Here is a 55344-nt window from a genome sequence, read left to right as displayed (position 1 = left end):
GGAGACCTTCACGTGCACCCGGTACACCTCGGCGATCTGGTCGCCGACCGCGTAGTACGGGTCGAGGGACGACAGGGGGTCCTGGAAGACCATGGCGGCCTTCCCGCCGCGCAGCCGCCGCAGTTCGGCGTCGGACGCCTCCTGTACGTCGATGCCGGCCACGCGCACCGAGCCGCCGACGTCGGCTCCCGTGCCGCGGTGCAGCCCCAGGAGGGCCGAGGCGACCGTGGACTTGCCCGAGCCGGACTCGCCGACCAGGCCCAGCGCGGCGCCCTTCTCCAGCCGGAAGGACAGGCCGTCGACGGCGCGCAGCGATCCGAACCCGACCGTCAGGTCGGTGACTTCCACCAGGCTCATACGAGCACCACCCGTCGGTCGGCCACCGCGTACAGCACGTCCGCGACGGCGTTGGCGATGACCACGAAGAAGCCGATGACCAGGACCATGCCGACGACCACCGGCAGATCGACGACGTTCACCGCGTGCACCAGCTCCTGTCCGATGCCGGGCAGTCCGAAGAGCGTCTCGGTGAGCACCGCGCCGCCGACCGCCGAGCCGACGTTGTTGGCGTTCAGCGCGATGATCGGCGCGAACGCCCCGCGCAGCGCGTGCCGCCCGATGATCGACCGCTCGCCGACGCCGTAGGCCCGGAAGGTCCGGATGTGGTCCTCGGCGAGGGTCTCCAGCATCGCGGCCCTGGTCAGCCGGGCGAACGCGGCGGCCTCGATGAGGGCGAGGGAGAGCCAGGGCAGCAGCAGGTTCCAGGCCCACTGTTCGGGGTCGTCGGTGAAGCCGACGTACTGCGGGAAGGGCAGCAGTTGCAGCTGGCCGCAGACGACGATCATGAGCACCAGGCCGATCACGAAGACCGGGGTGGCGACGCCCGCGAGGGTGATGCCGGTCAGCACGCGCTCGGTGAGCCGGCCGCGCCGCCACGCGGAGAGGATGCCGGTGCCGACGCCGAGGATCAGCCACAGCACCATCGCGCCGAACACGAGGGACAGGCTGACCGGCAGCTTCGCCAGGATCAGCTGGGTGACCTGGGTGTCGCCCTGGTACGACAGACCGAGACAGGGCGCCGAGCAGTGCTCCACCGAGGTGCCGGTGGAGAAGTCCTGGCCGACGAGGATGCCCTGCAGGAAGTGCCAGTAGCGCACGTACAGCGGGTCGTCGAGCCTCAACTGCTGGGCGACCTGGTGCACTTGTTCCGGAGAGCAGCGCGGGCCGCAGGTGATCTGGGCGACGTTGCCGGGGGTGGCGTAGAAGACGACGTAGACGATCACCGAGATGGCGAGCAGGGTGATCACGGTGCCGACGGCGCGGCGCAGGACGAATCCTCCGAAGCCGCTCATGCCTTGGCCTCCTTCTCGACGCTCGCGTCCGCCGCGGCCTTCTTGGAGTCCGCGTCCGCCGCGGCCTTCTTGGAGTCCGCGTCCATCGCGGCTTTCTTGGAATCCGCGTCCGCCTTGGCCTCCCGCTTGCGGCCCGTGCCGACGCGCAGGCGCGAGGCCGCGCGCGGGTCCAGGGCCGTGCGGACGCCGTCGCCGAGGACGGTCAGGGCCAGCACGGTCACCAAGAGCGCCCCGGCGGGCAGCAGCAGGTACTGCGGGGCCGCCTGGTACCAGACATTGGCGGCTGTGAGCATCTGCCCCCAGGACGGCGTCGGGGGCTTCACTCCGACGCCGAGGAAGGACAGCGCGGCCTCGGCCGAGATGTTCATCGGCACGAGGAGCGCGGCATAGGTGATGACGGGGGCGGCCAGTCCGGGCAGGAGTTCGCGGCGCGCGATGCGCCAGGTGTTCCAGCCGCTGAGCCGCGCGGCGGAGACGTAGTCCAGTCCCTTGAGGGTGAGGGTCTGGGCGCGCACGATCTTCGCGGTGTTGCCCCAGGCGATCAGGCCGATGACGAGCGCGACCAGCAAGGGCCGCGGGAAGCTGCTGGGCACGATCGCCAGCAGGGCCAGCGACATGATCATCAACGGCATCGCGACGAAGATGTCGGTGATCCGGCTCAACAGTTGATCGATCCATCGGTTGCCGAGTGCGGCCGCGACGCCCACCACGACACCGACGAGGACCTGGACGACGGTCGCCCCCAGCGCGACTCCCAGCGAGACCCGGGCGCCGTACACGAGCCGGGCGAAGAGGTCGCGGCCTGTCTGCGGTTCGACGCCGAGCCAGTGGTCGCCGCTGACGCCGCCGAACGAGCCCACGGGCACACCGCCGCGCGCCGAGTCGATGAGGGACGGGTGGTAGGTGGTCGGGTCCTGGCCCTCGATCGCCGTGAGCAGCGGGGCGGCGAGCGCGAGCAGGACGAGCAGTGCGACGACGCCCGCCGCGACGAGGGCGGCGCGCTGTGCGCGCAGCCGCCGCCAGAACTGACGGGCCCCCGAGGCCCCCGGGACGGACGCGAGGTCCGTCCCGGGGGCCTGAGAGGCGACGATTGCCTCGCTCACGGCGCTACTTCACCGCGACCTGGGAGATGTCCAGCACGCCGGTCCAGTCGCTGATCACGATGTTCTTGACCGCGCTGCCGTACAGGCGCTTGTAGACGGGGTGGAACAGCGGCACGGTCAGGGCCTGCTCGCCGATCTTCTTGTCCAGTGCGCCCCAACGCTGGGCGGCCTCGTCGAGATTCGTCAACTTGTTGATCGCGTCGATCTCGCCGTTGACGGACTTGTCGTCGAGGAAGCCGGTGTTGAAGTTGGCGCCGTCCTTGACGATCTGGCGGCCGTCGAAGATCGGGGCCAGGAAGGGGCCGCCGGAGGGCCAGTCGGCACCCCAGTGGGCGAGGAAGAAGCCCGGCTCGCTCTTGACGCTGTGGATCTTGTCCTTGTAGTCGTTGATCTCCAGGCCCTGGAGCTTGACCGTGATCCCGGCCTTCTTCAGGGCGTCCTGGAGGGCGGTCGCGATCTCCGGGCTGGTCTCGAAGTCCTTGTCGTTGGAGTGCGTGAGGGTGACGGTGATCCCGTTCGGGTGACCGGCCTCCTTCAGCAGTTCCTTGGCCTTGGCCGGGTTGCCGGACGCGCCCGCCGGGAAGTGGTCGTAGGGCGTGTAGCCGAAGGACTTCTGGTTCGGCAGGTACGTGGTCGCGGCCTCGGCCAGCGACGAACCACCGGCCGCGTTGATCACCGACGAACGGTCGACGGCGTACGCGATCGCCTGCCGCACCTTCGGGTCGTCGAACGGCTTCACCTTCGGGTTGAAGGCGATGTAGTTGGTGTAGCCGAAGTGCCCGGTGCCGACGCGTGCCGCCAGCGCCTTGTCACCCGTCACCTTGGCCAGCTCGGCCGGGCCGAGGTTGGTGTCCGTGGTGACGGCGGCGGCATCCGCGCCCTGGGACGCGGACAGCCGCTGGTTGATCACGGAGGAGTCCAGGCCCGACCGTACGTCGATCTTGTCCGGGTAGGCCTTGCGCTCGGCGTCGGTGGCCGCGGACCAGTAGGTGTTGCGCTCCAGGGTGAGCCGCTCGCCGTCGTTCTCGTTCTTGACGACCTTGTACGGGCCGGAGGAGATCGGGTGCTCCTCGTACTTCGTGCCGTTGTCCTTGGCCTTCGGGACGGGCGTGAACTGCGTCTGCGTGGCGAGGTAGGGGAACTCGCCCTCGGGCTTGTTCAGGTGGAAGACGATGGTCAGGTCGTCCGGGGTCTCGATCGAAGCGAGGCCCTTCTTGTCCTTGTACGGCCCCTGGTAGTCGGCTCCGCCGATGAGCCAGTCCCGCAGGTAGGGCGCTCCGCCGGAGAGCTCGGCCGCGAAGGAACGCTCGATGCCGTACTTGATGTCGGCGGAGGTGATCGGCGTACCGTCCTCGTACTTGAGGCCCTTCTTCAGGGTGTACGTCCACACGGTCGCGTTCTCGCTCGGGCGGCCGGTGTCGGTGGCGAGGTCCGGGACGACCTTGGCGCCGGCGGACCCGCTCTCGCGGTTGCGCGTGGTCAGCGTACGGAAGACGAGGGAGGGAACGTTGCCGCCGCCGGAGGTGTAGAGGCGCGCCGGGTCGAAGTCCTCCTGCGGGTTGGCGTTGAGGACGGTGAGCGTGCCTCCCTTCTGCGGCTTGGAGTCGCCACCGGCGCCCTTGGCATCGTTGTCCTTCGGCCCGCAGGCGGCCGCGCCCGCTGCCACGACCAGGGTGACGGATGCCGCGGCCACGCGGCGGGCTATGACGGACGGTTGACGCATCGGAAGACGACCTCTCGAATGATGAGACAGATTGACGAGGAGTGAGACGGAAGTGAACGAACGTCTGCCCCGGCGTCAGGTCGTCAAAAAGGTCGCGAAGTCGGAAAACCAGGGACCAATACGGTCACCCAGGGTCACGACGGAAGCGGAAGCACGACGCACACGCCAAGGGCGGGCGTCAGCGACAGTGGATGTCTGCGACGCAGAGCGCGGTCACGCCGATCAGCGCCAGCTCGATGGCGGCGCGACGGACAGCATGACTAGACCACATGCGCAGAAATATGAACGAACTTTCGGAGCATGTCAACGTGGCCCCAGCGGTCCCCCGCGCCCCCTCCGTCAACTCCCCGGATAGGGCCAGGGGTTGGCCCGACAGTGGATTCCGTCATGGTCGAGGAACTTGGTCTGCTGCTGCATGACGGGCGCGAGCTCGCCGTCCTTGTCGCAGGTGACATGGCCGTATCCGAGGCGGTGGCCGACCTCGTGGTTGATGAGCATCTGCCGATACGGGTGAATCGCGTCACCGTAGGTCTTGGAGCCCTGCGCCCAGCGGTACGCGTTGATCATCACGCGCTCGGTGGAGGCCGAGTCGCACGACACGTTGTCCTCGGTCGTGTCCAGTCCGGACTTGGCGCACCACTCGGCGGTGGTGCCGGGGCTGGCCAGCGTGATCACGAAGTCGGGCTTGCCGGAGGAGATCCGCTCGAAGGTACGGGCGCCGTTGTGGGCCCAACTCCGTTTGTCGTTCAGCGTCTTCTGGACGGCCTGCGCGAAGAGGGCGGCGTCGAGGCCGAGGCCGCTCTCCACGTCCACCCGGTACGTGTACTTCTGTCCCTTTCCGGGTGCCTTGTCGAACCCGCGGACGGCGTCGAACTTCCCCGAGGCCTTGAGGGTGGCGCTGAGCGGGTACCGCACGCCCATCTTCTGGTCGTACGTGAGCGGTGTCGCGCTCGGCGTCGCGGACGGGGTCGAACCGGTGTCACCGGGCGGGGCGGACGCGCGGGCGTCCAGTCCGCCACCGGCGGCGGACTGCGTCTGCGCGGTGGCGTCGTGCCGCCCGGCGGCGACCTGTCCGGCCACCACCACGGCGAGCACGGTGGTGACGGCGGCCGCGGCGATTCCGGTGAACGCCCGCCCCTTGACGCCCTTGCCCTTCTCCGCCTCCTCGGTCCCCGGCTCGTCGGTCCCGGTCCTGCCTTCGTTGTCGCTCTCGCTCTCGTCGAAGGCGTCGACGTAGGCCTGCCGGAGCCCCGGGCCGGGTCCGAGCCCGGCGTCGGCCTCCTGCCGCTGCCGGGGAATGCGTGGTCCGGGTGCCCCCTGCGGCATGCCGTGCGGCGCCGCCTGCGGCATGGCCTGCGGGCCGCCGCCCGCGGCCCCCGCCGTCCGCGGGCCACCCCTGAACGCGCCCCAGCCACCGCCGGGTTCACGCTGCTCGGGGTGTCCCGCACGCGCCTGGGGCACCCCACGCGCGGGGGTGCCGTCCGGCGAGCGGGGCACCTCACGAGCGGGCGCACCGCCGGTCATACGGGGGATGCCGTGCACGGGCGTCCCATCGGCGAACCGCGGAACACCGTGGACCGGCGTGCCGTCGGGAAGACGCGGGAAGCCGTGCGCGGGAGTCCCGTCCGGATAACGCGGCACGCCGTGCGCGGGGGTCCCGTCCTGGAGACGCGGAACACCCTGCACCGGAGTCCCGTTCGCCATCCGCGGGAAGCCGTGCGCCGGCGTGCCGTCCGGAAGACGCGGGAAGCCGTGCGCGGGGGTCCCGTCCGGATAACGCGGCACACCGTGCACCGGCGTGCCGTCCTGGGGGTGGGGAGTTCCGGGCGGCGGAGGGCCGGTCGGCGCGGGGCGTCGAGGTCCCGGTGGTTGTGGGCCCAGGGGGCCTCGCGTGGCCCCCTGCGGCGAGGTCGCCGCCGGGCCCGCACCCGGCGCCACCCCTTGAGCCGTGCCCGGTGCGGCACCGGGTGCAGGAACCCTCGGCAGTTCCCCCGTGTCGCTCTTACCGGCCCGCCCCCGGCGACTGTGACGTCCCACGCCCCGCCTCAGCTCCCCGCGTCCGCGCCGGCCGGGGAGGTCAACTCGCCCGTTTCCGCGAGGAGTTCGCGGAACGCCGAGGCTACCGTCTCCGGGTACTCCATCATCGCGACATGCCCCGCGTCCGGCAGCGACAGCAGCCGGGAGTCGCGAAAGGCGCGCGCCGCGCGCCTGGCCATGCGGTAGGCGACGAGCTGGTCACGGCCGCCGTAGACGAGCAGCGTCGGCGCGAGCACCCGCTCGGCCTGGCGCCACAGCCCGTGCTGGCCGCCCAGCGTGTACGCGTTCACCAGGCCGCGCGACGAACGCGCCATGGCGTCCCAGAAGTAGGGCAGCGCGAGCCGCCGCTCCATCTCCTCGACCGCGTCGCGGAACCCCTCGGGCGTCACCATGCCGGGATCGCCGTAACAGAGCGCCATGACCCCGCGGACGCGCTGCTCGGCACTCCAGTCCTTGGTGAGCCGGGTGAACAGCCGCGCCACACCCGGCACCGAGAGCAGCGCCGTCGGCCACGCGGTGCGCTGCGCGCGGATCTCCGGGAGCGCGGGCGAGATCAGGGTGAGCGTCTCGACCAGGTCGGGCCGTACGGCGGCGACGCGCGTCGCGACCGCTCCGCCGAGCGAGTTCCCGAAGAGGTGCACGGGGCCGCGCTCGGCCGCGTCGAGATAACGGATGACCGCGCGCGCGTGCCCGGTCACCGAGTAGTTGCCGTCGTCGGGCGGCGGCGAGTCCCCGAAGCCGGGCAGATCGAGCGCCTCGCTGTCCACGAGCCCGTCGAGCAGCGGCATCAGCGCCGACCAGTTCTGCGAAGAACCGCCCAGCCCATGGACGTACAGGGCGGGCGGCAGTCCCTCGCGCGCGGGCGGTCTCGAACGCACGGTCAGGGTGATCCCGGGCAGCCCGACCGATCGCAGGCGCTCCCCCTCCGCGACCCGGACGGTCCCGACCCTCGGCGTGACGGTGGTGGCCAGCGCGGCGGGCAGCTCGGTCGAAGACATGCGGCAATGTTACGAGACGATCACGCAGTGGTTCATGTGTTCGCTGTCACAGATCGTGCGCGGATCGTCTAGCGCCTCGATCGGGTGTCTCCTAGGCTTCGATCGAGGGCACTCGTACGTACACCAGGATCCGTACCCAGGGATCCGCACCCAGGGATCCGTACATCAGGAGCGCACTCGCACCGCTCGGGAAGAGGAATCATGACAGTCGACCCGACAGACCCCGAGACCTTCAACGACCGGTTCCGGGAGATCCTTGACCCGGAAGCCCCGGAGGCGGACCTCGCCGAGCAGCTCAGCGAACTGGATCCGTTGGACGACATCGACCCGGAACCCCCTGGTGACCCCCTCAGCGCCAACGAGGCCGACCTCGCCGAGCAGGCCAGGGTCGTCCGGCTCAACGAGGACGACTACAGGGGATGACCCCATGTGACCGGACCCCGCCGACCAGCGGTATCCGGTGCGGCGTCCTGCCCTTCTCACCCCGTTCGTCACCCTCTGTGTCGTTATCGCACGCGTCCGGTCCGTGAAATTCTGCGCTCGCACCGCGCACAGTGGGGTTACCGAAAAGTACGATGGCGGCGCGGCGCACACCGCACGGACAATTTTGGGAGGCGGCGTGACAGCCATCGAGCAGACAGAGGCGGCACGCCCGCGGGGCACTCGCCTGCCGCGCCGTGCCCGACGCAACCAGCTCCTCGGCGCCGCCCAGGAAGTATTCGTTGCGCAGGGGTATCACTCGGCCGCCATGGACGACATCGCCGAGCGCGCGGGCGTCAGCAAGCCGGTTCTCTACCAGCACTTCCCGGGCAAGCTCGACCTGTACCTCGCGCTGCTGGACCAGCACTGCGAGTCCCTGCTGCATGCGGTACGGACGGCGCTCGCGTCCACCACGGACAACTCGCTGCGCGTCCGCGCCACGATGGACGCCTACTTCGCGTACGTCGAGGACGACGGCGGCGCCTTCCGGCTCGTCTTCGAGTCCGACCTGACGAACGAGCCCGCGGTCCGCGAGCGCGTCGACAAGGTCACGCACGAGTGCGCGGAGGCGATCTGCGAGGTCATCGCGGAGGACACCGGCCTCTCGCGCGCCGAGTCGATGCTCCTCGCCTCGGGCCTGGGCGGCCTCGCACAGGTGGTGGCCCGCTCCTGGCTGCACAGCGACCGCAGTGTCCCGCGCGACCAGGCGGTGCAGCTGCTGACGTCACTGGCCTGGCGGGGTATCGCGGGTTTCCCGCTGCACGGCACCGATCACCACTGACTCACGCCCGACGACTCAGGCCCGACCGCCCTGACCGTTTCTTTGTTCCCGTCCGCTGTTCGCTCTTGGCGTTCTCGGCCGGAACGTGCACGTCCCCTCACCGGGCTAATGTGTGCAGCGTACGGCGCGGAGAGACGCGCACATGACTGACCGTCGGAGGGACAAAGCCGTGGAGGTCAAGATCGGCGTGCAGCACGCGCCCCGCGAGATCGTTCTGGAGAGCGGTCAGACACCGGAAGAGGTCGAGCGCGCGGTGTCCGAGGCGCTGTCCGGCAAGTCGCAGCTGCTGAGCCTCGTGGACGACCACGGCCGCAAGGTCCTGGTTCCGGCCGACCGCCTCGCGTACGTGGAGCTCGGCGAGCCCACGCAGCGCAAGGTGGGATTCAGCGCGCTGTAGTTCAGGCGAGCGGAAGGGGCCCGGTGACGCTGTCGCCGGGCCCCTTCGCATGCACGGAACCGGATCCTCCGCGCGCGTCGCGCCGGGCCCGTACCCGTGGTCTCACCACCACGGATGGAGCACAGAACATCCACAGGGGAGGATTGCGTTCCGCACCTCAGGGGTAAACCCGCTACGACCGATTTGCACCGGCCGTGCGGGAGGGACCCTCACCATGTTCTTGGAAGCGCTCGGCGCCGCGATGCTCGGTCTCGCGCTGGCGTGGGGGGCGGCGTACCGCCTGCCGCACCGCCTGCCGAGCCGCGGTCTGGTCCTGTCGACCGGTGTCGCCGGAGCCCTCTTCGGAGCCTTCCTGACGCACACGGCGCTGGGCTCCGGCCACTTCCTGGTCATCCTCGCCGGCGCCGTGATCGTCTCCGCCGCGCTGCTGTCGCTTCTGCTGCGCCCCGCGGAAAGATTTCGCCGCCGCTCGGCGACGGCGTGACCGAAGCGGGCGACGGCGAAACTCCTGAGGCCGACAAGCCCCGAGGAAACCAAGGGCCCCAAGGAAACCGTGGGACCCAAGGAAACCGAGGAAACCGGGTCTAGGCCGCCAGGCCCAGCGCCGCCATCCGCTTGGTGTGGGCCTCGGTGATCCGCGAGAACATCCGGCCGACCTCCGCGAGGTCGAACCCGTCCGCCACACCGCCCACGAGCATCGTCGACAGCGCGTCACGGTCCGCGACGACCCGCTGCGACTGCGACAGCGCCTCGCCCATCAGCCGCCGCGCCCACAGCGCCAGCCGGCCGCCCACGCGCGGGTCCGCGTCGATGGCGGCGCGCACCTTCTCGACGGCGAAGCTCGCGTGCCCGGTGTCGTCGAGGACACTGAGCACGAGCCCGCGCGTGTCGGCGTCGAGGCGCGCGGCGACCTCACGGTAGAAGTCGCTGGCGATCGAGTCGCCGACGAACGCCTTGACGAGGCCCTCCAGCCAGTCCGAGGGAGCCGTCTGCCGGTGGAAGCCGTCGAGCGCGGCGACGAACGGTTCCATCGCCTCGGTCGGCTCCGCGCCGACCGCGGCGAGCCGGTCCCGCAGCCGCTCGAAGTGGTGGAACTCGGCCGACGCCATCTTCGCCAGCTCGGCCTTGTCACTGAGCGTCGGGGCCAGCTTGGCGTCCTCCGCGAGCCGCTCGAACGCCGCCAACTCCCCGTACGCGAGCGCTCCGAGCAGGTCCACGACCGCGGCGCGGTACTGGGGGTCGGCGGCGGCCGTGTCCCAGTTCTGCGCGGCGACTCCGGTGGCCGCGGGGGTGCTCTTGTCGGTGGCCTCGGCGGACGGGTCAGCGGCGTTGTCAGGCGTCGTCATGAAGCGCACAATAGCCCGCTCAACGCAACAGGGAAGTCCCTGGTCAATCAGTGTGACGACGACTACGTGACCAAATCGGCCATCGCGTATGCGCGATTCCGGGGTATGGTGGTAATGCGCCCGGCGAGTATTCGACGGGCCGCACGAATGAGGATGCCCGGTCGGTGGCCCGATCGGCTCCGACCCGACAGCCCTCCTCGTCCGTACGGCACATTGCGTACGACATCCGGAGGGAACCCTCAGCGGTACGAGAGCTCGAGCGTCGGCAGTGGTCCCATGCCACTCGGCCAGCCCGTCAGGAGCGGCCGACGTCCCCGGCACGGTCCCCGATACGACCCCCGCGCTCGCCTCGCACCGCGTACACAGAAGAGGCAGCACCCTGACTACGACTTTCCGAGAGCTCGGAATCCTTCCCGAGACGGCCGAAGCCCTTGAAGCCGTCGGCATCATCACCCCCTTCCCCATCCAGGAGATGACGCTCCCCGTAGCCCTTTCGGGCTCCGACGTCATCGGCCAGGCCAAGACCGGCACCGGCAAGACGCTGGGCTTCGGCCTCCCGCTCCTCGAGCGTGTCACCGTCCCCGCGGACGTCGAGGCGGGCCGGGCCCAGCCCGAGCAGCTCACCGACGCGCCGCAGGCCCTCGTCGTCGTCCCGACGCGCGAGCTGTGCACCCAGGTGACCAACGACCTGCTGACGGCCGGCAAGGTCCGCAACGTACGCGTTCTCGCCATTTACGGCGGCCGGGCGTACGAGCCCCAGGTCGAGGCCCTCAAGAAGGGCGTCGACGTCATCGTCGGCACCCCGGGCCGACTGCTGGACCTCGCGGGCCAGAAGAAGCTCAACCTCAAGCACATCAAGGCGCTCGTCCTCGACGAGGCCGACGAGATGCTCGACCTGGGCTTCCTGCCCGACGTCGAGAAGATCATGAACATGCTGCCGGCCCGCCGTCAGACCATGCTGTTCTCGGCGACCATGCCGGGTGCGGTCATCGGTCTCGCGCGCCGCTACATGTCGCAGCCCACGCACATCCGCGCCACGGCGCCGGACGACGAGGGCGCGACGGTCCGCAACACCGCGCAGTTCATCTACCGCGCGCACAACATGGACAAGCCCGAGCTGGTCGCACGCATACTGCAGGCCGACGGCCGCGGGCTCGCGATGGTGTTCTGCCGCACCAAGCGGACGGCGGCGGACCTCGCCGACCAGCTCCAGCAGCGCGGCTTCGCCTCCGGCGCGGTCCACGGCGACCTCGGCCAGGGCGCCCGCGAGCAGGCACTGCGCGCGTTCCGCAACGGCAAGGTCGACGTCCTCGTCTGCACCGACGTCGCCGCCCGCGGCATCGACGTCGAGGGTGTCACCCACGTCATCAACTACCAGTCCCCCGAGGACGAGAAGACGTACCTGCACCGCATCGGCCGTACGGGCCGCGCGGGCGCCAAGGGCATCGCGATCACCCTCGTCGACTGGGACGACATCCCGCGCTGGCAGCTCATCAACAAGGCGCTGGACCTCGGCTTCAGCAACCCGCCGGAGACGTACTCCACGTCCCCGCACCTCTTCGAGGAACTGAACATCCCGGCCGGCACCAAGGGTGTCCTGCCGCGTTCCGAGCGCACCCGCGCCGGCCTCGCGGCCGAAGAGGTCGAGGACCTCGGCGAGACCGGCGGGCGTGGCGGTCCGCGCGGCCGCGGTGGCCGTTCGTCGGCGCCGGCGCCCGTGGAGCACGAGCGTGAGCGCTCGGCGCGCACGCCCCGCCGCCGTCGCCGTACGCGCAACGGTGCCGCGCTGGAGGAGGCGGCCACGACGTCGACTCCGGAGGCGACCACCGAGCCCGCCGCCGCGGAGGCCACCGAGCCCCGCACCCCGCGCCGCCGTCGCCGTACGCGCGCCGGGGGTACGGAGGCGGTGGCGGCTGCCGCCACCATCGCCGAGCCGTCGGTGAGCGAGGCCCCACATGCCGCGGAGACCGCGGTCGCCACGGCCGAGGGCGTGGTCGAGGCCACGCCGGAGGACGCGGCCGCGAAGCCGCGTCGCCGTCGGACCCGTAAGACGGCGGAGGCCGCTCCCGCCCCGGTCGAGACCGTGGCCCCCGTCGCGGAATCCGCGCCCGTCGTGGAAGCCGTCACCGAGGCCGTCGCGGAGGCTCCGGCCAAGCCGGTTCGTCGCCGTACCCGCAAGGCCGCCGAGGCCGTCGTCGACACGGCCGAGGGCGTGGTCGAGGCCGCGCCGGAGGCCCCCGCCACCAAGCCGCGGCGCACGCGGGCCAAGGCCACGGCCGAGGCGCCCGCCGAAGCGGCCGTGGACACTGCCGAAGCCACGGCCAAGCCCGTCCGTCGCCGGACCCGCAAGGCCGTCGCGGAGACCGTCGCGACTGTCGAGGCCGTCGCGCCCGTCGAGGCCGAGATTCCGGCGCAGACCGCCGCCGTCGCCGAGGCCGTCGCGGAGGCTCCGGCCAAGCCGGTTCGTCGCCGTACCCGCAAGGTCGCGGAGCCCGCGGAGGTCGCGGTCGACACGGCGGAGGGTGTCGCCGAGGCGCCGGTCACCAAGCCGCGGCGCACGCGCAAGGCGGCGGTGGCCGTGGTGGACGCGGTCGAGGCCGCGCCGGAGGCCCCCGCCACCAAGCCGCGGCGCACGCGGGCCAAGGCCACGGCCGAGGCGCCCGCCGAAGCGGCCGTGGACACTGCCGAAGCCACGGCCAAGCCCGTCCGTCGCCGGACCCGCAAGGCCGTCGCGGAGACCGTCGAGGCGGCGATTCCCGCCCAGTCGGCCGCCGTTGACGAGCCGGAGGCCAAGCCGCGTCGGCGTACGCGCAAGGCGGCGGCTGCCGCGGAGCCCGCGGAGAGCTGATCCTCAGCCCGATGGCCCGGTCCCACCTGCGGTGGGGCCGGGCCATCGGCGTTCTCGCCCCCGCCGCCCCTACCCTCCCCCAAGCTCTCGACTTCGCTCGAGCAGGGGGGACCCCCATCATCCCTACCTGGGGGCTCCGCCCCCAGACCCCCGGGTGGGTTTGTCGGCTGCGGGTGGGTGGGGGCTTGGCGCGCAGTTCCCCGCGCCCCTGAGGCACGGGGCTGCGCCCCGGTGCCCCACCGGCCGTCAGCCGGAGAACTACGGGCGGGCGGGGAGCCGGGGTGCGGCCCCGCCCGATAGCCTCGGGGCATGAGCAGGCCCCCCTCCTTCGCGCCGCCCGCCGGTGTCCGTGCCTACCGTCTCCGCACCGCCCGCGGCGAGTTCGCCGCGCTCGACGCCGCGCCGCAGGCGCAGCTGAAGGGAACCGTACTGCTGCTGCCGGGTTTCACCGGCAGCAAGGAAGACTTCATCGCGCTGCACGAGCCGCTCGCGGCGCGCGGGTACCGTACCGTCGCCGTGGACGGCCGCGGGCAGTACGAGAGCGACGGTCCCGAGCACGACGAATCGGCTTACGCGCAGGCCGAGTTGGCGCAGGACGTGCTCGCCCAGGCGGCAGCCGTCGGCACCCCCGTGCACCTCGTCGGTCACTCCCTCGGCGGACTGGTCGCCCGCGCCGCCGTCCTCCTCGACCCGGCCCCCTTCGCCTCACTCACCCTCATGGCCTCGGGCCCCGCCCAGATCTCCACCTCCCAGCAACAGCGCGTCAAACTGCTCCGGGACGCCCTCGCCGTGATGGACATGGCCCAGGTGTGGGACGCCATCCAGGCGATGGAACCGCCGGAGGAGATCGACACCGCCGATCTCGACGGTGGGCTGGACGACCGCGAGGACCTGCGGCGCCGCTGGCTGCTCACCCGACCGGCCCAACTGATCGCGACCGGCCGGCAACTGTGCACGGAGCCCGACCGCGTCGCCGAGTTGGCCGCCGTACGCCTGCCCAAGCATGTGCTGTCCGGCGCGTTCGACGACACCTGGCCGGTGGCGCTCCTGGACGACATGGCCGTACGTCTCAAGGCCCGGCGCACGGTCGTACCGGGAGCCGAGCACTCCCCGAACACGGACCAGCCCGAGCAGACGGCCCTCGCCCTCGCCAAGTTCTGGGATCAGACGCAGGAGTGATCCGGGGTCGGACCGGTAGAAGCTAGTACTGCGCCTGCAAGTGCTCCCAGAAGCCGTCGCGGAGCGCGCGGCGCAGGTCCGCCTGGCCCCGCAGGGAGTACTGCAGCAGCCCCTCGGCCTCGACCAGCAGATCCTGGTCGACCGAGCCGGGCAGGTAGGGGTGGCCGGGCAGCAGCTCCACCAGCGCCTCGCGCCCCCGCGCGGCCAGCCACTTCGCGGCGATCTGCGCGCCCACGAACCGCACGTCCTCGCGGGTGGGCCGGCTCGCCGCCGTCGGGTCGTAGGTCGCGGAGGTGCGCCGGGACACGTAGGGCTTGAAGAATTCGAGGTCGAACGTGCGCTGGCTGTCGACCTCCCACAGCAGCGGCTCGGCCTGGTTGCGGCCCTCGGGCGCCTCGATGCCCCAGAGGTGGACCCGCGCCCCGTACCCCTGCGCCGCCTCGACCGCCGACACCAGGTCCTCGTCGCCGCCGAGCAGCGCGGCGTCGCTGATGGCACGGTGCCGGGCGAGGGACTCCAGGTCGGAGCGGATGAGGGAATCGACGCCCTTTTGCTGGTTGTTGGCGTTGAGGTTACCCAACCGGACCTTCACGTCCGGGAGTTCGGCGATCGACTGCTGCTCCGCGGTGTGGATACGGCGGCGTGCGCCGTCGTACCAGTAGACGCGCAGCAGCCTGCTGTCGGCGAAGATGGTGCGGGCCCTGTCGATGAGCGCGTCGATGAGGCCTTCGGCATCGAGGTCGAAGGCGCGGCGGTCCTCGGTCCCGGCGACGAGCCGGCCCGCGGCCGCGTACAGGTATCCGGCGTCGACGAAGATCGCATGGGTCGAGGGCGTCTTCGCCACCTCGGCGAGCATGCGCTGGAGCAGCTCGTTCGTGCGGTCGATGCGGGCGCCGAGCGCCGCGTGGTCGTCGTTCATCACCTCCATTGTCCCGGCGGTCACGCTGCGAACACAACCGGTCCCGTTCAGTCTCCTCCAGACTTCTTACCCGACGGTAATTAGGTTCTCGAAAAATTTCCTTAGCGTAGGGAATGTTTGTAACACGCACCCCGTTGAATACGAACGGAAGCGTGAGCACCGACGTCTCGCGCAGCCCACACCAGTAGTTCTCCTCAGGAGGATGACCAGACGAAGGGAGAAGCCCATGCGCTTCGAAATCATGCGACTCGACGATGTCGACGGCACGCCCGTGGACACCACCGTTGTAGACGCCGCCTCCGTCAACCGGATCGTTCAGCAGGCCGCCGCCATCGGGCAGCGACTGTGGATCCGCCCGGCCGAATCGTCCGCTTCATAACATTTCAGAGCAGTTCGAAGCATCACGGAGCAGTTCACCTCCGGGCGGACGCCTTCAGATTTCAAAGCCCCGTACGGCACGACGCCGTACGGGGCTTTGCGCGTTCTCACCGGCTCACGGTCAGCTCGCCCGGATCACCTGGGTGATCCCGTTGATGATCTGCTGCACGGCGATCGCGGACAGCATCATGCCCGCGAGCCGGGTCACCAGCACGACACCGCCGTCCTTGATGACGCGGATGATCAGCAGCGAGTAGCGCATGACCACCCACAGGACGACGTGGATGGCGAGGATCGCGACCCACACGGACACCTGGGAGGCGACGGTGTCGGCCTTCTGGACCGCGAGGATCACCGACACGATCGCGCCGGGCCCCGCGAGCAGCGGCATGCCGAGCGGTACGAGGGCGACGTTGACGTCCTTGGTCTGCTTGGGCTCGTCGGTCTTGCCGGTCAGCAGGTCGAGGGCGATCAGCAGGAGCAGCAGCCCGCCCGCGATCATCAGCGCGGGCACGGACACATGCAGGTAGTCGAGGATCTGGTGGCCGAGGAGGCCGAAGACGGCGATCACTCCGCCGGCCACGCAGACGGCCTGGAGGGCCATCCGCCTCTGCACCTTGGCGGGGCGTCCCGCGGTGAGCGCGAGGAAGATCGGGGTGATCCCGGGGGGATCCATGATGACGAAGAGCGTGAGGAAGAGGGAGCCGAAGACGGCGACGTCGAACATGAGTGAGTGAGGCCTTGCGGAGGTGGGGAGATCGGCGCGGCGAGGTCTGCCGCCACCGCTGGGGAAAGGCGTTCCGCCGGGCGGAACGGAGGCACACGGCGGCCGGATTCGGGCACGTTGCCGGGCACTTTGCCGCGCGCTGGTTCAGGTGCTCTGTCGGGTGCTTCGAGGAACCTGGGGCGCGAAGGCGGGCGTCAGGCTCCGCCGGCGCCCGGGACGGGGAACGCCCCGGTCGCACGCCGGGTGATCTCGCCGTACACCTCGGGGTCGGTGGTGAACTCCCCGAGCACGCAGGTCTTGCGGCTGCCGTGGTAGTCGCTGGATCCGGTGGCGAGCAGTCCCAGGTCGGCGGCGAGGCCGCGCAGCCGGGCGCGGGTGGCCGGCTCGTGGTCCATGTGGTCCACCTCGATGCCGTCGAGCCCGGCGGCGGCCAGGTCGGCGATCGCGGACTCCGGCACGGTCCGGCCGCGCTTGGCGGCGGCCGGGTGCGCGAACACGGTCATGCCGCCCGCGGCCTTGACGAGGCGGATCGCCTCGAAGGGGTCGGTCTCGTGCTTGGGTACGTAGGCCCGCCCGCCGTCGGCCAGCCAGTCCGGCGTGAAGGCGTCGGAGACGCTGTCCACGACCCCCAGCTCGACCAGGGCGGAGGCGACGTGCGGTCGCCCGACGGATCCGTCGCCCGCGATGCGCGCGACCTGCTCCCAGGTGACCGGCACACCGAGCTCCTGGAGCTTGGCGACCATGGCCCGGGCGCGCGGCACGCGGTCGTCGCGCACCAGCTCGCGCTCGGCGAGCAGCCCGGGCTCCTCGGGGTCGAAGAGGTAGGCCAGCATGTGCATGCTGATGCCGTCGAGGCGGCAGGAGAGCTCGGCGCCCGTGACGAGGGTGAGCCCCTCGGGCAGCGCGGCCAGCGCCTCCGCATACCCGCGGGTCGTGTCGTGATCGGTCAGCGCGACGACGTCGAGACCGGCGGCGCCGGCGTTGCGCACCAGCTCGGCGGGGGTGTCCGTACCGTCGGAGGCGGTGGAGTGGGTGTGCAGATCGATGCGCACGACGCGGACTCCAGGCGATGACGGGGTGAGAGGGGACGCTCAAGCATAACGGGAGCTCCGAGCCTCTTGTCACACCCACAAGTACCGGGCACCCCCTACAACCGACCCGTGCGAAGCGCCCCGCCAGGGGCGCGGGGAACCGCGCGCTCAGCCAACGACGACCCGCACGCATCCACCCGCCCAAGGCACCTCTGCACCACAGCGGAGCGCTACGGCTCCAGGATCCGTGGCGACAACGCCCCGCACGGCAACAGATCCACCTCCGCCCCCGCATCCCGCAGATCCGTCAGCACCAGCTCGTCGTACATCAGCAGCCCCGACTGCTCGGGCCACACCACCGCCCACACCCACAGCCCCAGCGCCTCGCCCGCGAAGACGGCACGGTCGTCGGGACTGCCGGCCACATGCCAGAGCGGGGTCGGGCGGCCGGCCGCGAGGACCTTCGCCTGGGGTGGTTTCTCGACGTTCATGTACGGCCCCGGGTCGGGTCCGTCGATGCCCGCGTACCGCGCGCCGAGACCGACGCCGAGCTCCTCGGCGACGAGGATCAGCTCCCCTATGCCGCCGAGCGGTCCGGGGCCCGAACAGGCCACGGCCGTCGCGCGCCCTCCGCTGCGATCGTCACCGGCGAAGGCAGCGCCGGTGAACAGCCAGCCGACCGGCAGCGGCCACGGCATCCACACCGGCACCTGGGCACGGTGCACCACGACACCGAGGGCCTCGACGCTGGGCGGGATCACGGGCTGCAGCGGATACACGGCCCCATGCGCATCGCACTGCCAGGAGTCGGCAAAGAGGCCGGGAGCCCTGACCCGGCCACCACACTTCGGGCAACTGGGTTCGCCCCTCATAGGGCCCCACGGTCCTCCCCGTATTTCGCCGCGTCAAGGACGATCACCCGTCCGGAGCGTGCCGGTCACCCGATGGAACTAGATGCAGCTTGCATTAATTAGCCCTTCTAACTTATTATGTGTATAAGCCAACGATCCAGCCATCGATCCATGGCCACCGATCTCTCTCTACGCAGTCGAGGAGCGAGCATGACCAACACCACGGGAGGTCCCGCCGAGGGGGACACATTCGACGCCGGCGCGGGCAGCATCCTGCGGCAGCCGAAGGCCGTCTGGGCGACCGCCGGCGCATCCGTCGTCGCCTTCATGGGCATCGGGCTCGTCGACCCGATCCTGCCCTCCATCGCCAAGGGCCTGGACGCGACCCCGAGTCAGGTCTCGCTGCTGTTCACCTCGTACTTCCTGATCACCGCGGTCGCGATGCTGGTGACCGGCTTCGTCTCCAGCCGCATCGGCGGCAAGAAGACCCTGCTGCTCGGCCTCGCGCTCGTCGTGGTCTTCGCGGGGCTCGCGGGCACGTCGGGCTCGGTCGGCGAACTCGTCGGCTTCCGGGCCGGCTGGGGTCTGGGCAACGCGCTGTTCGTCTCCACCGCCCTCGCCGTCATCGTCGGCGCGGCGGCCGGCGGCAGCGCCGCGGCGATCCTGCTCTACGAGTCCGCGCTCGGCCTCGGCATGGCGTGCGGGCCGCTGCTCGGCGCCCTGCTCGGCAACGCCAGCTGGCGCTACCCCTTCTTCGGCACCGCGTTCCTGATGGCGGTCGGCTTCCTGTGCATCACGGTGTTCCTGAAGGAGCAGCCGAGGCCCGCGAAGAAGACCTCACTGCTCGACCCGATCAAGGCGCTCGGCCACGGCGGCCTCGCCTCGGCGGCCGTGTCGGCGTTCTTCTACAACTACACGTTCTTCACCGTGCTCGCCTTCACCCCGTTCGTGCTGAACATGACCCCCTACAAGTCGGGCGCCGTGTTCTTCTGCTGGGGCCTGCTGCTCGCCGTCTTCTCGGTGATCGTGGCGCCGCGGATGCAGGCGCGGTTCGGCTCGCTCAAGGTGCTGGGCGGCTCCCTGGTCCTGCTCGCCGCCGACGTGCTCGTGCTCGGGTACGGCAACCACACCGCGGCCGTGGTCTGCACGATCCTGTCGGGCGCCTTCATCGGCGTGAACAACACCGTCTACACCGAGTTGGCGCTCGGCGTGTCGGACGCGCCGCGCCCGGTGGCGAGCGCCGGCTACAACTTCGTCCGGTGGTTCGCCGCCGCGGCCGCGCCCTACTTCGCGCCGAAGATCGAGGAGTGGAGCGACATCCACATCCCGTTCGTGGTCGCCGCGATCACCGCCGTGATCGGAGCGGTCGTGGTGTTCGCACGCCGGAACGCGCTCTCCCACGAGGCCGAGGAGCTCCAGCCGAAGCACGCCACCGAGGACAGTGTGGCCGTGTTCGCCAACTGACTGTTTTCGGCCAGGAAACCGGCCTGGTCTCAGGCCGGCGGAAAAGAACGGGTCAAGAAGTGCTCAGTCCAGCGGAACGGACCTGCGCGAGGGATCGCGCAGGTCCGTTCCGCCGTTCAGCCAGCGTTCCTGAAGGGCCCCGGCGCCGTGCACACGCTTCCAGGCGGCCTCGTTCGGCGTCATCGGGAGCAGCGGCAGGAACCGTACGGGATCGGCGGGCGCGTCCAGCTCCAGGTCCTCGACCAGGCCACCGGACTCCGCGACCAGGACCGAGGTGAACGGCGCGCCGGGCCACAGCGCCCCGCCCACGTCGAGCGAGGCGCCGGGGGCCACGATCAGCCCCTCGACCTGCGGGGACGCGGCGAGCACGGCGAGCGGGCGGAGCACCTTGTCGGTGTCGGCGACACCGGGGCGGACGGACAGGACCAGCTCCGCGCGCGGGCCCTTCACCGGGTCGGCGAGGACCGCCGTGGGGTCCGCCATCGGCTGGGCGGACATACCGAGCGTGGCGTAGCGGACGACGTCACCCTCCGTGAAGCGCAGCACTTCGATACGGTCGGTACCGAGGAAGGTGACCGCGGCCCGGGCGTCGGGTTCGCCCAGCGCAGAGCGCAACCGGGCCTCGACCAAAGGAAGAACATCAGCCATGAGCCGAGCATAGAACTCGTCAGTAACGGGCAAAGCGGCGGCTTGACGCTTCAGTGCGCTGATAGTCTTGGCCGCTGGTCGGGGCAGCACGCAGAAGCGTCGCTCTCAAGCTCCGACGCACTGAGACTGACTGGCTTCCCCACGGGGGAAGCCAGCTCCCCCACGGGGGATGGATCGTCCCTCACGGGGGACCGACCGGAGGAGGTGGGGCTGCAATGGACCGAAGTCGACCTGGCAGTACCACCCGCTCTTCCGGTCGCTGAAGTTCTGTAGCTGGTTCCAGCCGCTCCCTGGCTCCCGTAGCTCTGTCGGCTGCTTCCTCCTGCAAACGTGTGCATACGTGTCAGCGTTGTCCCGGTGCACCACGGAAGAGCGCTTCGTTTCCGCCTGATACATCCGATCTGTCTGATCTGAATCAGTAGCGAAGCTGCCACCGCGACGGTGCGGTGCTCCCCGCTTTGTGGACGTGCCAAACATCCGCAGTCTGGACGTCCCCATTCCGGGTAGTTTCAACCGTCGTCGGTCGCCTCCGTTGCGAAGGAGCCCGTCATGTCGATGATTCGTGACCTGCGTGCCGCGGTCCGTCCCCGTCCCTCGCTGCGCAAGGACAGTGGCTCGTACGACCACACCCGCGCCCCCGGGACCAACTCCGCCGTGGTCGACTGCGCCGTCTACCGCGACGGCGCCCGCGTCCAGACCCCCGAGCCGCTGACGCCCCAGGAGGCGATGCGGCTGGTGCACCGCGACGGCGGTTTCGTGTGGATCGGTCTGCACGAGCCCACGGAGGCCGAATTCGCCGGTATCGCGGGCGAGTTCGGGCTGCATCCGCTGGCCGTCGAGGACGCCGTCCAGGCCCACCAGCGACCCAAGCTGGAGCGCTACGACGACTCCCTGTTCACCGTCTTCAAGACCATCCACTACGTCGAGCACGACGAGCTCACCGCCACCAGCGAGATCGTGGAGACCGGCGAGGTCATGTGCTTCACCGGGCGGGACTTCTTCATCACCGTCCGGCACGGCGGGCAGGGCTCGCTGCGGGCGCTGCGGCACCGGCTGCAGGACGACCCCGAGCTGCTCGCCAAGGGCCCCTCCGCCGTGTTGCACGCCATCGCCGACCACGTCGTCGACGGGTACATCGCGGTCGCGGACGCCGTGCAGGACGACATCGACGAGGTGGAGACCGAGGTCTTCTCGCCGGGCCGCAAGGGCACCCCGCGCGGCACGGACGCCGGCCGCATCTACCAACTCAAGCGCGAGGTGCTGGAGTTCAAGCGGGCCGTATCCCCGCTGCTGCGCCCCATGCAGCTGCTGAGCGAGCGCCCGATGCGGCTGATCGACCCGGACATCCAGAAGTACTTCCGCGACGTCGCCGACCACCTCGCCCGCGTCCAGGAGCAGGTCCTCGGCTTCGACGAACTGCTCAACTCCATCCTCCAGGCCAACCTCGCGCAGGCGTCCGTGACGCAGAACGAGGACATGCGCAAGATCACTTCCTGGGCCGCGATCATCGCCGTACCGACGATGGTCTGTGGCGTGTACGGCATGAACTTCGACCACATGCCGGAGCTGCACTGGAAGTTCGGCTACCCGCTGGTGCTGGGCGCCACGGTCGGGATGTGTCTGTCGATCCACCGGATCCTGAAGCGCAACGGCTGGCTCTGAGCGCACCGGGTGACCGCCCGGTGCCGCTGGATAGGCTGGGCCCATGACGGAACAGCTGCTCGACCGGGCCCTCGTCGAGGAGGCCACGAAGAAGTCCGGGCTGATCTGGGTGCGGAGCGGCGGCGTGCCGGCGCACGAGGCGCCGGGCGCCGAGGCGCCCACCCGGGCCCTGTGGCACGTGTGGCACGACGGCGCGGCCTGCCTGGTCGGCGACGGGCCCGGAGAGCAGCCGCTGCCCTCGCTCGTCGACGGGGGCGACGCGGTCGTCGTCGTCCGCAGCAAGGACAAGGGCGGGCGGCTGGCCGCGTGGACCGCGAAGGTGGTCGAACTCGCGCCCGGCTCCCCCGCGTGGGAGGCGACCGTCGCCGAGCTCAAGGGCAAGCGTCTGAACGCGCCCGACGGCGAGGAGATGCCGGCCCGCTGGGCCCGCGAGTGCCGGGTGCTGCGCCTGGAGCCCCGGGCGGGCACACTCCCGCTGCCGGACGGCTCGCTGGCCGCCGTGCCGGTCCCGTCCCCCGCGACCACCCGCCAGCCGATCCCGGCCGCCGTACCGCGTCTGCTCTTCAGGAAGCGGGGACGCCGCCGCTAGGTCCTGTCCGGCGGACCTGCTCCAGGGCTACGACGTCGGCAGTTGCCGGCCGTAGTCCACGGTCTCGTCCTTGGCGGGTTCCGCGAGGGCGAAGCTCTTGCCCCAGTCGGTGAGGCTGAGCGTGCCCGCGTCGCCCGCGCGGACCAGGAGCAGCGGGTACGGGGTTCCCTTCAGGGAGACGTCCAGGGTGCCGCCCGCGCCCTTGTCGCCGGTGATACGGATGGTGCGGACGCCGGACTGCTCGTGGTGGCCGTCCGTGGCGAGGGAGCCGTGCAGGGTCAGCAGACCGTCGAGCAGGACGTCCTTGTCCGTGAAGCTGATGAAGCGCTTGTAGGCCGGGTCGCCGCTCGGGACCTTCACGTACTTGCCGTCGAGCTTGTCGGCGGCCGCGGTGTCCGCCGAGGAGGTGGCACCGCTCTTGCCGCCCTGGTGGTTCCAGAACTCGGCGCCGGCCTTGAGGAAGAGGTGCCGGCCGACCCGGAGCAGATGGAAGCTCGCGCCCTCCGAGGTGACCGAACCGGTGCCGCCGTCGGACTTCAGCCGCATGTCGAGCTTGTACGTGCGCCCGTTCGACACCACGGTCCCGGCGAGTCGTACCGCCTCGGCCGACGTGGCGGCCTTGCGCGTCTTCGACTGGATCTCGGTGGCGGACAGCTTCCCCACCCCGTTCGTGCCCGCGTCCGGATCCTCACTACCGCACCCCGTCAGCGCCGTCCCCAACACGACCAGTGCGCACATCGCGCCCACCAGTGCGGCCCTGCGGGTACGGCCCTGGGAAATCGCAGTCACAGGTAGGGCTGCCTTTCATACGGGTGTCCATGCGCGTGTCCGTGCGGGTGCCCATGCGGGTGCCCATGCCGGGTGTCCCCAACGGCGTACGGCAGCGTACCGGTGCCGTACCTGCCCGGCGGAGCCAGTCCGTCCGGACCGCTCACCAGGGCGTATCCGACCGGGACGGGCTAGCCTGAAGCCCACCTGAGCGGACAGGTCGGACCAAACGCCCGTACGGAGAAACCCGGCAAGCGTTCGAGCGACACGCGACGACCGACGCGCGACCAGCGACACGGAAGAAAGAGCAACACGGAAAGAAGGAGGCGCGGGCATGGCCGCAGGCGCCCCCCGGATCTTCGTCTCGCACCTCGCCGGTGTCGCCGTCTTCGACCCCAGCGGCGACCAGGTGGGCCGCGTGCGGGACCTGGTCGCCATGCTCCGCGTCGGACGCCGCCCGCCCCGGTTGCTCGGGCTGGTCGTGGAACTCTCCACCCGGCGGCGCATCTTCCTGCCCATGACCCGTGTCATCGGCATCGAGTCCGGAGAGGTCATCACCACCGGTGTCCTGAACGTGCGCCGCTTCGAGCAGCGGCCCACCGAGCGGCTCGTCTTCGGCGAACTGCTCGACCGCCGGGTCCGGCTCGTCGAGAGCGGCGAGGAGGTGACCGTGCTCGACGTGTCCGTCCAGCAGCGGCCGGCCCGCCGGGAGTGGGAGATCGGCCGCGTCTTCGTGCGCAAGGGCCGCAGCGGGACCTTCCGGCGCACCAAGGGCGAGACGATGACCGTCGACTGGTCCGCCGTCACCGGGTTCTCGCTGGAGGAGCACGGACAGGGCGCCGAGAGCCTCCTCGCCACCTTCGAGCAGCTGCGCGCGGCCGACCTGGCCAACGTCCTGCACCACCTGTCGCCGAAACGGCGCGGGGAGGTGGCCGCCGCCCTGGACGACGACCGCCTCGCCGACGTCCTGGAGGAGCTCCCCGAGGACGACCAGATCGAGATCCTGGGCAAGCTCAAGGAGGAGCGCGCCGCCGACGTCCTGGAGGCGATGGACCCCGACGACGCGGCCGACCTGCTCGCCGAACTGCCCGAGGACGACGTGGAGCGGCTGCTGATGCTGATGCGGCCCGACGACGCGGCCGACGTACGACGGCTGATGTCGTACGAGGAGCGGACGGCCGGCGGTCTGATGACGACCGAGCCCATCGTGCTGCGGCCCGACGCCACAGTCGCCGACGCGCTCGCCCGGGTCCGCAACCCCGACCTGTCCCCGGCACTCGCCGCGCAGGTGTACGTGTGCCGCCCACCGGACGAGACACCGACCGGCAAGTACCTGGGCACGGTGCACTTCCAGCGGCTGCTGCGCGACCCGCCGTACACGCTGGTCAGCTCGATCCTCGAAGGCGATCTGCAGGCGCTCGCGCCGGACGCGGCGCTGCCCGTCGTCGCGGGCTTCTTCGCCACGTACGACATGGTCGCGGCGCCCGTCGTCGACGAGAGCGGCTCACTGCTCGGCGCGGTGACCGTGGACGACGTGCTGGACCACATGCTGCCGGAGGACTGGCGCGAGACCGAGTTCCATCTGCACGAGGACGAACCGCAGGACGAACGTCTGGACGAACCTCAGGACGGGCGCCTGCGCGAACCCGAGGACGGCCGCGAGGACGACCGGGGAGACGAGGAAGACGGCGCGGAAGACGCCCGTGAAGGCGTGGACGAAGGGGGGCGCGATGGGACCTGACCGCGAGACCCGCGAACGGGCCGCCACCGGGGCGACCGCCACCACCCGGCCCCGCACCCGCCTCGACCAGCCGTTGCCGCCGCGCCGCCGGCTGGTGCCCGAGTGGGACCCGGAGGCCTTCGGGCGGCTGTCGGAGCGGATCGCGCGCTTCCTCGGCACCGGACGGTTCATCGTCTGGATGACGGTCGTCATCATCGTGTGGCTGGTGTGGAACATCGCGGCACCGCGCCATCTGCGCTTCGACCCGTATCCGTTCATCTTCCTGACCCTGATGCTCTCGCTCCAGGCCTCCTACGCCGCCCCGCTGATCCTCCTCGCGCAGAACCGCCAGGACGACCGCGACCGGGTCAACCTCGAACAGGACCGCAAGCAGAACGAGCGCTCGATCGCGGACACCGAGTACCTCACCCGCGAGATCGCCGCCCTGCGCATGGGCCTCGGCGAGGTGGCCACCCGCGACTGGATCCGCTCCGAATTCCAGGACCTGATCAGGGAGCTGGAGGAACACCGCGCCGACCGCCGGGTCGTATTCCCGGCAGAACGGCCGCCGCGACGTGACGTAGGCGACCGTTGACGGGGCTTTCCGGGCCCGGGGCCGGGCGCCGTACCATCGTCCTTATGGCTACGGAAGACGCGGTGCGCGAAGCACTGGCGACGGTGAACGACCCCGAGATCCAGCGACCCATCACCGAGCTGGGGATGGTCAAATCGGTGGAGATCGGTGCGGATGGCGCGGTCGCGGTCACCGTGTATCTGACCGTCTCCGGCTGCCCGATGCGCGAGACCATCACGAAGAACGTGACGGAGGCGGTCTCGGCGGTCGAGGGTGTCACCCGCGTCGACGTGACCCTGGACGTGATGAGCGACGAGCAGCGCAAGGAGCTGGCGAGCGCGCTGCGCGGCGGCCAGACCGAGCGCGAGGTGCCCTTCGCCAAGCCGGGCTCACTCACGCGCGTGTACGCGGTCGCCTCCGGCAAGGGCGGTGTCGGCAAGTCCTCGGTGACCGTGAACCTCGCGGCTGCGATGGCGGCCGACGGCCTCAAGGTCGGCGTGGTCGACGCGGACATCTACGGCCACTCGGTGCCCCGCATGCTCGGCGTCGACGGCCGTCCGACCCAGGTCGAGAACATGATCATGCCGCCGTCCGCGCACGGCGTGAAGGTCATCTCCATCGGCATGTTCACCCCGGGCAACGCACCGGTGGTCTGGCGCGGCCCGATGCTCCACCGCGCCCTCCAGCAGTTCCTGGCGGACGTCTTCTGGGGCGACCTGGACGTCCTGCTCCTCGACCTCCCGCCGGGCACGGGCGACATCGCGATCTCGGTGGCCCAGCTGGTCCCGAACGCGGAGATCCTGGTCGTCACCACCCCGCAGCAGGCGGCGGCCGAGGTCGCCGAGCGCGCGGGCTCCATCGCCGTCCAGACCCACCAGAAGATCGTGGGCGTGGTCGAGAACATGTCGGGCCTGCCGTGCCCGCACTGCGGCGAGATGGTCGACGTTTTCGGCACGGGCGGCGGTCAGAGCGTCGCCGACGGCCTGACCCGCACCACCGGCGCGAGCGTTCCCGTCCTCGGCTCCATCCCGATCGACGTCCGCCTCCGCGAGGGCGGCGACGAGGGCAAGCCGGTCGTGCTGACCGACCCGGAGTCCCCCGCGGGCTCCGCCCTGCGCGCCATCGCCGGCAAGCTCGGCGGCCGCCAGCGCGGCCTGTCCGGCATGTCCCTGGGCATCACCCCGAGGAACAAGTTCTAGCCCATTCCCCGGCAGCACGTAGACAGGGGCGCCCCGCTGAGGAGCGCCCCAAAGGGGCGCGGGGAACTGCGCGACCAGCCAGAACCGGCCCGCAGCCGCCGAACGGGCCGAAGTCCCAGATCGGCCCGCGTTCTCGTCCCCCCTCCCGGAGGGCAGGGCACCGTCAGGCGTACGCCGCGATGTCCTTGATCTTGGCGAAGGCCAACCCGTACGCGCTCATCCCCCGCCCGTACGCCCCCACATGGACCCCCTCCTGGGTGGAGCCCGCGAGGACCCAGCCGAACTCCAACTCGCGGTAGTGGAACGGCGTGGGGACGCCGTCCACGGGGAGGGACAGCGAGGACCAGTCGGGCCCTTCGAGGTCGTCCGCGAGGACCCACGCCGTCTCGGTCTGCTGGTCCAGCCAGTTGTCCCGCCGGGTGTGGTCCATCTGGCCGGGCCAGGTGAAGGACAGCAGCCCCACACCGGCCAGCCAGGCCGCCGAGGACACCGACGTGGCCTCAAGGAGCCCGGTACCGTCCGCGCTGCGGCGCGAGGGGTTGGCCGCGACGGTCACCACGACCGCGAACCGCTCCTTGTCCTCCGTCGACTCGCTGCGCACCGAGGGCTCTTCCCCGTGCCCGATCGAACCGTGCTCGACGGCACCTTCCGCCGACGTACCGACCTGCATCAGCCAGCGCGGCCCCGTGAAGGCCTCGTCGAGGCCGTACCAGGGGAAGGGCGCCAGCAGGTAACCGTCTACCGTGCGGCGGGCGGAGGGGACCTGCTGTCCGTCTTCCGCGGCCGGCGCCTGCGCGCCTACCCGACTTGTCGTCTCCATCTGCCCGGACGCCTCCTTGCTCTCGTCGGACCGGGTGGCCCGCCCCCCTCGGGCGTCCTCAGCGGTCCGCACAACAACTGGGCAGCATAGCCACACCGCCCCGAGCAGCAGGGAAAGCACCCGGCGCGTGGGACACGCACGCGCCGTTTTCCGCCCGTGTCACACGACTGGGTACGGCTCAGGTGGCGTCCGCGTCGAAGGGCGGGCGCTCGTCCGGATCGGTCTTCTCGGGCTTCTTGGTCATGTCGATCGAGCCGCCGGAGGAACCGGAGGACGAGGACGGGGAAGACGAAGAGGAGTCCGTGTCGCGGTTGTGGACCGCGTCCGTGACCTCGGCCATCTCCTTCTTCAGGTCGAAGCCGTTGCGGATCTCCTTGAGCCCCAGCTCGTCGTTGTCCAGCTGCTTGCGGATGAACGTCTTGGGGTTGAGGTCCTCGAACTCGAAGTCCTTGAACTCCGGGCCGAGTTCCTCACGGATGTCCGCCTTGGCGCTCTCCGAGAACTCGCGGATCTTGCGGATGGTGCGGGTGACGTCCTGGATCATCTTCGGGAGCTTTTCCGGACCGAAGACGAGCACGGCGAGGACAACGAGCGTCACCAGCTCGAGCGGTCCTATGTCATTGAACACCTGAAGCTCCTTGCGATGTCCTCAGTCCTCGGGCCCTCGGGATTCTTCCGTGGTCCGGGCCGGGTCCACGGTACCCGCCGATCCCGTCCGTCCGGAACTGTCCCGGGGCTTCCGGGTTCGTGTACACGACGAGTTTCCCCGGATGTTCGCCGCTCAGCGCGCGCTCGGGGTCCCTCCTGTGAAGTTCATGTCAGTTGCTGTCGAAAGAGGTCAGCCGCCGCTCGCGGAGCCGAGAACCAGGGTGACCGTCCGCTGCGAGCCGCCCCGCCGGAGGGTCAGCCGGAGCCGGTCGCCGGGACGGTGGGCGCGTGTCTTCACGATCAGCTCCTCACCGGAGTGGACGCGCTGTCCGTCGACCTCGGTGATGACGTCGCCGGCCTTGATGCCCGCCCTGGCCCCGGGGCCGCCCGCGGTGACCGGCGCGCCGCCGCCCTTCGTCCCGACCCGGGCGCCGTCGCCCGTGTAGTCCATGTCGAGCATGACCCCGATCACCGGGTGGGTCGCCCGGCCGGTGTTGATCAGCTCCTCGGCGACGCGCCTGGCCTGGTTGACGGGGATGGCGAAGCCGAGCCCGATGGAACCGGCCTGGCCGCCCTGGAGGTCGGTGCCGCCGTCGGCGGAGCGGATGGCGCTGTTGATGCCGATGACACGAGCCCTGGTGTCGAGGAGGGGGCCGCCGGAGTTGCCGGGGTTGATGGGCGCGTCGGTCTGCAGCGCGTCGACGTACGAGACGTCGCTCCCGTCGCCCTTCTCGCCGCCCGCCGTGATGGGACGCTCCTTGGCGCTGATGATCCCGGAGGTGACGGTGTTGGCGAGGTCGAAGGGCGCGCCGATGGCGACGACGGGGTCGCCCACCTGGACGCTGTCGGAGTTGCCCAGCGCCATGGGCCGCAGCCCGCCGACTCCCGACACCTTCACCACGGCGAGGTCGTAGCCGCTGTCGCGCCCGACGACGGTGGCCTTGGCGCTCTCGCCGCCGCTGAACGTCACGGTTATCTCGCCGCCGCTGCCGGCCGGCTCGACCACGTGGTTGTTGGTGAGGATGTGACCCCGGGTGTCGAGCACGAACCCGGTGCCGGTGTCCGCTTCGCCGGAGCCGCGCACATGCAGGGTGACCACGCTGGGCAGGGCGCGGGCCGCTATCCCGGCCACGCTGTCCGTGGGCCGCCCGGGCGCCTCCTTGGCGGCCTGCGGCAGTGTGACGTCACCGACCCCGCCGTTGCGCTCCAGATAGGCCCCTACGGCGCCTCCGACGCCTCCGGAGACGAGGGCGAGCGCCACGGCCCCGAGGACCAACGCCTTCCTCGCCCGCTTGCGCCGCTGGGTCTTCGTCTCGACAGCCGCCCCGTTCTGCTGGAGCGGTCCCGGGGCGGCCCAGGGGTCGTAGTTCTGCCACGGGGCGGGGGCCGGGTGGGGATTGCTCGGGTACGGGACCGGGGCCAGGAGCGGCGCCGGGGCCGGAAGCGGGGGCGGGCCCGGGGGCATGGCGGTGCCGTGCGCGGGGGTGACCGCCGGGTGCTGGACGGGCGGGGCAGGCGCCCAGGGGCCCGGCTCGCCGTACGGCGGGGTGCTGTAGGGGTCGGGATCGTGCAGAGGCCGGGGACGGTCTTCGGGGGCCTGCTGCGCCGGTACGGCGGCGACCGGGGCGCGGCCCGCGGGCACGGCGTCCGAGGGACTCCCGACCGCCTCCGCATCCGACACGCTTCCCTGAAGAACCGCGGCAGGACGCTCCAACTCGAAGTCACCGCCGCCGACACCGCTCCCGGCACCAGGCTCCGCCGGTGCGACGTACGGCGAACCCGCACCGGCCACACCCGTCGGAGCCGTGGTCGTCGCCGGCTGGTCCAGTTCGTAGTCCCCGTCGGACTTGTAGTCCCTCTCGGACTGGTGGTCCCCGTCGGAGTTGTGGTCCCCGTCGGAGTCGCGGTCCGCCCCGGGTCCGGAGATGTCCTCGACCGGGCCCACCTCGCCGACCCCCGGAGAGACCGGGCGGGGCCGACTCCACCACTTCGCCTTCGTGGGCTTCCCCTCGTTCATGCTCTCCCCACACCTGGCCCGCGACACAACACGTCGACGGTCACCGCAGATTGCCGACTCCGCGTCCGGGAATCCCTCCGGCGGACGCGGCCCACCCTGGATTCAACCAGGTTCCGGGGCCGGGGCGCAGAGGGCCGGTCAGTGAGCGGTACGGGAGGAGGGGGACGGGGAGGAAGAGGGGGACGGGGTGGTGGCCGGGGTGGCGAGCAGGCGCGGAGGCGTGAGGCCGGGCGGCGTCGACCAGGAGGTCTGGGCGATCGGCTGGGACTCGGTGAGCGGATGTATGAGCGGGGACATCACGGCGGCACCGGCCACCACGGGGGTGGTCAGCGTGTGCATGACGTCGTCTGCCCGGGTCACCGGAGCGGGGACTCCGGGGAGCAGGGGTGCGGACACCGAGGTAGGCACCGCGGGCGCCACACCGAGCGAACGCTCGCCCTGGGTGAGCAGCGGCCCGTCGGAGCGGCGACGCTGTGTCTCGGGAGCCGTCGCGGGCCCCGATCCCGGCGTACGCGCCGGTGTCACATTGCTGCCGCCGGAGCCGCCGCGCGCGTCCGTGGTGTCGGCCGGCACTCCGGTCGACACCCCGCCGAGCGCGACCGCGGCCAGCGACACCGCACCGGCGGCGGCGAAGGCGAAGCGCAGCCCGCGCGAGGCCGATCGGTCGGACTCGTGACGGCTGACGTCATGGATGCGGAAACCGCGCCCGGAGGCGGGCGGCAGCACGTCGCCGTGCGGCGCCGCGGGCACGTACCCGAAGGGCTCTCCGCGCACTCCGAAGACGCCGGTCACCGGGGCTCCGGAGGGGAGTCTTCCGCCGAATCCGCCCCCGCCGAACGGTGAGCCATCACCGCCGTCGAAGTCACCTCCCCCGGGCAGTCCCTGGAGACGGGCCAGGAAGCTCTCGGAGGGGGGCGGAGGAGCGACTTCCGCGAAGACGTTCTTCAGTCGGCGCTGGGCGTCCGCCTCGGCCTTGCACTTCGCGCAGGTGACGAGGTGGGCCAGGACGCGATCGCGCGACTCATGACCGAGCTCTCCGTCCACCAAGGCGGAGAGTCGGTCCCCAAGATGCTGGTCGGCAACACACCGCTCCGTAGAGTTGGGCCGGGATCCACTCACGCGGTCGCGCCCCCTCCTCCCAGCGCCGGAACTCCCGTGATCGCGAAGCCGCGGCGCTCGGCACGGGCCTCGGGAGACCGGTGTGCGAGGGCCTTGCGCAGCTGCGAGCGGCCACGGTGGATCCGGCTGCGGACCGTACCGAGCTTGACGCCCAGGGTCGCGGCGATCTCCTCGTACGAAAGTCCCTCGATGTCACAGAGGACGACCGCGGCACGGAACTCGGGCGCGAGGGTGTCCAGCGCCTGCTGGACGTCCGCGTCGAAGTGCGCGTCGTTGAAGACCTGCTGCGGGGAGGGCTCGCGGCTGGGCAGGCGCTCGGCCGCGTCGTCACCGAGGGCGTCGAAGCGGATGCGCTGCTTGCGGCGCACCATGTCGAGGAAGAGGTTCGTGGTGATGCGGTGCAGCCAGCCCTCGAAGGTGCCGGGCGTGTAGGTCGACAGGGAGCGGAAGACGCGGACGAAGACTTCCTGTGTGAGGTCCTCGGCGTCGTGCTGGTTGCCCGTCAGGCGGTAGGCGAGCCGGTAGACCCGGCCGCTGTGCGTGCTGACGATCTCCTCCCAGGTGGGCGGAGTCCACGCCTGCGACTCCGCGTCGGTGGTGAACGTCGCGGTCTGCGCCGGGGCAGCAGCATGGAACTTGTCAGCGATGTCGGTCACGGATTTCGGCTCACCCGCCGATCTGAGAAGGCGCCGCAGCACCCCTCCCCGATCCACAGGCGCAGCCGCACCTCCCCTGTCGGCTCTGGTGGTGTCCAGTGGAGCCCCTACCATAGCCACCTCGCCCGTTAGCTCCGGATAAGCGGTTTTACGAGAATTTGATACGTGCTCATATGGCTGCGTCAGCATGTGGTCGCCACCCCGCTCCACGGCCCGCTCCGCGCACTGTTCCATCGACTTCCCCCCGCTCTGTTTCCGCACCCCTCTAAACGCCTGGTCCCATCTGCGGGTTCCCGGCACCAACGGATACAGTCACGCCCAGGCAACCACGGGGACAGGGAGAGGGTCATTACCGGCAACCGGCAGACGAGCTGGGCGTTCGCCGACGCCTTTGTCGCCGAGGACGAAGCGCTGCGCTGGGCCCGCGACCGGGCCCGCGAGGCAGGGCTGCGCCCGGTGTCGCCCGGCACGGGCGCCGCGCTGCGGTTGCTCGCCGCCACCGTGGACGCGAAAGCGGTGGCGGAGATCGGGACCGGGACCGGCGTCTCCGGAATTCATCTGCTGCACGGCATGCGGCCGGACGGGGTACTGACCACCGTCGATCCGGAACCGGACCGCCAGCAGTTCGCCCGCCAGGCCTTCCGCGCGGCCGGCTTCGCCAGCAACCGCGCCCGCTTCATCCCCGGCCGCGCGCTGGACGTCCTGCCCCGGCTCGCGGACGCCGGCTACGACCTCGTCTTCTGCGACGGCGACCGTCTGGAGTGCCTGGACTACCTCGCTGAATCGTTGCGCCTGCTGCGTCCGGGCGGGCTGGTCGTCTTCGAGGGTGTCTTCGCGGACGGCCGCACGGTCGAATCGGGCCCGCAGCCCGCCGAGGTCGGCCGGCTGCGCGAACTGCTGCGCGCGGTGCGCGAGAGCCAGGACCTGGTGCCCTCGCTGCTGCCGGTGGGCGATGGGTTGCTGTGCGGGGTCAAGCGCTGACCGCACGCTCGGCCTCGTACCCGCACTGCATGTCTGACCTGCGTCGATGCGCACAGACACACCACTGTCGCACCCCAGGAAAACCACCACCCCGGCACCGAATACGATGCCGGGGCAGCTGAAAAGGGTATGGTCGCGTTCCGCGTCAGCCGACGACCTTCTTGAGGGCGTCGCCGAGCGCGTCGGCCTCGTCAGGGGTCAGCTCGACGACGAGCCGACCGCCGCCTTCGAGCGGAACGCGCATGACGATGCCCCGCCCCTCCTTGGTCACCTCGAGCGGGCCATCGCCCGTCCGCGGCTTCATGGCCGCCATGCTCGTTCCCCTTCCTGAAACCAGCTCATCGTCGCCGACGGCCCCTTGAAGGGCACGCACGTCCCCTCATAGGACACACGTCACCGGCATCGAACACATTGCTTCCAGGCCATTATCCCGCATCTCAGGACCCGATGACCAACATCAGTCGGCATCGCTTGCGCAACGCGCTTGAGCAAAACCACTCAATTCGGCGGTGTGACTGCGATACTGCGCCGCTGCATCGACTTCCACGGCGCGGAATTCTTTGACGCAGGTCACATGTCCTGTCCACGCCCGGACCGTGATCTCCGCCATGCTGTCCTGCATGCTGTCCTCACACCAGGACGTACCGACCGGTACGTCGGAGCCGCGACACCGGAGGAGACCCACCATGTCCGACACCGTGCTCTACGAGGTGAGCGACGGACTCGCGACGATCACGCTGAACCGCCCCGAGGCGATGAACGCGATGAACGTCGAGACCAAGGTCGCCCTCCGGGACGCGGCCCAGGCCGCCGCGGCGGACGGCGGCGTACGGGCGATCCTGCTCACCGCCGCGGGTGACCGGGCGTTCTGCGTCGGACAGGACCTCAAGGAGCACATCGGGCTGCTGGCCGCCGAAAAGGAGTCGGGGTCGCGGCACACGATGAGCACCGTGCGCGAGCACTACAACCCGATCGTGCGCGCCCTGACCGGGGCCCCGAAGCCCGTGGTGGCCGCGGTGAACGGCGTCGCCGCGGGGGCCGGCTTCGGCTTCGCCCTCTGCGCCGACTACCGGATCGTCGCCGACACCGCCGCCTTCAACACGTCCTTCGCCAACGTCGCGCTGACCGCCGACTCGGGCATGTCATGGAACCTGCCGCGGGTGATCGGACCGGGCCGCGCCGCCGATCTGCTGCTCTTCCCGCGCAGCATCTCCGCGCAGGAGGCCCTCGAGCTCGGGATCGCCAACCGGCTCGTCCCGTCGTCCGAGCTGCGCGGCGAGGCGGAGAAGGTGGCGCGGGCGCTGGCGGCGGGGCCGACGGTCGCGTACGCCGCGCTGAAGGAGGCCGTGGCGTACGGGCTCACTCATTCTCTGGACGAGACGCTGGAGAAGGAGGACGAGCTGCAGGCGCGGGCCGGGGCGTCCGAGGACCATGTGATCGCGGTGCAGGCGTTCGTCAACAAGGAGAAGCCGAAGTACTTGGGGCGGTAACGCTTCGCTGGATTCGGCGGTCGGAGGTCGGTACGGGAACTGCGGGCCGTCTGTGGCTGGTCGCGCAGTTCCCCGCGCCTCTTATGGGGTGCTCCTGGCCGCGCAATCCTCCAAGTGGTCGTTCACCAGGCCGCAGGCCTGCATCAGCGCGTAGGCCGTGGTCGGGCCCACGAAGCGGATGCCGCGCTTCTTGAGGGTCTTGGAGAGGGCCGTCGACTCGTCGGTGACGGCCGGGACGTCGGCCAGCCGCTTCGGGACCGGGCGGGTGGCCGGGTCGGGGGCGAAGGACCAGATCAGCTCGTCCAGCTCGCCGGGCGCCCAGTCGGCCAGCACGCGCGCGTTGGCGACGGTCGCCTCGATCTTGGCGCGGTTGCGGATGATCCCCGGGTCGCCGAGGAGGCGCTCCTTGTCGGCGTCCGTGAACGCGGCCACCGAGGCGATCTCGAAGTCGGCGAAGGCGGCACGGAAACCCGGCCGCCGGCGCAGGATCGTGATCCAGGACAGGCCCGACTGAAAGGCCTCAAGGCAGAGCCGCTCGTACAGCGCGTCGTCGCCGTGGACCGGGCGGCCCCACTCCTCGTCGTGGTACGAGACGTAGTCCTCGGTGGACAGGGCCCAGGGGCAGCGCAGGGCGCCGTCGGGCCCGGCGAGCGCGTCGCTCACTGCTGCTCCCCCTCGGCCGGCTTGCGCAGCGACATGGTCGCGGTGGCGCGGGCGCCGGCCAGCGCGGCCTCCAGGTCGGCGATCCTGGCGTCCCGCTCGGCGAGCTCGGCGCCGAGTCGGCCGAGGGCGTCGTCCACGTCCGCCATGCGGTAGCCGCGGGCGGCGAGCGGGAAGCGCACGGACTCCACGTCAGCGCGGTTCACCGGCCGGTCCTGGGGCAGCGGGTCCACCAGTCGATCGGGCTCGGCGTCGGGAAGGGGGGCGCTCTCGCCGCCGCCCACCACGGACAGTGTCACCGCGGCGACCACGACGGCGAGCGCGACGACCAGGAACAAGAACATGAACATCGCTGAGGTCCCCACGCTCTGGTGCCGACGCGTTGGGCGCCGACGCGAAAGTACTGAAGCTGCTGAAAATGTCTGACGAGTGCCGAAGCGGTCCGGCGCTGAAAGTGTCAGGGTCCGATCGTGCCATGCGAGTCTGACAGTTAAGGTCGCAGGCGGCTAAGCAGCGGGACTTATAGGAGAGGTCACAGGGGATGCTCAGGCTGGGCAAGCACGAATTCGACCCCCACGAGCCGGTGATCATGGCCATCGTGAACCGGACCCCGGACTCCTTCTACGACCAGGGAGCCACCTTCCGCGACGAGCCCGCGCTCGCGCGTGTGGACCAGGCGGTGGCCGAGGGCGCCGTCATCATCGACATCGGCGGGGTCAAGGCCGGGCCCGGGGAAGAGGTGACCGCCGAGGAGGAGGCGCGCCGTACGGTCGGTTTCGTCGCCGAGGTGCGGCGACGGTTCCCGGACGTGATCATCAGCGTCGACACCTGGCGGCACGAGGTCGGGGAGGCGGTCTGCGAGGCGGGGGCGGATCTGCTCAACGACGCGTGGGGTGGCGTGGATCCTCGGCTCGCGGAGGTGGCCGCGCGGTACGGGGTGGGGCTGGTGTGCACCCATGCCGGGGGCGCCGAGCCTCGTACGCGGCCGCATCGGATCGCCTACGACGACGTCGTGGCCGACATTCTGCGGGTGACCGTGGGGCTGGCCGAGCGGGCGGTGGCCCTGGGGGTGCCCCGGGAGTCCGTGTTGATCGACCCCGGGCACGACTTCGGGAAGAACACGCGGCACAGCCTGGAGGCGACTCGGCGGCTGGGCGAGATGGTGGAGACGGGGTGGCCCGTGCTTGTCTCCCTCTCCAACAAGGACTTCGTCGGGGAGACGCTCGACAGGCCGGTGAAGGAACGGGTGGTGGGGACGTTGGCCACGACGGCGGTGTCGGCGTGGCTGGGGGCGCAGGTGTATCGCGTCCACGAGGTCGCCGAGACGCGTCAGGTCCTGGACATGGTGGCGTCGATCGCGGGCCACCGCCCTCCGACGGTGGCCCGCCGGGGCCTGGCGTAGTTTTCCTCGCCCCCGCCGCCCCTACCCGTCCCATCCTCACTCGGGGGCTCCGCCCCCAAACCCCCGATCGGCCTGAACGGCCTCGTCCTCAAACGCCGGACGGGCTGAAGATGCGCGCAGCGCCCCTTCAGGGGCGCGGGGAACTGCGCGACCAGCCCCCGCGCACCCGCAGCGGAAGAACCCGACCAGGGTCTCGGGCCGCTAGCGGCCCGCCTCCTTGGAGACCAGGGCCACCGCTTCCTCCACCTCGTCCGTGAGGTGGAAGAGGAGGAGGTCCTTTTCTGAGGCCTTGCCCTGGGCGATCAGGGTGTTCTTGAGCCAGTCGACGAGACCGCCCCAGTACGCCGTGCCGAACAGGACGATCGGGAAGCGGGTGACCTTCTGGGTCTGGACGAGGGTGAGGGCCTCGAAGAGTTCGTCGAGGGTGCCGAGGCCGCCGGGCAGGACCACGAAGCCCTGGGCGTACTTGACGAACATCATCTTGCGGACGAAGAAGTACCGGAAGTTGAGGCCGATGTCGACGTAGGGGTTGAGGCCCTGTTCGAAGGGGAGCTCGATGCCCAGACCGACCGAGATGCCCTTGGCCTCGCAGGCGCCCTTGTTGGCGGCTTCCATCGCGCCGGGCCCGCCACCCGTGATGACGGCGAAGCCGGCTTCGACCAGGCCTCGGCCGAGGGCGACCCCCGTCTCGTACTCGGGCGAGTCCACCGGTGTGCGGGCGGAGCCGAAGACGCTGATCGCGGGCGGGAGTTCGGCGAGCGTGCCGAAGCCTTCGATGAACTCCGACTGGATGCGCAGGACCCGCCAGGGGTCGGTGTGCACCCAGTCGGAGGGGCCGCCCGCGTCCAGCAGACGCTGGTCCGTGGTGCTCGCCTGCACCTGGCCCCGCCTGCGCAGTACCGGCCCCAGCCGCTGCTCCTCCGGTGGCTGCTTCTTGCCCTCGGGGTTGCCAGTAGCCATGTGCGCTCCCTCCGCTTGCAAGTGGTTCAGCCCCAGCGTAGATCTACGCGGGTTACGGAGGGGGGACATGCGCATGTCCGCCGTGCACCACGAAAGTTCGGGCAGGTCCTCAGGACGTCAGCCAGGCGCGCAGGCGCTCCTCAGCCTCGGGGATCTCCGACGCCCGCACCCGCTCGTCCACCTTGTGGGCGAGGAGCGGCGCGCCGGGCCCGTAGTTCACCGCGGGCACCCCGAGCGCGCTGAAGCGGGCGACGTCCGTCCAGCCGAACTTGGGGCGGGCCTCGCCGCCGACGGCCGCCAGGAAGGCCGCGGCCGCCGGGTGGGTCAGGCCGGGCCGGGCCCCGCCGGTGTGGTCGTCGACGATGAACTCGTCGATGTCGCAGTCGGCGAAGAAGTCACGGACGAAGGCCTCGGCCTCCGCCTCACTGCGGTCGGGCGCGTAGCGGAAGTTGACGACGACCGTGCAGGCGTCGGGGATGACGTTGGTGGCCACGCCCCCTTCGACGCGGACGGCGTTGAGGCCTTCGTGGAACCGGAGACCGTCCACGACCGGCGTGCGCGGCTCGTAGGCGGCGAGCTTGGCGAGGATCGGGGCCGCCGCGTGGATCGCGTTGGAGCCCATCCACGCGCGCGCGGAGTGGGCACGCTCCCCCTTGGTCTTCAGGAGCACCCGGAGCGTGCCCTGGCAGCCGCCCTCCACCTGGCCGTCCGTCGGCTCCAGGAGGATCGCGAAGTCGCCCGCCAGCCAGTCGGGGTGGGCCTCGGCGACGTGCTTCAGGCCGTTGAGGTGGGCGGCGACCTCTTCGTTGTCGTAGAACACGAAGGTGAGGTCGCGGTTGGGTGCCGGGACCGTGGCCGCGATGCGCAGCTGCACGGCGACGCCGGACTTCATGTCGCAGGTGCCGCAGCCCCACAGGACGCCGTCCTCGTCGAGGCGCGAGGGCACGTTGCCGGCGATGGGGACCGTGTCGATGTGGCCGGCGAGGATCACGCGCTCGGCCCGCCCCAGGTTCGTACGCGCCACGACGTTGTTGCCGTACCGGTCGACCGTCAGATGCGGCAGGGCGCGCAGCGCGGCCTCGACGGCGTCCGCGAGCGGCTTCTCGTTGCCGCTCTCCGAGGGGAAGTCGACGAGCCGCGCGGTGAGCTCCGCGGCGTCCAGCGTGAGGTCAAGGGTGGTGTCGGCCATGCCCTCGACCCTAGCGCCCCCTGCTCGGCGCTCTGCCGCACACGGGTTGTCCACAACCCCATACGTCGCCAACAGTCGCCTCCAGTACCTTGTACGCGTGCCAGAGCCGTCCCCCACTCCTGTCCGGCGCGGCCGCCTCTTCCGTTTCGGGGCGGCCGTCGTAGTCATGCTCGCGCTCGCGGGTTACCTCGCGGTGCAGTACCTCACAGGAGGGACGGGTGCGCCGCGCTGCAGAGTCGTCTCGGGCAAGAGCGACGGAGCGTCGTACGAGTTCACCCCGGAGCAGGCGGTGAACGCGGCGACGATCTCGGCGGTCGGCACCACCCGCGGGCTGCCGGAGCGCGCCGTGGCCATCGCGCTCGCGACCGCGCTCCAGGAGTCGGGGCTGCGCAACATCCAGCACGGCGACCGGGACTCGCTGGGTCTCTTCCAGCAGCGCCCCTCGCAGGGCTGGGGCACGACGAAACAGATCATGGACCCGACGTACGCGGCCGGCATGTTCTACGAACACCTGGCCAAGGTGCCGGGCTACACGCGGCTGCCGCTCACCGTCGCCGCGCAGCGCGTGCAGCGCAGCGGCTATCCGCAGGCGTACGCGAAGCACGAGCCGGACGCGACGCTGCTCGCCGCGGCCCTGACCGGCCGTGCGGCGGCCACGCTGACCTGTGAGGGCCGCCCGGGGGCGACCCCGGTCGGCGGCCCGGACTCGGTGCGCGCCGCGCTCGTACGGGACTTCGGGCGCGAGGTGCTGCAGGAGGCGGGAGCCGATGTGAGCACCGCGGGCTCCCCCGCCTCCCCGACGGCTTCGCCGAGCCTCGCCCCCTCGCCGAGCGTCTCCGGCCGGACCGTGACCGTGCCCGTGCGCAAGGACCCCACCGGCGACTCCACCGTCCGCCAGCGTGGCTGGGAGCTGGCGCACTGGGCGGTGGCCAACTCCTCGGCGCTGCACATCCGACGGGTCTCCTACGCGGGGCGGGAGTGGACGGCCGGGGAAAGGAACGGCGAGTGGCGCGCGGCGGTCACCACGGGCGGTTCGACGGCGAAGCCGTCCCCCGGCGAGGTCCGTATCGACACCGCACAGTAGTACGGGGCCTCACCTGTACGGGGGATGCGCGGCGTGGCGCGTTGCCGCTGCGAGCAGGTTTTCGCGTACTCACCCCGGAATCCGCCGGACCCCTTGAAAACACAGGGCCGTAAGGATTCGGCGGACTTTCCGACCGGATACCCTTTGCCCGTTTTTATCCACAACTGATAATGCGACGCATTGCCAACTCTTTACGTCGGGCCACCGCAACCTTCGCGGGTCTCGAGCGGTAGTCACTGCGTCCGAGCCCGGAACGATCAACGGGTCGCCCGACAGCCGGTCGGCGGCCGGACGGTCAACTCCCGGGCACGGGTGGACACTTCACCGTTCTCTTCCGTCTAAGGAGCATCATGTCCCTCCCCCTGACCCGCCGGATCGCCCGTGCCGCGCTGCTCATCGCAGCGGGAGCGGCGCCCGTGGTCGGTGCGGCCGGCTCCGCCAGCGCGGCGGCCGAACTCCCGGCCACCCCCAACCTCGGCGGCCTGACCGCTCTGGACGGCGCGCACGTCGGCAGCACGGTCGACGGTGCGACGCAGAACGTCACCGGGCTCGCGGGCACGACCGGCGGCAACGCCCTCAAGAAGGCCGTCCCGGCCGCGGGCAAGACGGGTGGCAGTGTCGCCAGGACGGCGACGCCGGCCGCGCAGAAGGTGGCCGGGGACGCGGCGGGGCAGGCCGGGGGTCTGCTCGGTGACACCGCGAAGACCGCCGGTGGTGGTCTTCCGACGGACGCGGTGACCAAGGGTGGCCTGCCGACGGGGCAGCTGCCGCTGAAGGGGTTGCCGCTCGGCTAGGCGCCGGGCACATGCTGTAGCTGTACGGGCGAAGGGGTCCAGGGAGTTTCCCTGGACCCCTTCGCGCATGCCGGGTCGTGATGTGCGGGCCGGTGGGGGCTGGGCGCGCAGTTCCCCGCGCCCCTAAAGGGCGCGCTCCTCGCCAGGGGGTTTCTTAGCCCAGGCGTTCTACCGCCGCCGCCACTCGCTCGTCCGTCGCCGTCAGGGCCACGCGGACGAATTTTTCGCCCGCCTCGCCGTAGAAGTCGCCCGGGGCGACGAGGATGCCCAGTTCGGCCAGGTGGGCGACGGTGTCCCAGCAGGACTCACCGCGGGTGGCCCACAGGTACAGGCTCGCCTCGCTGTGCTCGATGCGGAAGCCGTGGCGCAGCAGGGCCTCGCGCAGGGCGGTGCGGCGGGCCGCGTAGCGCTCGCGCTGTTCGCGGACGTGGACGTCGTCCGCGAGGGCGGCGACCACCGCGGCCTGGGTCGGCGCGGACGTCATCATGCCACCGTGCTTGCGGATCTGGAGCAGGTCGCCGAGGACGGCGGGGTCACCGGCGAGGAACGCGGCGCGGTAGCCGGCCAGGTTCGAGCGCTTCGAGAGCGAGTGGACCGAGACGATCCCCTCGTACGAGCCGCCGCAGACGTCCGGGTGCAGAACCGAGACCGGGTCGGCCTCCCAGCCCAGCTCGAGGTAGCACTCGTCGGAGAACACGAGGATGTCGTGCTCGCGGGCCCACGCGACGATCCGGGCGAGTTCCGGCGCGGACAGGACCCTGCCCGTCGGGTTCGACGGGGAGTTCAGCCACAGGAGCTTCAGGTCGGTCGGGTCCAGCTCCGTGGGGTCGTCGTAGGCCACGTGGTCCGCGCGGGCCAGGCGCGCGCCGACCTCGTACGTCGGGTACGCGAGGCGCGGGTACGCCACCTTGTCGCCGGGGCCCAGGCCCAACTGGGTGGGGAGCCAGGCGACGAGTTCCTTGGAGCCGACGACCGGGAGCACGTGCTGGTGGGTGATGTCGCGTGCGCCGAGCCGCCGCTCGACCCAGCCGGTGAGCGCGTCGCGCAGTTCGGGCGTGCCCCACACCGTGGGATAGCCCGGCGAGTCCGCGGCCGCGACCAGAGCTTTCTGGATCAGCTCGGGCACCGGGTCGACCGGGGTGCCGACGGACAGGTCGACGATGCCACCCGGATGAGCGGCGGCCGTCGCCTTGAAGGGCTCCAGCTTGTCCCAGGGGAAGACGGGAAGCCGGTCGGAGACTGCGGACACGGGATCGGGCTCACTTTCTCGTTCGTACGACCCGTACGCACACGGCTTGCGCGCCTGTGGCCGGTACGGGCTGCTACGGCAAACGCCTCGGTCCCGTACGGCCATCGAGGGAATCGGGCCGTACGGGACCGAGGCGGCGCGTAGGTGCGGCCGCTTACTGGTTCTGCGGCGGCAGCGCTGCGATGAAGGGGTGATCGCGCTCGATCAGACCGAGCTTGCTGGCGCCGCCGGGCGAGCCGAGCTCGTCGAAGAACTCGACGTTCGCCTTGTAGTAGTCCTTCCACTCTTCGGGAGTGTCGTCCTCGTAGAAGATCGCCTCGACCGGGCACACCGGCTCACAGGCTCCACAGTCGACGCATTCGTCCGGGTGGATGTACAAGGACCGGGAGCCCTCGTAGATGCAGTCGACCGGGCACTCCTCGATGCACGCCTTGTCCTTGACGTCGACACAAGGCTGCGCGATGACGTAGGTCACGCTGTCGTTCCTCCTCGATAGGGCGCTGGCGGGCCTCCGTAGGCTCCGCCGCCTGGCGCGCGGGAGCGCGGCGTCGTCGATGCCCGCACCTAGTATCTCCGTTCCGGGGCGTGATCCATACAGGAGGGGTGAACTGACCTGTGGAAATCTCTGCGGCCGGACGTCTCGAGGTCCGAATCACCGCTGCTGACGTGGGCAAACGTGTCTCTGTTCGGCGGATGATCGTAGATATCGAGGGTGCCGCCGGCGGTGAGAAGTTCACTGACACGGTCGGTGTTCTCACATCATGGGACGAGAGTGTGCTGCTGATCACACGGCGCGACGGCGAAGTCGTCCGGATTCCGGAATCCTCGCTGGTCGCAGGCAAGGTCGTACCGGCCGCCCCGGCGCGTCGGCGGGGCCCCGCGGCCTCGTACGAGGAGCTGGCGCGGGTCGTGGCGCGGGCCTGGCAGCCGGTGGAGAGCGAGCGGCTCGGCGACTGGGAGCTACGGGCGGCCTCCGGGTTCACCCGGCGCGCGAATTCCGTGCTGCCGCTCGGCGACCCGGGCGTGCCGCTCGACGAGGCGCTGACGTACGTACGCGACTGGTACGCGGCCCGTGACCTGCCCGCCTACGTCCAGACCGCCACCAGGGCCGAGGGCACGCAGGAGGTGCTGTGCGCGGAGCTGGAGGCGCGCGGCTGGGCGCGCGAGGTGAGTGCCGGGCTGTGGATCGGCGCGCTCGCGCCGCTCGCCGACCGCGAGGTCGCGGAGGCCTCCGGGGTGGTTCTCGCCCGAACGGCCGACGAGGCCTGGCTGGGCCGCTACCAGCGCAAGGGGCTGAGCGAGGTCGCGCTGCACGTCCTGGGCAGCGGGCCCTCGGTGTGGTTCGCGACGGTGCCCGGCGCGGAGGGGGAGCCTCCGGCCGCGATCGGGCGGTGTGTCGTCGACGGGCGGTGGGCCGGTTTCGCGGCCGTCGAGGTCGACCCCGCCCAGCGGCGTCGGGGCCTCGCCACCGCCGTCATGGCCGCGCTCGCCCGCCGCGCCCTGGACGAGGGTGCCTCGGCGGCCTGGCTCCAGGTGGAGGCGGACAACGCGGGGGCGCGGGCGCTGTACGCCGGGATGGGCTTCGCGGCGCATCACGCGTACCACCACTACCGCGCGCCTGAGGCGTCCGCCGACGACCGCCGTGGAACGGCGTGAAGGGGTATCGGACCGCCATGCCTTCCCCCCATCCCCCGGAGCCGGAGCGAGCCGCCGAGGTGCGGCGGAGGTTCGCCGAGGAGGCACGGTCCGAGCGGCCCGACCTGGCGGCGCTGTGTCTGCTGATCGGGGCGGCGGCGGACGGCGCCCTGGACGAGGCGGGGACGGACGCGGCGCAGATCGAACTCGACCGGCTCGCCGGACAGCTGCCGTTCCGGCCCGGTGGGGCGCTGTCCTGGGCGACCGCGCTCGCCGAGCTGCTCGGCGGGCGCTGCGGGTTCCGGGGCTCGCCCGGGGACTATCAACGGCTGGAGTCGTCGCTGCTGCACGCGGTGCTGCGGCGGCGGCGCGGGCTGCCCATCCTGCTCTCCGTGGTGTGGATGGAGGTGGCCAGACGGGCCGGCGCGCCGGTGTACGGGGTCGCCCTGCCCGGGCATTTCGTGGTGGGCTTCGGGCCGGCCGAGCAGCAGGTGCTCGCCGATCCCTTCGACGGGGGGCGGGTGCTGAGCGGCTCCGACGCCGAGCTGCTCGTGCAGGGCGCCACCGGGGCGCCTCTCGATCCCTCGATGCTCGTCCCCGCCCCTCCGCTCGACGTGGTCGTGCGGATCCTGAACAACGTCCGGGCGTGGGCGGCGGCGCGGCCGGAGCGGTCGGATGTCGGCCTGTGGGCCGTGGAGTTGGCGCTGCTGTTGCCGTCGCATCCTGCGCGGTTGCGGTACGAGCGGGCTCAGCTGCTGGTGCAGCGCGGGGAGTTCCTTGAGGGTGCGGCGGAACTCGAGGCATACGCGGAGGTGGTTGTCACCGTCGACGCGGGCGCCGCGGAGCGGGTTCGGGGACTGGCTCGGGCGGCTCGGGCGATGTTGAACTGAGTTCGCCCAAGCACCGTGCGGTTTTGGACACAGGGCGGCTGCGGGCTCGATTCGGCTGAGCGCGCCCACGCGGCGGAGCCGCATGATGTCACAGCCCCGCGCCCCTTTGGGGCGCTCTCCAGCCCCGGGTCTTTACAGCCAGCCCTTCTCTCGTGCTATCCGGACCGCCTCCGCGCGATTGCGGGCCGTCAGCTTCTGGATCGCTGTCGAGAGGTAGTTGCGGACCGTGCCCTGGGAGAGGTGGAGGGTGGTGGCCAGTTCGGCGTTGGTGGAACCGTCGGCCGCCGCGCGGAGGACCTCGCGTTCGCGGTCGGTCAGGGGGTTGGCGCCCTCGGCGAGCGCGGCGGCCGCGAGGGTGGGGTCGATGACCCGCTCGCCGGCGAGCACCTTGCGTACCGCCGCGGCGAGTTGGGCGGCCGGGGCGTCCTTGACGAGGAAGGCGTCGGCGCCGGACTCCATGGCGCTGCGCAGATAGCCGGGGCGGCCGAAGGTCGTGAGGATGAGCAGTTTGATGCCGGGGAGTTCCTTGTGGACCTCGGCCGCCGCCTCGATGCCCGTCTTGCCCGGCATCTCGATGTCGAGGAGCGCCACGTCCACGTCGTGGGCGCGGGCCGCGGCCAGCACCTCGTCGCCGCGCGCCACCTGGGCGACCACCTCGATGTCGGGCTCCAGGCCCAGCAACGCGGCCAGCGCCTCGCGGACCATCGACTGGTCCTCGGCGAGCAGGACCTTGATCGTGCGGCTCATGCACCGGATCCTACGGGGTGATCGGCGGCCTCGAAGGGGGCCTGCGCCGGTACCCGTGCGACCAGCCGGAAGCCGTGCCGCACCCGGCCCGCCTCCAGGGCTCCGCCCGCCTTCTCCAGCCGCTCGGTCAGGCCCGTCAGACCGTTGCCCGGGCCATGGCCCGAGCCGCCCGAACCGTCGTCCTCCACGCTCAGTTCGAGCAGCGGGCCGTCCAGCGTCTGGCGGCGGACGAGCTCCACGGTGCAGCGCCGGGCCCCGCTGTGCCGTACGACATTGGTGACCGCTTCCCGCAGTGCCCAGGCGAGCGCGGACTCGCTCTCCTCGGCGACGTCGGTGAGGTCCGGCTCCGCGGGCAGGTCGGCGGTGACGCCCGCCGCCGTCAACGCGACCTGGGCGCCGGCGAGTTCGCCGGACAGCCGGGGGCGCCGGTAGCCGGTGACCGCCTCGCGCACGTCCACGAGGGCCTGTCGGCTGACCTGTTCGATGTCGGCGACCTGCTGGGCCGCCTTCTCGGGGTGGTCGGGGAGCATCCGGCCGGCCAGTTCGCTCTTGAGGGTGATCAGGGAGAGCGAGTGGCCCAGCAGGTCGTGCAGATCGCGGGCCAGGCGCAGGCGCTCCTCGTTCGCGGCCAGTTGGGCGACCGTCGCACGGGCCTCGCGCAGCGCGATCGTCGTGCGGATCAGTTCGCGGACGCCGGTCATGGCGAACCCGCCGAGGAACGCCGGGATGAGCAGCCCCGCCAGATACGCCTTGCCGCCCGACACGGTCAGGGCGATCCCCGTCAGCACCGCGGAGACGGCCGGGATGGCCCAGCGCGCCAGCCGCAGCGGAAGCACCGCGCCGGACGCGATCGAGACGTACACGAACAGGACGAGCCACTCCCGCCCCAGGGTGAAGGAAAGCAGGGCGGCCTCGGCCGCGAGGACCACGAGCGAGACGAACACGAAGGGGGTCGTCTCGCCGCGGCCGGTGCGGAAGACCAGCGCCCCGTACCACCCGACGAAGGCCACCAGGCCGAACCAGCCGAGTACGACGACACCGGTGCTGTGCCCGCCGTGCACCAAGTCGCTGACGGGCGCGCTCAGATAGACGAGCCAGATGCCGGTCCAGATGGCCTTGACCATCTTCTGCCTGCGATTCTGCGGGGGTTGCCCGATGCCGATGCTGCTCACGCCTTCAGCGTGTCCTTCCGGTACAGCCATGCCGCGCCGCCCGCGAAGAGGAGGAAGGAGACAGCGAGGATGGCGAGGTCCTTCGCGTGCGGGGCGTCGCCCAGTTCGATGGATCGCCCGAGGGCAGCGTACGCGTGCGTGGGCAGCCAGGACGCGATCTTCTGAAGCCAGTCGGGGAAGGTGGTCGTGGGCATCCACAGGCCGCCGAGCACCGAGAGCCCGAAGTACAGGATCATCGTGATCGGGCGGACCGCGTCGCCGCTCGCGAGATAGCCGATGGCCACGCCGAGCGCGGCGAAGACGAGGCTGCCGGCCCAGATCGCGCCGGTGAGCGCGAGCCACTGCCAGGCGTCCAGCCGTACGTGCTTCACGGCGGCGGCGACCGCGAAGACGACCACGATCGACGGCAGGCTGATCACGGCGGCGCTGGCGGTCTTCGCCAGGACATAGCCGCGGCCCGGCAGGGTGGTGAGCCTGAGCTGCCGTACCCAGCCGCTCTCGCGCTCCTTCGCGATGCGTTCGCTGTTGCCCATCAGGACCGCGGTCAGGGCGCCGAAGGAGGCCATGGAGACCATGAAGAAGGTCGGCAGGGTCAGCCCGGTGCCGTCCACCTCGGTGGTGCTGTCCGCGCTGCCCGCGATCAGCAGGAACAGGGCCGAGGGGTAGATCACCGAGAAGAACAGGAACTTCTTGTTGCGCAGGGCGCGGGTGATCTCGAGCTTGATGAGGCTGTTCACTGCGACTTCGCCTCCTCGGCGGCCGTGATGGCGACGAAGGCCTGCTCGAGCCCGAGCCCGGCGACTTCGAGATTGCGAGGGTAGAGGCCGAGCCCGTACAGCGCGTGTACGGTCGCGTCGGCGTCGGAGGACTGGATGCGGACGGTGTGCCCGGAGACGTCGATCGAGGTCAGGAAGGGCAGGGCGCGCAGCGGGTCCTCGTCGATGGGCCCTTCCAGGTCGAAGGCGATCCGGCGGGCGCCGGCCTTCGCCTTGATCTCGGCGGCGGTGCCGTCGGCCAGCAGGCGGCCCCGGTGCAGTACGAGGACGCGGTCCGCGATGGCGTCGGCCTCCTCCAGGTAGTGCGTGGCGAACAGGACGGTCCTGCCCTGGTCGGCCTGCTCGCGCATGGTGGCCCAGAAGGCCTGGCGTGCGGAGACGTCCATGCCGGTGGTGGGCTCGTCCAGGACGATGAGGTCGTTGGCGCCTGCGGTGGCGAGCGCGAAGCGGACGCGCTGTTCCTGGCCGCCGGAGAGCTTGTTGACCTTGCGGTCGGCTATCTGCGAGATGCCCGCGCGGGCCAGCACGTCACTGACCTTGTACGGCTTCGGGTGCAGATCGCAGGCCAGCTTGACCAGCTCGCCGACCGTCACCTCGTCCATCAGGCCGCCGCTCTGCAGCATGGCGCCCACCCGGCCGCCGACGATCGCCTCGCGGGGGCCGGCGCCGAACACCCGGACCGCGCCGGTGTCGGGGTGCTTGAGGCCGAGGAGCAGGTCCAGCGTGGTCGACTTGCCGGCCCCGTTGGGACCCAGCAGGGCGACGGTCTCGCCCGGGTGCAGGTCGAGCGTCAGCCCGTCGACGGCCCGTACGTTCCCGTAGCTCTTGCTCACCTGATCGAACCCGACCACCGGGGTGGTGGCGGGCGCCGCTGTTGTCGTCATGGGGACCATCGTGGCCGCGCGGGCCCGGTGCCCGGCAGTGTCGGCGGTCCTGAGTGCCGGATGACAGATGTCATGTGCGGTCCGGGGGTCCCCGTGCTGCGACGACGGAGCCCCTGCCCATTGCGGGCAGGGGCTCCGTTCGTCCGGACGACCAGGGGTCAGCTCGCTTTGGTGCCGATGACTCCGATGCGCTCCGCCGTCGTCTTGCCGCGCAGGGCCTTGCCCAGTGCGGTGACGACGTCCTGCGGCGTGACAGCGCGCTTCCCGGCCGCGGTCTGGATCTGCACGCCGTCGAAGGTCTTGCCGTACGCCGCCTTGAGCGCCGTGAGGTCGTACGTCTCCACGAGCTTGCCGTTGACGGCCTTGAAGCCGAGGATCTTCGGCAGTGACAGGGCACCGAACTGGATGCTGTGTGCCGCGTCGGTCTGAATGGTGACGCGGGCGGACATCGCGGGCTGGGCGAACTCCTTCATCTCCCGGTCGACCTCGGCGTTCGAGACGGTCGGCTGACGGGTCGTGGTGGCGACCTTCACCGGGGTGGAGATGCCGGTCTCGACCTGGGCGCGGTACGCGTCCTCGACAGCCTGGGTCGAGGCCGCCACGTCGATGCCCTTGCCCGCCTTGCCGTACACGGCGACGGCCTTGCCGGACTCGAACTTGATGGTGCCGTCGCTCGCCGAACCGGAGCCGCTCGCGGTGCGCTCCAGGGCGGCCTGGAGCTTCTCCTCGTCGACGGGCATCGCCGGCTCGACGACGCGCTGCTGACCGAACAGCGAGCCGATCACGGAGACCGGGTTGTAGTCGCTGCCCGCGGCGGCGCGGACCGTGTCCTGGGCGTTGAACTGGAGCCCGGCCTGGTCCGGCTTGAGCGAGACAGTGGTGCCGTCCACCGACAGCTGGAGCGCCTTGTTCGTACGGGCCCCGAAGGCGTCGTCGAGCTTCTTGACGGCCTCGTCGCGGGTGCCGCCGCCGATGTCGACGCCGAGCACCGTGGTGCCCTTGGGGACGTCCGAGCGGTTCATCAGCAGCCCCGCGCCGTAGACGCCACCGCCGACGAACACCACGGCGACGACCAGGAGCGTCAGCTTGCTGCGGCCCTTCTTCTTGGCCGGCTTCTTCGAGGAGGCGGCGGGCTTCGGGGCCGGCTCGGGCGCCTTCGGCGGGGTGTGCGGCAGCGGTCCGTCGCTGTGCGCGCCCGGCCCGAACGGCGAGTTCTGGGCGGCAGGCACGACGGGAATGCCGCTGGTCAGGGTGTGCCCGGAGACGTTGTCCACCGGGCCGCCGTAGCCCTGGCCGCCCGGATCGGGCGCGGGCTTCTGCGGGGTGAGGATCGCGGTGTCGTCACTGAGGCCGCCACCGGGGTATCCCGCGCCGAGGCCGGCCGCGCCGTGCCCGCCGGGGACGCCATGACCACCGGGGCCACCGGGCCCACCGGGGCCCGCGGTCAGGCTGCCCGCAGCCGCGCCCGGGCCGGCCGGCGGCACCAACGGGCCGTCACCGGTCACCGGACCGCCGGTCGGGCCCGCGGGACCGCCCCGGCCGTTCTCCGAGAAGTTCTCCGCGAAGTACGGGAGGTCGTCACGGCGCGGTTCGCCACCGGGCCCTCCAGGGCCACCCGGGCCGCCGGAGCCACCCGGGCCGCCGGAGCCACCCGGGCCGCCAGGCCCACCGGGCCCGCCCGGGCCTTCGCTTCCTATCGCCGGGAACGAGGCCGTGTTCCCCAGCGCCGCGGAGACGTCGAAGGAACCGGTGCCGCCGCCGTGACCGGGGGCCACGGGTCCGGCGCCGGTGGCACCGGGCAGCCCGGCACCGTTCGTACCGCCGCTCCCGGGGCGGGGCGCGTTCGCCCCGCCGGGCCGGGCACCGCCCGCGCCGCCCAGGGGACCGGCACCGTTCGCGCCACCGGGGGCACCCGGACGCGTACCTCCGGTGCCGTTGCCTCCCGGCGTGCCCGCACCCTGCGGCGCCGCGGGACCCATGGGTCCCGAACCGCCGGGCAGGCCAGCCCCGTTGGTGGACCCGCCGCCCGGGCTGCCGCCCGGCGCACCGGACTTGCGGGGTGCGAACCAGTCGCTGGTCTTCTCTCTGGCCGGAGCACCGCCCGCGGCGGCGGCGGCTTCGGCCGAGGTCTCGGTGGCCGTGGCCGCTGCCACGGGCGCACTCACGTCACGCTGCGCCTGCGCGGGGGCTCCCGCGGAACCGGCGGACTCGGCGGGCGACTCGGCGTCCCCGACCGGTGTGCGCACGACGACCGGCGGGATGGGCCGTGATCCGGGGATGTTGATCCGGATCCGTGTCGTCAGCGTGGTCTCGGTCTTGCGCTCCTCCGGCGGGGTGCCGCCGGCCGAACGGCCCGCGTCGGCACCGTTTTCGGAAGCCGTGGGGGTCCCGTAGGGGGGCGTCCCCGACGGGTACGCGGCTCCACCGCGCCCGTTGGGCCCGGAGGACGAACTGTCAGTTTCACGACTCAAGGCAGGTTCTCCCGGTTGGCTCCGCCGCCCGTTTACTCGACCTCATCTCGGGCAGCTCGGCGGCGCGCACCACCATACTGGCCGTATTCGGCGCGCAAACCTCGCCCGCCCAGGAAACTCGCACGGGACCCGCACCTGTCCCCTACGGCGAAGTGGGACGTCACTTCCCAAGTCGGACGGCGGAGTCGTGCGGTTGCCGCCCCAGACCAAGCGTGGCGCACATCACAGCCACAGCCATCCCGCCGAGCAGGAAGAGGTAGGAACCGAATCCCGCGCCGAAGAAGAAGTCCCCTTCCGGGCGGGTGGAGGTGAGCAGGACGACCGCGATCATCCAGCCCGCGGCGGGCGCGACGGCGCCGGCCCGGGAGCCGGTCGCCCGCGATCCGCCCAGGAAGAGCCCGGCCGCGCCGGCCAGCGCGAGCAGCAACCCGCCCGGGAACCAGGCGGCTTGCACCAGCGTTCCGGCGGCCCCGACCACCGCGCCGAGCAGGAAGAGGCCGAGGTGGGCCACGATCCGCCCGGCCGAGGGCCGCGGCAGCGGCTGGGCGAGCGCGCTCCCCCGCTGTCCCGACATGCTCATCACGCGTCCGCCTTTCCCTGCTCGGTCTCCGTGGATCCCTGTTCGGTCCCCGTGGATCCCTGTTCGGTCTCCGTGGAACCCCGTTCGGTCCCCGTGGATCCCTGTTCGGTCCCCGTGGAACCCTGCCCGGTCCCCGTGGATCCCTCTTCGATCCCCGCGAAGAGGTCGGTCTCACGACCGGGTCCCGCGCGCTCCCCGCGCACCAACTCGTAGTACTCGGTGGTGAACAGCGGTTGCGCGAGTGCGTTCGACAGCGCGAACCAGGGCTCGGCCACCTCGATCTGGGTGGCGTGCGCCCGCATGGCGGCGGCCTTCGCGGCGGCGTACGCGGTCCCGTCGATCGCGGTGGTGACCACCGCGTCCTCGACCACGCCGGGTACGTCGGCCACGGCGGCGGAGTGCTCGAAGGGCAGTCCGGGCAGGGCCTCGCGCAGCCGTCGGAAGCCCTCCTCGACGACGGAGCGCGGGGCGCGGTTCCAGTAGACCTTGGCGATCACCCAGGGCGCGCCGAGGTCGGGGCGGACGGCGGGGTCCGCGGCCAGCTCGACGGCGCGCACGGCGACGCGGTGGGCCTGGATGTGGTCCGGGTGTCCGTAGCCCCCGTCGGGGTCGTAGGTGACGAGCACCTGGGGGCGGACCTCGCGGATCACCTCAACCAGGTACTCCGCAGCTTCGTCGACGTCGGCGGACCAGAAGGCGCCCGCACGGTGGTTCTGCTCCAGGCCCATCATCCCGGAGTCGCCGAAGCGCCCGGGACCGCCGAGGAAGCGGTGGTCGGTGACCCCGAGCTCCTTCATGGCGGCGGCCAGCTCGCCGATCCGGTGCGGGCCGAGCCCGCCCTCGCGGTCGGGCGCGAGATGCGCCAGCTCGGGCGGGATGACCTCGCCCTCCTCGCCGAGGGTGCAGGTCACCAGCGTCACATGGGCGCCCTCGGCCGTATACCTGGCCATGGTCGCGCCATTGTTGATCGACTCGTCGTCCGGGTGCGCGTGCACCAGGAGCAGACGCCGGTCGGGCAGTTCCGTCATGGAACCCACCCTACGAGGCGCCCGGCCCACCGCCGAGGCGGGCACGGGTCCTGGCGCCGAAGCTCCCCGTCAGGACGTGAGGCTTCCTGTCAGGACGTGAAGCCCCCCGTCAGAACTTGAAGCTGCCGATCATGTCCGCGACGTTCGTCGTCAAGTCGCTGATCGTGGGGGCCATCGTCGATGAGGCGAGATAGAAGCCGAACAGGACACACACCACCGCATGGCCGGCCTTCAACCCGGACTTCCTGACCAGGATGACGACGATGATCGCCAGCAGCACCACCGCCGAAATCGAGAGTGCCACGGCGGCTCACCTCCAAAGATCCCAGGGACATGGGGGGTCGGACATGGGGGTCGGTAAATCCATACAGCGGCCAGCGGGTTCATACCCACACACCGCCAGTGATCATAACTATCCATACGCGCGCATCGATCGGCGCACGGCCGCACAAGGGGGCGCATGGCCAATATGGTCAAGGCATGACGACCGAGCCTCTCTCCTTCCCCCGCCGGTACGCCCGGACGCAGCGCTTCACCCTCGGCGCACCCCGCGCGTTCAGCGTCTCCCCGGACGGTTCCCGGGTGGTGTTCCTGAGGTCCTCCTCCGGCACGGACCGGGCGAATCAGCTGTGGGTCCTCGATGTCGCGGAGGGGCAGGAGCGCGTCGCGGCCGACCCGCGGGCGCTGCTCGGCGGCGCCACGGAGCGCCTGTCGACGGCGGAGCGGGCGCGCCGCGAACGCAGTCGCGAGGGCGGCGCGGGGATCGTCGGCTATGCCACGGACACGGCGGTCGAGCTGGCCTCTTTCGCCTTGTCAGGGCGGCTTTTCACGGCGGAACTGCGAGCCGGTACGGCACGTGAACTCCGGGTCCCGGGACCGGTGATCGACCCGCGTCCCTCGCCCGACGGACGGCTCGTCGCGTACGTCCGCGGGGGCGCCCTGCGGGTCGTCGGCGCCGAGGGGGAGGGCGACCGGGCACTGGTGGAGCCGGAGTCCGATGCGGATTCGGGGACGGTTTCCTATGGATTGGCTGAGTTCATCGCGGCCGAGGAGATGGGGCGTTCGCGCGGTTTCTGGTGGTCTCCGGAAGGGGACCGACTACTGGTCGCACGGGTCGACGACGCGCCCGTGCGGCGCTGGTGGATTTCCGATCCCGCACAACCGGAACGCGCTCCGCAGCAGGTCGGCTACCCGGCCGCCGGAACGGACAATGCGGACGTAAGGCTCTTCGTGGTCAGCCTCGACGGGGTGCGCACGGAGGTGGTCTGGGACCGGGCGCACTACCCGTATCTGGCGCATGTGCACTGGTCAGCGGCGGGCGCGCCACTGATTCTGGTGCAGGCGCGGGACCAGCGCAGCCAGCTGTTCCTGGCCGTCGACCCGGACACCGGGGCGACCCGGATGGTGCACGCCGACGAAGATCCACAATGGCTGGATCTTTTCCCTGGCGTGCCGTGCTGGAGCCCCGCGGGACAGCTCGTACGAATCGCCGACGAGGGCGGGGCGCGGGTCCTGGCCTTCGGCGAACGCCCGTTCACGGGACCGCAGTTGCATGTGCGCGCGGTGCTGGACGTCTCGGACGACGACGTGCTGATCTCGGCGTCGGCCGGCGAGGCGGCGACCGCCCCGGAGACGGGCGAGGTGCATGTCTACCGCGTCAACGAGCTCGGTGTCGAGCGTTTCTCCCAGGAACCCGGCGTGCACACGGCGGTGCGCGGCGGGGGCGTGACCGTGCTGGTCTCCTCGGTGCCGGACCGCCCGGGAGCCCAGGTGCAGGTGCTGCGGGACGGAAAGAGGACGGCGACTGTCACGTCGTATGCAGAAAGTCCCGGTCTGTCCCCGCGCGTGACACTCACCGAGGGGGGCGCACGGAAAATCTCATGCGCCCTGCTTATGCCTACTGACTACGACGGTGTCACTCCCCTCCCCGTGCTCATGGACCCCTACGGCGGTCCGCACGGCCCCCGGGTGCTGGCCGCGCACAACGCACACCTCACCTCGCAGTGGTTCGCCGACCAGGGCTTCGCGGTGGTCGTCGCCGACGGCCGCGGCACCCCCGGCCGCTCCCCCGCCTGGGAGAAGGCGGTCCGTGACGACTTCACGCTCACCCTCGACGACCAGATCGACGCGCTGCACGGCCTCGCGGAGCGGTTCCCGCTGGATCTGTCCCGGGTGGCGATCCGGGGCTGGTCGTTCGGCGGCTGGCTCGCGGGGCTCGCCGTGCTGCGCCGCCCCGACGTCTTCCACGCGGGCATCGCGGGCGCCCCGGTCACCGACTGGCGGCTGTACGACACCCACTACACGGAGCGCTACCTCGGTGATCCGGCGGCGGCCGCGGAGGCGTACGCGAAGAGCTCGCTGATCACGGACGACGGACTGTCCGCGCCCGCCGAGCCGCACCGGCCGCTGATGATCGTGCACGGCCTCGCGGACGACAACGTGGTGGTCGCACACGCCCTGCGGCTCTCCTCGGCACTCCTGGCCGCGGGCCGCCCGCACGAGGTGCTGCCCCTGTCGGGCGTCACCCACATGACCCCGCAGGAACAGGTCGCGGAGAACCTGCTCCTGCTCCAGGTGGACTTCCTGAGGCGATCACTGGGCATGACGGGCTGAACACATGCGACGGGCCGGGGCGACATGGCGCGCCCCGGCCCATCTACGGCACCCGCACGGCCGTACGCTGATTACCTTGTCGCGTCCGTATATCGGTGCCGCTTCGGCCAAGTTGCCTGCGTGTTAACGAAGTTCGCCAGCATTTGCGGGGTTATGTCGCCCGCTCGGGCGGTTCCTCCGGCGGCACGACCCGCTTCTCCTCGGCGAAATGACAGGCCGAGTCGTGCGCGGCCGGGCCCTCCACGAAGCGGAACTCCATGGGCACCGCGAGCGGCGGCACCTCCAGCGCGCAGCGCTCCTGGGCCTTCCAGCAGCGGGTGCGGAAGCGGCAGCCGGAGGGGATGTTCGCCGGCGAGGGCACGTCTCCGGCGAGGATGATCCGCTCCCGGCGTTCGCGGGCGTCCGGGTCGGGGACGGGCACGGCGGACAGCAGGGCCTGGGTGTACGGGTGCGTCGGGTGGTCGTAGATCTCGGCGTCCCTGCCGGTCTCCACGATCCGTCCGAGGTACATCACACCGACCCGGTCGGAGATGTGCCGCACGATGGAGAGGTCGTGCGCGATGAAGACGTAGCTCAGGTCGAACTCGTCCTGGAGCCGCTCCATCAGGTTGATCACCTGCGCCTGCACCGAGACGTCGAGCGCCGAGACGGGCTCGTCGGCGACGATGATCTCGGGGCGCAGCGCCAACCCCCGTGCGATGCCGA

Annotated in this window: 57 protein-coding genes (2 of these 57 running past the window's edge); 21 read left to right on the top strand and 36 right to left on the bottom strand. The window is 71.2% G+C overall.

All coding sequences use genetic code 11. From position 1 onward, the window contains the following. The 7 genes from OG798_RS34310 to OG798_RS34280 form a co-directional block, all read right to left on the bottom strand. Positions 1–357, bottom strand: the start of a protein-coding gene (locus OG798_RS34310; RefSeq protein WP_267062767.1) for a dipeptide ABC transporter ATP-binding protein. 1224 nt of this gene lie to the left of the window's left edge; 357 of the gene's 1581 nt are visible here — the first part of the coding sequence; the start codon lies at positions 355–357; its stop codon lies off the left edge, out of view. After that, positions 354–1352 carry an ABC transporter permease gene (locus OG798_RS34305; protein WP_267062766.1) on the bottom strand — a complete coding sequence of 333 codons (999 nt, stop codon included), beginning with the start codon at positions 1350–1352 and terminating at the stop codon, positions 354–356. Before OG798_RS34305 ends, OG798_RS34310 begins: the two co-directional genes overlap by 4 nt. Then, positions 1349–2455, bottom strand: a complete 1107-nt coding sequence (locus OG798_RS34300) for an ABC transporter permease (RefSeq protein ID WP_328758196.1) — start codon at positions 2453–2455, stop codon at positions 1349–1351. The genes OG798_RS34305 and OG798_RS34300 overlap by 4 nt, the downstream gene beginning before the upstream one ends. Before the next feature lie 4 nt (positions 2456–2459). Next, complete coding sequence (locus OG798_RS34295) at positions 2460–4178, bottom strand: ABC transporter substrate-binding protein (RefSeq protein ID WP_095852719.1); 1719 nt, start codon at positions 4176–4178, stop codon at positions 2460–2462. 178 nt (positions 4179–4356) lie between these two features. Then, positions 4357–4449, bottom strand: coding sequence for an Ms4533A family Cys-rich leader peptide (locus OG798_RS34290; protein ID WP_312639156.1), 93 nt, complete (start codon positions 4447–4449; stop codon positions 4357–4359). 68 nt (positions 4450–4517) lie between these two features. Then, positions 4518–6215, bottom strand: a complete 1698-nt coding sequence (locus tag OG798_RS34285) for a DUF3152 domain-containing protein (protein WP_328758195.1) — start codon at positions 6213–6215, stop codon at positions 4518–4520. 8 nt (positions 6216–6223) lie between these two features. Beyond that, positions 6224–7213 (bottom strand): alpha/beta fold hydrolase, encoded by a 990-nt coding sequence (locus tag OG798_RS34280; protein WP_095852720.1) that lies wholly within the window; start codon positions 7211–7213, stop codon positions 6224–6226. 201 nt (positions 7214–7414) lie between these two features. Between OG798_RS34280 and OG798_RS34275 the strand changes: the two genes are divergently transcribed. The 4 genes from OG798_RS34275 (at position 7415) to OG798_RS34260 (ending at position 9355) form a co-directional block, all read left to right on the top strand. Next, the gene (locus OG798_RS34275; protein WP_097224836.1) at positions 7415–7636 is read left to right on the top strand and encodes a hypothetical protein; all 222 of its coding nucleotides are present in this window, start codon (positions 7415–7417) and stop codon (positions 7634–7636) included. 196 nt (positions 7637–7832) lie between these two features. Next, positions 7833–8474, top strand: coding sequence for a TetR/AcrR family transcriptional regulator (locus OG798_RS34270; RefSeq protein WP_054228200.1), 642 nt, complete (start codon positions 7833–7835; stop codon positions 8472–8474). Positions 8475–8643: 169 nt separating this feature from the next. Further along, the gene (locus tag OG798_RS34265; protein ID WP_095852722.1) at positions 8644–8871 is read left to right on the top strand and encodes a DUF3107 domain-containing protein; all 228 of its coding nucleotides are present in this window, start codon (positions 8644–8646) and stop codon (positions 8869–8871) included. 214 nt (positions 8872–9085) lie between these two features. Continuing rightward, positions 9086–9355 (top strand): hypothetical protein, encoded by a 270-nt coding sequence (locus OG798_RS34260; RefSeq protein WP_054228201.1) that lies wholly within the window; start codon positions 9086–9088, stop codon positions 9353–9355. A gap of 100 nt (positions 9356–9455) precedes the next feature. Here the strand turns inward: OG798_RS34260 and OG798_RS34255 are convergent, their stop codons facing one another. Next, positions 9456–10217: a ferritin-like fold-containing protein gene (locus tag OG798_RS34255; RefSeq protein WP_097227462.1), complete on the bottom strand. Its 762-nt coding sequence runs from the start codon at positions 10215–10217 to the stop codon at positions 9456–9458. A 472-nt stretch (positions 10218–10689) separates the two neighbouring features. Here OG798_RS34255 and OG798_RS34250 point away from each other — a divergent pair, with 472 nt between their 5' ends. Next, positions 10690–13065, top strand: a complete 2376-nt coding sequence (locus OG798_RS34250) for a DEAD/DEAH box helicase (RefSeq protein ID WP_267062763.1) — start codon at positions 10690–10692, stop codon at positions 13063–13065. A gap of 309 nt (positions 13066–13374) precedes the next feature. Further along, positions 13375–14244 (top strand): alpha/beta fold hydrolase, encoded by an 870-nt coding sequence (locus tag OG798_RS34245; protein ID WP_267062762.1) that lies wholly within the window; start codon positions 13375–13377, stop codon positions 14242–14244. Between the two features lie 22 nt (positions 14245–14266). Here OG798_RS34245 and OG798_RS34240 read toward each other — a convergent pair whose 3' ends face one another. Beyond that, entirely contained in the window at positions 14267–15172 is a 906-nt protein-coding gene (locus tag OG798_RS34240) for an NYN domain-containing protein (RefSeq protein WP_179436824.1), read from the bottom strand. A gap of 217 nt (positions 15173–15389) precedes the next feature. Between OG798_RS34240 and OG798_RS34235 the strand changes: the two genes are divergently transcribed. Further along, complete coding sequence (locus OG798_RS34235) at positions 15390–15542, top strand: hypothetical protein (protein WP_095852725.1); 153 nt, start codon at positions 15390–15392, stop codon at positions 15540–15542. A 120-nt stretch (positions 15543–15662) separates the two neighbouring features. On the opposite strand, the gene OG798_RS34230 is transcribed toward OG798_RS34235, so the two are convergent. The 3 genes from OG798_RS34230 to OG798_RS34220 all read right to left on the bottom strand — a co-directional run bounded on the left by OG798_RS34230 (position 15663) and on the right by OG798_RS34220 (position 18171). Next, positions 15663–16268, bottom strand: coding sequence for a MarC family protein (locus OG798_RS34230; RefSeq protein ID WP_095852726.1), 606 nt, complete (start codon positions 16266–16268; stop codon positions 15663–15665). Positions 16269–16462: 194 nt separating this feature from the next. Then, positions 16463–17320 carry a PHP domain-containing protein gene (locus OG798_RS34225; RefSeq protein WP_328758194.1) on the bottom strand — a complete coding sequence of 286 codons (858 nt, stop codon included), beginning with the start codon at positions 17318–17320 and terminating at the stop codon, positions 16463–16465. 209 nt (positions 17321–17529) lie between these two features. Continuing rightward, complete coding sequence (locus OG798_RS34220; protein WP_054228207.1) at positions 17530–18171, bottom strand: DUF6758 family protein; 642 nt, start codon at positions 18169–18171, stop codon at positions 17530–17532. 189 nt (positions 18172–18360) lie between these two features. Here OG798_RS34220 and OG798_RS34215 point away from each other — a divergent pair, with 189 nt between their 5' ends. Continuing rightward, entirely contained in the window at positions 18361–19614 is a 1254-nt protein-coding gene (locus OG798_RS34215; protein ID WP_267062760.1) for an MFS transporter, read from the top strand. A gap of 63 nt (positions 19615–19677) precedes the next feature. Here the strand turns inward: OG798_RS34215 and OG798_RS34210 are convergent, their stop codons facing one another. Beyond that, a complete protein-coding gene (locus OG798_RS34210) occupies positions 19678–20262 on the bottom strand; it encodes a suppressor of fused domain protein (protein ID WP_267062759.1) in 585 nt (194 codons plus the stop codon). Between the two features lie 549 nt (positions 20263–20811). Between OG798_RS34210 and OG798_RS34205 the strand changes: the two genes are divergently transcribed. Next, positions 20812–21924, top strand: a complete 1113-nt coding sequence (locus OG798_RS34205) for a magnesium and cobalt transport protein CorA (protein ID WP_095852729.1) — start codon at positions 20812–20814, stop codon at positions 21922–21924. 43 nt (positions 21925–21967) lie between these two features. Continuing rightward, the gene (locus OG798_RS34200; RefSeq protein WP_095852730.1) at positions 21968–22513 is read left to right on the top strand and encodes a hypothetical protein; all 546 of its coding nucleotides are present in this window, start codon (positions 21968–21970) and stop codon (positions 22511–22513) included. 27 nt (positions 22514–22540) lie between these two features. On the opposite strand, the gene OG798_RS34195 is transcribed toward OG798_RS34200, so the two are convergent. Further along, positions 22541–23302, bottom strand: a complete 762-nt coding sequence (locus tag OG798_RS34195; RefSeq protein WP_121415084.1) for a hypothetical protein — start codon at positions 23300–23302, stop codon at positions 22541–22543. Between the two features lie 313 nt (positions 23303–23615). Here OG798_RS34195 and OG798_RS34190 point away from each other — a divergent pair, with 313 nt between their 5' ends. From OG798_RS34190 to OG798_RS34180, 3 genes are read left to right on the top strand one after another with little or no spacing between them, the layout of a single operon-like run. Further along, on the top strand, positions 23616–25022 hold the full coding sequence (locus OG798_RS34190) for a magnesium transporter MgtE N-terminal domain-containing protein (protein WP_257016587.1): 1407 nt from the start codon (positions 23616–23618) through the stop codon (positions 25020–25022). Next, a complete protein-coding gene (locus OG798_RS34185; RefSeq protein WP_095857797.1) occupies positions 25012–25596 on the top strand; it encodes a DUF1003 domain-containing protein in 585 nt (194 codons plus the stop codon). The genes OG798_RS34190 and OG798_RS34185 overlap by 11 nt, the downstream gene beginning before the upstream one ends. A gap of 44 nt (positions 25597–25640) precedes the next feature. After that, entirely contained in the window at positions 25641–26774 is a 1134-nt protein-coding gene (locus OG798_RS34180) for an Mrp/NBP35 family ATP-binding protein (protein ID WP_095852732.1), read from the top strand. 163 nt (positions 26775–26937) lie between these two features. Here the strand turns inward: OG798_RS34180 and OG798_RS34175 are convergent, their stop codons facing one another. From OG798_RS34175 to sigE, 5 genes are all read right to left on the bottom strand, one after another. After that, positions 26938–27594 (bottom strand): hypothetical protein, encoded by a 657-nt coding sequence (locus OG798_RS34175; protein WP_120985369.1) that lies wholly within the window; start codon positions 27592–27594, stop codon positions 26938–26940. 178 nt (positions 27595–27772) lie between these two features. After that, positions 27773–28222: a sec-independent translocase gene (locus tag OG798_RS34170; RefSeq protein WP_095852733.1), complete on the bottom strand. Its 450-nt coding sequence runs from the start codon at positions 28220–28222 to the stop codon at positions 27773–27775. A gap of 210 nt (positions 28223–28432) precedes the next feature. Continuing rightward, positions 28433–30259, bottom strand: a complete 1827-nt coding sequence (locus OG798_RS34165) for a trypsin-like peptidase domain-containing protein (protein WP_328758191.1) — start codon at positions 30257–30259, stop codon at positions 28433–28435. Positions 30260–30397: 138 nt separating this feature from the next. Next, the gene (locus OG798_RS34160) at positions 30398–31378 is read right to left on the bottom strand and encodes an anti-sigma factor family protein (protein ID WP_328758190.1); all 981 of its coding nucleotides are present in this window, start codon (positions 31376–31378) and stop codon (positions 30398–30400) included. Next, positions 31375–32076, bottom strand: coding sequence for an RNA polymerase sigma factor SigE (sigE, locus tag OG798_RS34155; RefSeq protein ID WP_054228218.1), 702 nt, complete (start codon positions 32074–32076; stop codon positions 31375–31377). The genes OG798_RS34160 and sigE overlap by 4 nt, the downstream gene beginning before the upstream one ends. Before the next feature lie 414 nt (positions 32077–32490). On the opposite strand from sigE, the gene OG798_RS34150 reads away from it, so the two are divergent. Further along, positions 32491–33015, top strand: coding sequence for an O-methyltransferase (locus OG798_RS34150; protein WP_054228219.1), 525 nt, complete (start codon positions 32491–32493; stop codon positions 33013–33015). 145 nt (positions 33016–33160) lie between these two features. Here OG798_RS34150 and OG798_RS34145 read toward each other — a convergent pair whose 3' ends face one another. Together OG798_RS34145 and OG798_RS34140 are read right to left on the bottom strand one after the other, a co-directional pair. Then, entirely contained in the window at positions 33161–33328 is a 168-nt protein-coding gene (locus OG798_RS34145) for a DUF3117 domain-containing protein (protein ID WP_003966491.1), read from the bottom strand. Positions 33329–33472: 144 nt separating this feature from the next. Continuing rightward, complete coding sequence (locus OG798_RS34140; RefSeq protein ID WP_179436445.1) at positions 33473–33637, bottom strand: hypothetical protein; 165 nt, start codon at positions 33635–33637, stop codon at positions 33473–33475. 64 nt (positions 33638–33701) lie between these two features. On the opposite strand from OG798_RS34140, the gene OG798_RS34135 reads away from it, so the two are divergent. Beyond that, entirely contained in the window at positions 33702–34505 is an 804-nt protein-coding gene (locus OG798_RS34135) for an enoyl-CoA hydratase/isomerase family protein (protein WP_328758188.1), read from the top strand. Between the two features lie 81 nt (positions 34506–34586). Here OG798_RS34135 and OG798_RS34130 read toward each other — a convergent pair whose 3' ends face one another. Together OG798_RS34130 and OG798_RS34125 are read right to left on the bottom strand one after the other, a co-directional pair. After that, on the bottom strand, positions 34587–35168 hold the full coding sequence (locus OG798_RS34130) for a DNA-3-methyladenine glycosylase I (protein ID WP_121415088.1): 582 nt from the start codon (positions 35166–35168) through the stop codon (positions 34587–34589). After that, positions 35165–35515: a DivIVA domain-containing protein gene (locus tag OG798_RS34125; protein ID WP_054228222.1), complete on the bottom strand. Its 351-nt coding sequence runs from the start codon at positions 35513–35515 to the stop codon at positions 35165–35167. The genes OG798_RS34130 and OG798_RS34125 overlap by 4 nt, the downstream gene beginning before the upstream one ends. Positions 35516–35706: 191 nt before the next feature. Here OG798_RS34125 and folP point away from each other — a divergent pair, with 191 nt between their 5' ends. After that, complete coding sequence (folP, locus tag OG798_RS34120; RefSeq protein WP_097224845.1) at positions 35707–36567, top strand: dihydropteroate synthase; 861 nt, start codon at positions 35707–35709, stop codon at positions 36565–36567. Positions 36568–36768: 201 nt separating this feature from the next. Here folP and OG798_RS34115 read toward each other — a convergent pair whose 3' ends face one another. Further along, positions 36769–37527: a TIGR00730 family Rossman fold protein gene (locus OG798_RS34115; RefSeq protein ID WP_097224846.1), complete on the bottom strand. Its 759-nt coding sequence runs from the start codon at positions 37525–37527 to the stop codon at positions 36769–36771. A 109-nt stretch (positions 37528–37636) separates the two neighbouring features. Continuing rightward, a complete protein-coding gene (gene dapE, locus OG798_RS34110) occupies positions 37637–38716 on the bottom strand; it encodes a succinyl-diaminopimelate desuccinylase (RefSeq protein WP_095852740.1) in 1080 nt (359 codons plus the stop codon). Between the two features lie 97 nt (positions 38717–38813). Here dapE and OG798_RS34105 point away from each other — a divergent pair, with 97 nt between their 5' ends. Both OG798_RS34105 and OG798_RS34100 read left to right on the top strand, forming a co-directional pair. Further along, entirely contained in the window at positions 38814–39800 is a 987-nt protein-coding gene (locus tag OG798_RS34105) for a heavy metal transporter (protein WP_121415089.1), read from the top strand. 350 nt (positions 39801–40150) lie between these two features. Further along, entirely contained in the window at positions 40151–40594 is a 444-nt protein-coding gene (locus tag OG798_RS34100; RefSeq protein WP_067368466.1) for an ATP-binding protein, read from the top strand. Between the two features lie 154 nt (positions 40595–40748). On the opposite strand, the gene OG798_RS34095 is transcribed toward OG798_RS34100, so the two are convergent. Beyond that, on the bottom strand, positions 40749–41843 hold the full coding sequence (locus OG798_RS34095; RefSeq protein WP_121415091.1) for a bifunctional succinyldiaminopimelate transaminase/glutamate-prephenate aminotransferase: 1095 nt from the start codon (positions 41841–41843) through the stop codon (positions 40749–40751). A gap of 154 nt (positions 41844–41997) precedes the next feature. Further along, a complete protein-coding gene (gene fdxA, locus OG798_RS34090) occupies positions 41998–42318 on the bottom strand; it encodes a ferredoxin (RefSeq protein WP_018089397.1) in 321 nt (106 codons plus the stop codon). A 140-nt stretch (positions 42319–42458) separates the two neighbouring features. On the opposite strand from fdxA, the gene OG798_RS34085 reads away from it, so the two are divergent. Both OG798_RS34085 and OG798_RS34080 read left to right on the top strand, forming a co-directional pair. After that, the gene (locus OG798_RS34085) at positions 42459–43499 is read left to right on the top strand and encodes a GNAT family N-acetyltransferase (RefSeq protein ID WP_328758187.1); all 1041 of its coding nucleotides are present in this window, start codon (positions 42459–42461) and stop codon (positions 43497–43499) included. A 17-nt stretch (positions 43500–43516) separates the two neighbouring features. Next, entirely contained in the window at positions 43517–44368 is an 852-nt protein-coding gene (locus tag OG798_RS34080; protein ID WP_097227463.1) for a transglutaminase-like domain-containing protein, read from the top strand. A gap of 132 nt (positions 44369–44500) precedes the next feature. Here the strand turns inward: OG798_RS34080 and OG798_RS34075 are convergent, their stop codons facing one another. The 8 genes from OG798_RS34075 to OG798_RS34040 all read right to left on the bottom strand — a co-directional run bounded on the left by OG798_RS34075 (position 44501) and on the right by OG798_RS34040 (position 52330). Further along, positions 44501–45115, bottom strand: a complete 615-nt coding sequence (locus tag OG798_RS34075) for a response regulator transcription factor (protein ID WP_060901376.1) — start codon at positions 45113–45115, stop codon at positions 44501–44503. After that, positions 45112–46287, bottom strand: a complete 1176-nt coding sequence (locus OG798_RS34070; protein WP_121415092.1) for a sensor histidine kinase — start codon at positions 46285–46287, stop codon at positions 45112–45114. The genes OG798_RS34075 and OG798_RS34070 overlap by 4 nt, the downstream gene beginning before the upstream one ends. Then, positions 46284–47024, bottom strand: a complete 741-nt coding sequence (locus OG798_RS34065; RefSeq protein ID WP_095852745.1) for an ABC transporter permease — start codon at positions 47022–47024, stop codon at positions 46284–46286. Before OG798_RS34065 ends, OG798_RS34070 begins: the two co-directional genes overlap by 4 nt. Continuing rightward, a complete protein-coding gene (locus OG798_RS34060) occupies positions 47021–47947 on the bottom strand; it encodes an ABC transporter ATP-binding protein (RefSeq protein WP_179857061.1) in 927 nt (308 codons plus the stop codon). The genes OG798_RS34065 and OG798_RS34060 overlap by 4 nt, the downstream gene beginning before the upstream one ends. Positions 47948–48105: 158 nt before the next feature. After that, on the bottom strand, positions 48106–50418 hold the full coding sequence (locus OG798_RS34055; RefSeq protein WP_328758186.1) for a peptidoglycan binding domain-containing protein: 2313 nt from the start codon (positions 50416–50418) through the stop codon (positions 48106–48108). Positions 50419–50578: 160 nt separating this feature from the next. Then, entirely contained in the window at positions 50579–50998 is a 420-nt protein-coding gene (locus OG798_RS34050; protein WP_095857801.1) for a DUF6113 family protein, read from the bottom strand. Then, the gene (gene mshB / locus OG798_RS34045; protein WP_267062752.1) at positions 50998–52026 is read right to left on the bottom strand and encodes an N-acetyl-1-D-myo-inositol-2-amino-2-deoxy-alpha-D-glucopyranoside deacetylase; all 1029 of its coding nucleotides are present in this window, start codon (positions 52024–52026) and stop codon (positions 50998–51000) included. The genes OG798_RS34050 and mshB overlap by 1 nt, the downstream gene beginning before the upstream one ends. Before the next feature lie 109 nt (positions 52027–52135). Beyond that, positions 52136–52330 (bottom strand): hypothetical protein, encoded by a 195-nt coding sequence (locus OG798_RS34040; RefSeq protein WP_054228237.1) that lies wholly within the window; start codon positions 52328–52330, stop codon positions 52136–52138. Positions 52331–52506: 176 nt separating this feature from the next. On the opposite strand from OG798_RS34040, the gene OG798_RS34035 reads away from it, so the two are divergent. Next, positions 52507–54639, top strand: coding sequence for a prolyl oligopeptidase family serine peptidase (locus OG798_RS34035; RefSeq protein WP_121415095.1), 2133 nt, complete (start codon positions 52507–52509; stop codon positions 54637–54639). A gap of 151 nt (positions 54640–54790) precedes the next feature. On the opposite strand, the gene OG798_RS34030 is transcribed toward OG798_RS34035, so the two are convergent. Continuing rightward, positions 54791–55344, bottom strand: partial view of an ABC transporter ATP-binding protein gene (locus OG798_RS34030; protein WP_267062751.1) — the 3' portion only. Its footprint extends 496 nt past the window's final position; the window shows 554 of its 1050 coding nt (coding positions 497–1050); its start codon lies beyond the right edge, outside the window — the gene reads right to left on this strand; its stop codon occupies positions 54791–54793.

The sequence above is a fragment of the Streptomyces sp. NBC_00271 genome (assembly GCF_036178845.1).
GTDB lineage: Bacteria > Actinomycetota > Actinomycetes > Streptomycetales > Streptomycetaceae > Streptomyces.
Note: the sequence above shows the minus strand (reverse complement) of the source record. Positions and strands in the feature narration are given on the sequence as shown.

Excerpts from the sequence above, each read along its gene's own strand:
- OG798_RS34305 (WP_267062766.1), bottom strand. The coding sequence starts at position 1,352 with ATGAGCGGCTTCGGAGGATTCGTCCTGCGCCGCGCCGTCGGCACCGTG.
- OG798_RS34295 (WP_095852719.1), bottom strand. The coding sequence starts at position 4,178 with ATGCGTCAACCGTCCGTCATAGCCCGCCGCGTGGCCGCGGCATCCGTC.
- OG798_RS34290 (WP_312639156.1), bottom strand. The coding sequence starts at position 4,449 with ATGTGGTCTAGTCATGCTGTCCGTCGCGCCGCCATCGAGCTGGCGCTG.
- OG798_RS34280 (WP_095852720.1), bottom strand. The coding sequence starts at position 7,213 with ATGTCTTCGACCGAGCTGCCCGCCGCGCTGGCCACCACCGTCACGCCG.
- OG798_RS34275 (WP_097224836.1), top strand. The coding sequence starts at position 7,415 with ATGACAGTCGACCCGACAGACCCCGAGACCTTCAACGACCGGTTCCGG.
- OG798_RS34260 (WP_054228201.1), top strand. The coding sequence starts at position 9,086 with ATGTTCTTGGAAGCGCTCGGCGCCGCGATGCTCGGTCTCGCGCTGGCG.
- OG798_RS34255 (WP_097227462.1), bottom strand. The coding sequence starts at position 10,217 with ATGACGACGCCTGACAACGCCGCTGACCCGTCCGCCGAGGCCACCGAC.
- OG798_RS34250 (WP_267062763.1), top strand. The coding sequence starts at position 10,690 with ATGACGCTCCCCGTAGCCCTTTCGGGCTCCGACGTCATCGGCCAGGCC.
- OG798_RS34245 (WP_267062762.1), top strand. The coding sequence starts at position 13,375 with ATGAGCAGGCCCCCCTCCTTCGCGCCGCCCGCCGGTGTCCGTGCCTAC.
- OG798_RS34240 (WP_179436824.1), bottom strand. The coding sequence starts at position 15,172 with ATGGAGGTGATGAACGACGACCACGCGGCGCTCGGCGCCCGCATCGAC.
- OG798_RS34235 (WP_095852725.1), top strand. The coding sequence starts at position 15,390 with ATGCGCTTCGAAATCATGCGACTCGACGATGTCGACGGCACGCCCGTG.
- OG798_RS34230 (WP_095852726.1), bottom strand. The coding sequence starts at position 16,268 with ATGTTCGACGTCGCCGTCTTCGGCTCCCTCTTCCTCACGCTCTTCGTC.
- OG798_RS34220 (WP_054228207.1), bottom strand. The coding sequence starts at position 18,171 with ATGAGGGGCGAACCCAGTTGCCCGAAGTGTGGTGGCCGGGTCAGGGCT.
- OG798_RS34215 (WP_267062760.1), top strand. The coding sequence starts at position 18,361 with ATGACCAACACCACGGGAGGTCCCGCCGAGGGGGACACATTCGACGCC.
- OG798_RS34210 (WP_267062759.1), bottom strand. The coding sequence starts at position 20,262 with ATGGCTGATGTTCTTCCTTTGGTCGAGGCCCGGTTGCGCTCTGCGCTG.
- OG798_RS34205 (WP_095852729.1), top strand. The coding sequence starts at position 20,812 with ATGTCGATGATTCGTGACCTGCGTGCCGCGGTCCGTCCCCGTCCCTCG.
- OG798_RS34200 (WP_095852730.1), top strand. The coding sequence starts at position 21,968 with ATGACGGAACAGCTGCTCGACCGGGCCCTCGTCGAGGAGGCCACGAAG.
- OG798_RS34190 (WP_257016587.1), top strand. The coding sequence starts at position 23,616 with ATGGCCGCAGGCGCCCCCCGGATCTTCGTCTCGCACCTCGCCGGTGTC.
- OG798_RS34185 (WP_095857797.1), top strand. The coding sequence starts at position 25,012 with ATGGGACCTGACCGCGAGACCCGCGAACGGGCCGCCACCGGGGCGACC.
- OG798_RS34180 (WP_095852732.1), top strand. The coding sequence starts at position 25,641 with ATGGCTACGGAAGACGCGGTGCGCGAAGCACTGGCGACGGTGAACGAC.
- OG798_RS34175 (WP_120985369.1), bottom strand. The coding sequence starts at position 27,594 with ATGGAGACGACAAGTCGGGTAGGCGCGCAGGCGCCGGCCGCGGAAGAC.
- OG798_RS34165 (WP_328758191.1), bottom strand. The coding sequence starts at position 30,259 with ATGAACGAGGGGAAGCCCACGAAGGCGAAGTGGTGGAGTCGGCCCCGC.
- OG798_RS34145 (WP_003966491.1), bottom strand. The coding sequence starts at position 33,328 with ATGGCGGCCATGAAGCCGCGGACGGGCGATGGCCCGCTCGAGGTGACC.
- OG798_RS34140 (WP_179436445.1), bottom strand. The coding sequence starts at position 33,637 with ATGCAGGACAGCATGGCGGAGATCACGGTCCGGGCGTGGACAGGACAT.
- OG798_RS34135 (WP_328758188.1), top strand. The coding sequence starts at position 33,702 with ATGTCCGACACCGTGCTCTACGAGGTGAGCGACGGACTCGCGACGATC.
- OG798_RS34125 (WP_054228222.1), bottom strand. The coding sequence starts at position 35,515 with ATGTTCATGTTCTTGTTCCTGGTCGTCGCGCTCGCCGTCGTGGTCGCC.
- folP (WP_097224845.1), top strand. The coding sequence starts at position 35,707 with ATGCTCAGGCTGGGCAAGCACGAATTCGACCCCCACGAGCCGGTGATC.
- OG798_RS34115 (WP_097224846.1), bottom strand. The coding sequence starts at position 37,527 with ATGGCTACTGGCAACCCCGAGGGCAAGAAGCAGCCACCGGAGGAGCAG.
- dapE (WP_095852740.1), bottom strand. The coding sequence starts at position 38,716 with ATGGCCGACACCACCCTTGACCTCACGCTGGACGCCGCGGAGCTCACC.
- OG798_RS34100 (WP_067368466.1), top strand. The coding sequence starts at position 40,151 with ATGTCCCTCCCCCTGACCCGCCGGATCGCCCGTGCCGCGCTGCTCATC.
- OG798_RS34080 (WP_097227463.1), top strand. The coding sequence starts at position 43,517 with ATGCCTTCCCCCCATCCCCCGGAGCCGGAGCGAGCCGCCGAGGTGCGG.
- OG798_RS34075 (WP_060901376.1), bottom strand. The coding sequence starts at position 45,115 with ATGAGCCGCACGATCAAGGTCCTGCTCGCCGAGGACCAGTCGATGGTC.
- OG798_RS34060 (WP_179857061.1), bottom strand. The coding sequence starts at position 47,947 with ATGACGACAACAGCGGCGCCCGCCACCACCCCGGTGGTCGGGTTCGAT.
- OG798_RS34050 (WP_095857801.1), bottom strand. The coding sequence starts at position 50,998 with ATGAGCATGTCGGGACAGCGGGGGAGCGCGCTCGCCCAGCCGCTGCCG.
- mshB (WP_267062752.1), bottom strand. The coding sequence starts at position 52,026 with ATGACGGAACTGCCCGACCGGCGTCTGCTCCTGGTGCACGCGCACCCG.
- OG798_RS34035 (WP_121415095.1), top strand. The coding sequence starts at position 52,507 with ATGACGACCGAGCCTCTCTCCTTCCCCCGCCGGTACGCCCGGACGCAG.